Genomic DNA, 54,542 nt, shown 5'->3' on the forward strand with positions numbered 1-54,542 from the left:
CGTTGCCCGCCACCCTGTTGCACCGTCGCGGCCCTTCTCTGCGGTCTGCTTACGGGTCGATCCCGACGACGTCGAGACTCGCCCCTCGAAGTGGCGTAGAACCAGTCGCTGCCAGGCCCACACCAGTGTGACGTCCAGCAGCAGCAATCCCACCACCGCGCCGATCGCCAACAGCCAATTGCCCTCCAGCACAGCATCGACGCCGGTGATACCCCAGCCGAAGGGAATCGAATGGGCCAGTGTCAGCGGCCACGTCACCTCACCCGACAGCACACGATCGAGATTCTGCGTGATGGGGAACTGCAGGAAGTACAGGCCTCCGAAGACAGCGCCGAACGCCAGCAACGCGAACTCGCGGCTGCGGCGACTCTTGAGTAGTTGCGACATGGCCAGTGTCACCACCCGTGACAGCGTCACGAAGAACACCACCGTCGCGGGCCAGGCCACCAGCGCCAGAGGCACTGCGGCAATCGACCGCGACAGAGCGTAGATCGGAATGGATGCCGTCGCGACGATCGTCAGCGGAACCACCATGCCGATCACCGACGTGGTCAGCAGCGCACGGGCCAGTCGCGCAGGATCGACGGACAGCAATTGGAAGTGGCGGGGCTGGATGTTGTCGTCGGAGATACCCGACAGCACCGGGAAGAGCACCCAACTCAGGCCCGTCAGGGTCAGTCCGAGGCTTGCGGTGCCGCCCACCAATACCTGCGACGCGTCGGTTCGGGCCGCCATCACGCATGCGAGAACCGCGAGGGCCAGCCCCAGCAACCCGAACACGGTCTTGACCACTGCTTGTCCGCCCTTGAACTGCCTGCGGTAGAGCGTGATTCGCATCTGCAGGACGGTGCGACCGACCGACTTCACGAGCGCATCCAGGACAAGCCGTCCGGGTTCTGGTCTCGGGAGCCGACGAGGCGCACGAAGGCGTCGTCGAGGGTGCCACCGGCGCGGACGTCGTCGACCGTTCCCGCCGCCACGACTCGACCACCGGTGATGACACCGACGTGGGAGCACAGCCGTTCGACGAGGGCCATGACGTGACTGGACAGGATCACCGAGCCACCGGAGCGAACGAACTGAATCAGGATGTTGCGGATCGTCGTCGACGAGATGGGATCGACGGCTTCGAAGGGCTCGTCCAACACCAAGAGGCGAGGCCCGTGCAACAGCGCCGACGCCAGTCCGATCTTCTTGGTCATTCCGGCGGAATAGTCGGCGATGACGGTTCCGCCGGCATCGGCGAGACCCAACGCGTTCAGCAGCTCGTCGCGACGCTGCGCGATGACGTCCTCCGGCATCGCGCGCAGTCGACCGATATAGGTCAGTAGCTCGTGGCCGGTGAACTGGGAAGGCAATGTCAGTCCGTCGGGCAGCACGCCGAGCAGCTCCTTCGCCGCGATCGGATCGGCCCAGACGTCACGCCCGAAAACGAGGCTTCGGCCGTACTGCGGTCTGAGCAGCCCGACCGCCATGGACAGACATGTCGTCTTACCAGCACCGTTGGGGCCGACCAACCCGAACATCGACCCGGGCGGAACCATCAACGAGAGGTCGTCGACCGCAATCTTGGGGCCGAAGGCCATGCACATGTGCTCGAGTAGCAAAGCGGGAGGATTCGTTTGCATGGGTAACAGACTAGCCGGTATGGGCGGTTTCGTCATGCGCTACGAACCGACTGCATCGGTACCATCTGGGCATGAATCGCACCGCAGTGGTCACCGGAGCTTCGTCGGGCATCGGAAGGGCCGTCGCGTCGGCGCTGGTTGCCCGCGGCTACCGAGTTATCGGCACTTCTCGGAATCCGGATTCGATGACCTCCGATCAACGGGCAGCAGGCGTCGAGTATCGAGCTCTGGACCTGACCGACACCACGTCGATCGGCGCATTCGTTGCCGAGCTGGGCGCCGTCGACGTTCTGGTCAACAACGCGGGCGAGAGCCAGTCCGGGCCCTTCGAGGAACTGCCGACCGACGCCATCGAGCGATTGTTCCAATTGAACGTGTTCGGCGCAGTGACGCTGTCGCAGAACGTCATTCCCGGCATGCGTGAGCGCGGGTACGGCCGCATCGTCATGGTCGGGTCTATGCTGGCGAGCTTTCCGCTCGCCTACCGCTCCTCGTACGCGTCGACGAAAGCAGCCATCAAGGGCTTCTCCGACGCCGCGCGGCTGGAACTCTCTCCGTTCGGCGTGTGGATGACCACCGTGGAGCCGGGATCGATCAACACCGGAATCAGCGAACGACGCACCAAGTACATCGCCGCGGATTCGGTCCACCGAGACGACTTCCACACAGCGATCTCGTCACTGGATCGCAAGGAAGGAACCGGAATCTCCGCCGAGGACGTCGCCGAAGTAGTACTGAAGGCCATCGAGGCCGACAAGCCGAAACCCTTGTACGCCAGAGGAAGCAACGCACCGGTCGTGTTTCTGGCGCGACGGTTGCTGCCGGCGACATTCATGGAGAAGACGATCGCGAAGATGTTCGGGCTGAAGAGATAGTTTGAACCCCTGACCTGGTGGAATACAGCCGGGTGATAGAAACTCTGGGCCTGGTCCTGGCTGCTACGGGTCTGATCGTCGCCGCGCAGGTGATCTCGAAGAAGACGGCGCTGCCCGCGGCAGCGTTGTTGACCTTGGCCGGCCTGGCCGTCTCGGCGTCGGCGTTGCCCGACATCGTTCTCGACCCCGAAGTCGTGCTGACTCTGGTGATTCCGCCGCTGCTCTACAGCGCCGCGCTGAACTCCTCGTTGATCGCGATCCGCCGCAACGTCTGGACGATCCTGAGTCTGTCGGTCGCCCTCGTGGTGGCGACCGCTGCCCTCGTGGGTGTCGGCATGTGGTTGCTCGTTCCGGGCATCACCCTGGCCGCCGGTATGGCGCTCGGTGCCGCTGTTGCGCCGCCGGACCCGGTCGCCGCCCTTGCGGTTGGTCGTCGCGCCGGTATCCCACCGAAACTCGTCACCCTCATCGAAGGTGAGGGACTGCTGAACGACGCGACGGCGCTGACGATGCTGACCGTCGCGATCGCCGCAATATCCAGTCAGGACATGACCTTCGTCCACGCGGGTGGGTTGTTCGTGTTGGCTGCGGCCGGCGGAATCGTCGTCGGATTGGTCGTCGCCCTGCTGATTCGCCTCGTACAGCGCTACGTTCACGATTCACTGCTGCTCAACATCGTGTCGCTGGCGACGCCGTTCGTGGCGTACCTGGCGGCAGAGGAAGTTCACGCCTCGGGTGTTCTCGCCGTGGTCGTCGCGGCTCTGGTGATCGGGCACCACACCCGCCACGCCATCTCCGGGGCCAGCCGACTGCAGACCAGCGCTGTGTGGCGACTGATCGATCTGCTGCTCGAGGGCTTCGTTTTTCTGCTCATCGGTGAGCAGTTGCCCACCGTGGTCGGCGGCCTCTCGGCCTACTCGGGAACGACCATCGCTCTCGCGGTCACGGTCACTCTGGCCGGCGTGCTCCTACTGCGTCCGCTGTGGTTGCTCACGACCGGGCTGTCCCCACGCGAGGCGGTGGTGATGAGCTGGGCCGGCACCCGCGGCGTCATCACCGTCGCCGCGGTGTTCACGCTCCCTCTGACGATCGACTCGGGCGAGCCGTTCGAGAGCCGAGACCTGTTGCTGTTCTGCGCATTTCTCGTCGTGCTGGTGACGGTCCTTGGACAGGGCCTCACGTTCGCTCCACTGGTGCGCAAGCTGAACGTCGTCGCGGACCCCGCCGCTGAGGCGCGTCTGCGAAACGAAGCACGTGAGGGATCGGCCAAAGCTGCACTGTCACAGCTCGATCGCATCGCCGACGAAGAGAACCTCGACGACGAGGGCCGGGAGATCCTGCGGAGCGAGCTCGAGCATCGCATCGACCGGTACCACCGTCGACTCGATCATCTCGACGAGACGGACGTCGGCGACGCGGTCATCTCACCGGAACAGATTGCTGCGATGAGTACGCGCCGCCGAATCCTCGATGTGGAGCGAGAAGAGTTGCTCTGCTGGCGCGATGCCGGCCGGCTACCGGACAACAGCATGCGCAGCCTCGAACACGAACTCGACCACGAGGAGCATTCGTTCCGCCCACACCGAGAGACCGATTAACCGGCGATCGCGGCGTGCATCTCCCAGACGATCACTTCGGCACCGCTGGCAGTGCTCAGTTTCTGACCGCCGCCTCCGCTGACGCGCACGGCGTCGCCCTGCGCGAGGGGTCCGACTCCCTCGAGCATCGCCTCACCCTCGGCCACGAAGATGTGTACGAACGGTGCATCGGGAATCTCCACCGGAGCCTGCCCGGGCTGTAGGCGCGCCACGTGCATGGCAGCGTACTTGTTCTTGATGCGAATGGCGGCGTGATCGGCATGGTCGGGCATGCCGGATGCGACGGGAACCAGACCGCCGCTGAGCAATTCGTTGTCGATCTCGAGCTGCTCGTAGCCCGGGGTGATGCCTTGCTCGTCGGGCACGACCCACATCTGGACGAAGCGAACAGGATCGCCGTGCTTGCCCGAGTACGAGCCGGCAGTATCGCCGAGTCGCCACGAATCGTTCTTCTCGGAGTGCAGAATTCCGGTGCCCGCACTCATGCGCTGTGCGAGGCCGGGGTAGATGACTCCGGAGTGGCCCATCGAGTCCTGGTGCACCAGCGATCCCTGCAGAACCCAGGTGATGATCTCCATGTCGCGGTGCGGGTGGGTATCGAATCCCATTCCCGGGGTGACGATGTCGTCGTTGTTGACCATGAGGACGCCGTGGTGGGTGTTACTGCGATCGAAGTGGTTGCCGAACGAGAAGGAATGCTTGGAGTCCAGCCAGCCGATCTTGGTCTTGAATCGGTCGTCGGCGCGGCGGAGGTCGAGTGTGGTTGCTGCAGAGGTCATGTCATTGCCTCGAATCTCGAAAGTAGGTGTGTTCTCAGAGAACGTGCGAGCCGTACATTTCACCGAGCGGATCGGCGATCAGTTCGAGCCGTGCACCGTCGGGGTCGCGGAAGTAGAGCGAGACCTCGCTGTGCTCGATCAATTCGATTCCCGCGTCGATCAGCTTGGTGCGCAGGTGCTCCCAGCGGGTGGGCTCGACACTGATGGCCACGTGATGCAGACCGCCCAGCACCTCCGCGTACGGCCCGACGTCGAGTCCGGGGAAGTCGAAGAAGGCCAACAGGTTGCTGTTGCCGATGTCGAAGAAGAAGTGCGACGAACCCGGGTAGTCACGGTTCTCGATGAGCTCGGTCAGAGGGAACTCGAGCAGGTCTTGATAGAACCGCACGGTCGCCTCGACATCGCTGCTGACCAAAGCCGTGTGATGAAGTCCGCGGGCAGACGATGCCGGACGCTCACCTGCAGGCTTCATGTACTGCTGACGGATGCGGTCCCGCTGCTCGGCGTGCTCCTGCGCGCGGCGTGTCTCGTCTGCAGTCAGTTCGTTGGTTTCAGTCATCGCTTCGGCCTCCGGTCAGGTAGTTGCTTCGTCAACTACCGAGAACAGTACACCGGTTAGTTGCGTTGTCAACTAGCATGGGGGCATGGACTCACCACGGTGGCTCGATGCCGACGAACAGCAGGCCTGGCGCGCATACCTCGATGCGACGCGGCTGCTGCTTCGCGACCTCGACAATCAACTCACACGCGACTCCGGGATCTCCTTCACCGACTTCGAGCTGCTGGTCGTACTGTCCGAGGCACCCGACCGTCGCCGACGAATGAGCGAACTCGCCGACGCCGTCACCACGACTCGTAGCGGCGTCACCAGAGCCATCAGCCGACTCGTCGACAACGGCTGGGTCACACGCGTCAAATGCGACGACGACAAGCGCGGAATGTCCGCCGAACTCACCGAAGCGGGCATGAACACCCTCGCCGCCGCCAGCCCGGGACACGTCGAGGCAGTACTAGAGAAAATGTTCGATCTGGTTGACCCGAACGATCTCGCGGCTTTGACGCGAACTTTCACGGCAATGCGGAATCACGCATCGTGACGGTGACTCACATACCCGGTGCGCAACGCCATCACTGGTGGAACGAATGGCTCGACTCGAAGCAGTCGTTTCCCGCCACCGGCAATTACGACCTCGCGGCCAATGCGCACGGGCTACTAATGGTGCACAACGAGGACACGGTGTTTCCCGGCGAAGGGTTCGACTCCCATCAGCACGAGAACATGGAGATCGTCACGTGGGTGCTGGAAGGGACGCTGAAACATACTGATTCCGAGGGTAATTCGGGGCTGATCTACCCCGGCCTCGTTCAACGCATGAGTGCCGGAACCGGAATTCGGCACACCGAGACCAATGCATCGAGCCGGACCAGCAGAGAAAAGCTGCGCGGGGTGCAGATGTGGATCCCACCCGACACCGATGGAACCGATCCCTCGTACGAAGAGCTGGACGTACAGGACCAGCTGGCGAACGGCGAGCTGGTTCCGGTGGCGTCCGGCATGTCGGGGCGCGGCGGCGTTCGGATCGGCAACCGCTACGCGACGCTGCATGCCGCCCGACTCGCACCGGGGGAGTCCGTCACCGTCCCTGACGCGCCGTACGGTCACGTCTTCGTCGCCGACGGTTCCGCCGAGTTCGAGACCGTCGGAGACGTTGCCCAGGGCGACGCGGTCCGACTCACCGCCACCGGAGGTCACCGTGTGACAGCATCGACGGCGAGCGAGATCTTGATCTGGGAAATGCACGCCGGCTTCGCCTGACCGAGAACTACTGAGGTTACGACTGCTCGCGCCCGTCCAGAGCCTCGGCACACGCAACAAGGTTGCGGTGCAGCACTTCTCGCTCGCTCTTGGACAGCGACGCAATCATGGCGTGTTCCATGGCGGCGACAGCGGCCGACGCTTGCCGCAGGCGCTCCCTGCCCAGGGTCGTCACGTACAGACGCTGGTCTCGACCTACCCCCTCGATCTCCACCAGGCCGCCGCGCGTGAGCCCGGCCAGCAGTTGATGGGTTGCCTGCCTGCTGACGAATACCGCGCGTGCGAGTTCGGCGTTGGACAGTCCCGGTTTGTGCGCGAGGAGTTCGAGGCTCGAGTACTGCGAGACGGTGATATCGAGATCGCGTAGGCACTCGTCCATCGCCGAACGCAGGGCGGACGTGGCCCGCTTGAGGGCGTAACCGATCGAGGTGTCGACATCCACTTGACTCATGTCAACATCTTGACATACGTTCATCTCGTCAAGACCTTGACGAACTACCGAAAGGACACGACATGACCGTTGCAACCGTTTCCGGACCGAGCTTCCTCTCCCTCCAGGTACGTGACCTCGCCGTCAGTGCAGACTTTTACGAATCGCAGCTGGGCCTCGTCCGGGCACCCCAGGCACCACCCGGCGCAGTGGTGTTCACCACCTCACCGATGCCGTTCGCCGTCCGAAACCCCGCTCCCGAAACGGATCTCGAAAGTGGTCAGCCGGGACTCGGAGTTGCCCTCTGGCTGGTGTGCGACGACGCCGAAGCGCTCCACGAAAATCTCGTCGCCGCCGGCGTGACGATCGTGACCGCCCCCTTCGACGGCCCCTTCGGAAAGACCTTCGTCCTACGTGACCCCGACGGATACGCCGTCACCGTGCACAGCAGTTAGCCCCGAAGTCATCGACAAATGTGGGACCCTGAGCGCGGATGCCACCTCCGACGCGTAGGGAACACGACCATCATCGAGCGCCTGAAGAACCGCCTCATCGAGTCGGCGAACGCACCTCGAAAAGCTGCGAAACCGCCCGGGCCGATCCTGCTGGTGTTCACCACGATCGCCGCCGTCACGTGGGTATGCGTGTCCAGGAACTGGTGGCCCTCGCCCTACGGACAGTTCGCCTGGTTCGATCCGCTCCTCGCCGGCGCGTCATCGATCCTGGTGCTGCTGATCGTCGGGCTCATCTGGGCAATTCGCACCCTCCACGTCGTCGGCCAGGATCGAAGATGGTCGTGGTGGATAGCGCCGGCTCCGGTGGTGGCGGGCTTGGCAGCGGCTGTTCTGGTACTGCTGCCACCGGACAATATGCTGGACCATCGCGACGAATTCGAGGCCGTTGCGCGAGAATTGAGTGCACAGCCCTCGAGTAGCCGCGAACACATCGAGATCGGCCCCTTCGACATCAGCTCGGCAAGCGCCACATCTGGTGGCGAGGTCTACTTCACCGAAGACAGCGGCTTCTCCCTCATGAGCTCCTCCGGCTGGGCCTACGCGCCAGGTGGGCCGCCCGTGGGTTTCGACGATTTCACCGCCACCCACCTGGACGGTCCGTGGTACGAATTCACAGCCATCTGGCGGGACTGATTTCTGTCTCCGAGCGACGGGTCCTCGAGCTGGCTCGTCGGTGACGAAAGCTGTTCAAAGCAGTCGCTTTTCCAGCCATACCTCGGCGTAGGGCTCGGCGTTGAATGCCGGCACCTCCCGATAGCCGAGCCTGGAGTACAGGCCCCGGGCCTCGATGAGGTCCGCTCGCGTGTCCAATCGTATTGTCGTACGGCGCGATTGGCGAACCGATCCTTCGACGAACTCGACGATCGACGACCCGACGCCGTTTCCACGGGCACGCGCGTCGACGAAGACCCGAGTCAGTTCTGCGATGTCGTCGGAGACGAAACGAGCACCACCGCAACCGACCAGCGTCGAGCCCAGGTATGCGACAACGAACAGACCCGAATCACCCACGAGATCGTCACTCGGCTCGTCGACCATGACTCGTCGTACTTCCTCGTCCGACGCCTCGCGGCCGTAGAAGCGTCCGACGATATCGACGTTGTAGCGAAACAGGATGTCGAGCGCCGGCTCCGAGGAGGGATAAACGACGGCGAACGTCGCCGATACAGGCACTACTTCGCGGCGGCCCGTTTGGCGAGCACCTTCGAGATCCCGAGCTGCGCAACAACGATGATGCAGCCGACGATCGCACCGATGACTGCCGACGCAAGAGTGTTGACGATCCACGCCAGCACTCCGCCGACACCCGCGACCCCACGCACCGCATCCTCACCGTGGTGCACCAGCTCGTAGATGGGGTGGAAACCGAGCTCGTCGATGCCTACGAGAAGGATGTGCCCACCGACCCAGAGCATGGCTGCGGTGCCGACGACCGACAGCACTGCCATCACCTTCGGCATGCCCTTGACCAGTCCGCGGCCGAACTTCTCGACGAACCCGGATGAACCCTCGGCCAGCTTCAGACCGATGTCGTCCATTTTGACGATGAGTGCGACGACGCCGTAGACGACGATGGTGATGACCACCGCGACGACCGCCAAGATGATGAGGCGACTCCAGAAGCCCTCGCTCGCAATGGTGTCGAGAGCGATGACCATGATCTCGGCGGAGAGAATCAGGTCGGTCCGAACGGCACCGGACACCACGCTGTCCTCGTCCCGCGGCTCGTCCTCTGCCTCGGCGTGATGATCGCCGTGACCGAACAGTGCTCCCCAGATCTTGTGCGCTGCCTCGTAGCTGAGGTAGCAGCCACCGAGCATCAGAATGGGCGTCAGCAGCCATGGGAGGAACTGACTGAGCAGCAGGGCGATCGGCAGAATGATCAGCAGCTTGTTCCGAAGCGAGCCGACAGCGATGCGCTTGATGATGGGCAATTCCCGTTCGGCCGCGAGACCGCGAACGTACTGAGGCGTCACCGCTGCGTCGTCGATCACGACACCGGCGGCCTTGGCCGTCGCTTTGCCGGTAGCGGCTCCCACGTCGTCGATCGATGCTGCCGCCAGCCGTGCCAGCGCGGCCACGTCGTCGAGCAGGGCTACCAGTCCGCCGGCCATCAGTGATCTCCGAGTGAAGACGAATGCACGATCAGGCTCCTAGGGCTGAGTACGACGCCGAAATCCGGCAATCCACGTGCTCGAACCATACCGCCAGTAGCTCGCTGCGGACCACACATCGGAGTGGGATGTATGGTTTCCTATACGTATAGCGAGCTATACCAACGAACGGAGCATTCAGGTGAGACTCAGATGGATATCGGTCGCCGCTGTCGGCCTGGCCACTGCATCAGCGACGGCACTGCTCGCCTGGCTCGTGTCACCCATCGCGCCAGGGGTTTCCGCGCTGGTGTTCGGCGTCACCGCGCTGCCCTTCGGCGCGATGCTGGGCTGGATACTGTTCGTCGCGCCGGTCACCACCGACCAGACCTACACCTCGGGCGACAGCATCGAAAGCCATTGGACGACATCCGCGTCCAGCGGTACGGCCACCGATCTGGTGACCGTACTGGGTCTGACCCTTGCGGTGGTGTCCATCGCAAGAGTCGACCCCCCGGCCACGCTGCTTCTGACGGGCTTGCTGCTGGCTGCGTTCGCATCGTTCACTGCGCGGTACGCGTTCGCGCGCTACCGGGCCCTGTCCGAGTGAAGAACGATGTTCGACGTCGTCGCACCGAGAAGGGGTGGTCTCAGAGCGAGCTGGCCGAACGCATCGACGTCACCCGCCTGACGATCATCTCCATTGAAAAGGAGAGATTCGACCCGAGCCTGCCCGTCGCCTTTCGCCTTGCCGCAGCTTTCGACTGCACGATCGAGGACCTGTTCGAGCCCGATAAGAATTGAGCACTACTGCGAGTACGAACTCATGAAGTTACCGAGCCGCTCGAGTGCGGTCGAGAGATCGTCCACGTTGGGCAAGGTGACGAGCCGGAAGTGGTCGGGCACATCCCAATTGAACGCTCGACCGTGACTGACCAGGATTTTCTCGGATTCGAGCAGGTCGAGGACGAACTTCTCGTCGTCGACGATGCCGAAACGGTCGGTGTCGAGCTTGGGGAACATGTACAGCGCGCCCGCAGCCTGCACACAGCTGATCCCGTCGATGGAGTTCAGCATTCGATGCGCCAGATCCCGCTGCGCGGTCAACCGACCCGTCGGCAGCAGAAGGTCCTCGATCGATTGACGGCCGCCGAGCGCCGTCTGTATTGCATGTTGTGCAGGCACATTCGCGCACATGCGCATGTTGGACAGCAACGTGATGCCCTCGATAAAGCTCGCCGCACGGCGTCGTGGACCGGTGATCGCCAGCCACCCGGCACGGAATCCACACACTCGGTAGGCCTTCGACAACCCCGAATAGGTCAGGCACAGCACATCTTTGCCGGTGAGAGTTGCGAGATTGGTCATCTCGGAACCGTCGTACACGATCTTCTCGTAGATCTCGTCGGCGAGCAGAATCAGATCGTGCTCGCGCGCGAGGTCGACGAAACGCTGCAGAACGTCGCGTGAGTACACCGCACCAGTGGGGTTGTTGGGATTGATCACGACGATGGCCCGGGTACGGGTGGTGATCTTCGATTCCAGATCCTCGAAGTCCGGAGCCCAGTCCTGAGTCTCGTCTGCCAAGTAGTGGACCGGAGTGCCTCCGGCGAGAGCAACCGAACCCGTCCACAGCGGGTAGTCGGGGGAGGGGATCAGCACCTCGTCCTCGGGGTTGCACAGCGCCTGCATCGTCATGGTGATCAGCTCGGAGACCCCGTTGCCCAGGTAGACGTCGCCGACGTCGAGGTCGCTCAGGCCCTTGGTCTGGTAGTACTGCACCACCGCGGTGCGCGCCGAGAACAGGCCCCGCGAGTCGGAATATCCCTGCGCGGTAGGCAGATTGCGAATCATCGCCATTATGATCTCGTCGGGTGCCTCGAAACCGAACGGGGCCGGGTTGCCCACGTTGAGGCGCAGGATCTTGTGCCCCTGCTCCTCGAGTTCCTCGGTCTTGTCCAGGATGCGGCCACGAATGTCGTAGCGAACATTCTCGAGCTTGCGTGCCTGATCGATCGATCGCGTCATGACGAAAGTTCCTCCTGTCGAACGGACGGCGACATCCGAGTTCGGACCGCCACTGTTGCACATACGATGACCGCTGCTCCACCCACGACCACCGGCCACGTCAGTCCCTCGTGGAGCAGGATCGCGGCCCAGCAGATCGTCAGCACCGGCTGAACGAGCTGCACCTGGCTCACGCTCGACATCGGACCGATGGCCAACCCCCGATACCAGGCGAAGAACCCCAGGTACATGCTCACGACGGCCAGATAGGCGAACGCAGCCCACTCTGCGACACCTCCGCTCGTGGGTTGATGCCACCACGCGAACGCCGTCATCGCTCCGGTCACCGGAACAGAGACGACGAGCGCCCACGAGACCGTCTGCCACGCTCCCAGTTCACGCGCAAGCAGCCCGCCCTCCGCGTATCCCACCGCGGCCGCCACGACGGCTCCGAGGAGAAGCAGATCCGACCACCCCAGTCCGGCGACCTCGCCGCCCTGCACGGCCGCGAATCCGACAGCGACCGCAGCACCCATGGCCGCAACCAACCAGAACATCGGCCGGACGCGTTGCCGCTCGCGGACGACGGCGAAGGCCGCGGTCGCAGCCGGCAGAAGCGCGATGACGACGGCACTGTGGCCGGCGGAGGCGGTGGTCAGAGCGAACGACGTGAGCACGGGGAAACCGATGACGACCCCGGCCGCGATGACACCCAGTCGAACCCATTGCCGTCCGCGTGGCAACCGTTGCGAGGTCAGGGCCAGGGCGGCAGCAGCGAGGGCCGCGGCGACGACGGCGCGTCCGGACCCGACGAACAGCGGCGACAGGCCACCGGTCACGGCGATCCGAGTCAGCGGCACGGTGAACGAGAACGCCGTGACACCCGCCAGTCCCCACAAGAGGCCGGCTCGGGATAGCAGTCCCGGCGCGAGCTGGGTAGCGCTACTATGCTGCGTCATGTCCGACGATAGCAGTTCCCGGATCGTGTCTGCACTGCGAACCTGGATCGCAACCGCCCCGCCCGAGGCGAAGCTGCCATCCACTCGTGCGCTGGTGGCCCAGCATTCGGCCAGCCCCGTGACGGTGCAGAAAGCACTGCGCACGCTCATTTCGCAGGGTGTCATCGAAACACGGCCTGGCGTCGGAACATTCGTCAAGACCGTGCACACGGCCCGCCCGAACGACTACGGGTGGCAGACTGCCGCGCTCGGTGCACCCGGAAACAGATTGCAACTCCCAGCCGCACTGCAGTCCACGTCGAGTGACGTGATCGCTCTGCATTCCGGTTACCCGGCCCGAGAGCTGTTGCCGGAGCGACTCGTTCACGCTGCTTTCACCCGAGCTTCACGCACCGACGCAGTGGTTGCCCGGCCACCGACCGCAGGTCTGCCCGAGCTTCGAGCTTGGTTCGCCGCGGAACTCGGCGCTTCCACCCCGCTGGGCGTCACGCCGCCCTCGGCCAGCGACGTGGTCATCATCCCGGGCAGCCAGACCGGCCTGAGCACGGCCTTTCGGGCGCTCGTCGGTGCGGGACGCCCACTTCTCATGGAATCACCGACGTACTGGGGAGCGATTCTGGCGGCAACGCAGGCAGGCGTTCGCGTGGTCCCGGTCCCCACCGGGGTCGACGGACCCGACCCGGACGCGCTGGAGCAGGCATTCGCCGAGTCCGGCGCGCGGGCGTTCTACGCTCAACCGACCTTCGCCAGCCCCACTGGAGCGCAGTGGTCTCCGGACCTGTCCGAACGTGTGCTCGACATCGTTCGACGACACGGCGCGTTCCTGATCGAGGACGACTCCGCCCACGATTTCGGGATCACCGCCGAACCCAGCCCATTGGCCGCACGAGACGACGGCGGACATGTGGTGTACCTGCGTTCGCTGACCAAGGTCGTATCACCGTCGATTCGATTGGCAGGCTTGATCGCTCGTGGCCCGGCCCACGAACGTATCCTCGCCGACACGGGAGCCGAATCGATGTACGTCAGCGGCATCCTGCAGACCGTCGCTCTCGACGTCGTCACCCAACCCGCCTGGCGCACACACCTACGACGCCTACGCACGCAACTCGAAGCGCGTCGAGACCTATTGGCCCACAGCCTGATCGAGTTCGCCCCTCGCGGGCATCTCGACCGGATCCCCCGGGGTGGACTCAATCTGTGGATGCGCCTGCGTGACGACATCGACCTGGAAGACGTTGTGCACAAATGCAAATTGGCGGGTGTCATCGTCGGTGCGGGAGACGATTACTTCCCGGCCGAACCCACCGGCAAGTTCCTGCGATTGAACTACGCGGGCTCGAACGCCGGTGAGTTCCCGGATGCGGCACGCACGATCGGATCGGTCATCTGAGACTGTTCGACGCTTCGACGGCGAACGTCGAGGTGCGGCCCCATACGAACCAGACCAGAGGCCCGAGAAACGGAAACGCGAGCACGACGAAGATCCACACCGCACGGCCTGCGACACTGTAATTGGGTGAGCGAAGGATGCTGACGAGCGCGGCGACGAACAGAACGACCGCGCCGAGCACTGCCACCAAGACGATGGTTCCCAGCCCGAACCCGAGTACCTGCTCGGTGATCGAGTGTTGTTGTGAAAGTAGTACTGCGGCGTGCATGACGGTTCCTCTGCTGTGCTTGTTCTTCGCTGTTTCGTTGACGACCACAACGCTATGGACCCGAACGTTCCTGCACATCGGTCTGCACGTGTATCTCGTCGTACATCGGACGATGTAGGCCTACCGCCGGAGTCGTCGCGCAGTTACCGTGGTGCGGACGTATACGACCTGGGGGGGACTTGTGCAGACCGTCAAGAACGACTACACGACGTGGAGGGCCTTGGGGCCGGGTGGCTTACCGGCCAACGTCGGTGGGTGGTTGATCGCCACCGCGCTACGACCGTTGTCCAGACGTGATCTTATGACCGTCGCCGGCGCGTCGCGCGCAGGCCGGCACTGGCACCTCGAGCCGCGCCGAGGACCGCGTCCGAGGATCGCCCCGTACCCGATTCCACATCGCCAGCTCACCGACCGTGCTACGCCCGTACTGACAGACAGGATCACCGGCGCAGTTGCTACCGAAGCGCGCACGAACAATCGATACCACCTGGCGCGCAGCCACTTCGAGAGGCGAGGGGACGCGCTGTATCTGACGGATGTCACCGCTGCTGCACCGTGGATTTCGCGAACCAACGGCGAGATACTCCACGTCCACGAGACCGAAGGATCGATGCACGTCATCATGCAGCCCGATGATGCTCAGACCGTCATCTCCGCGGGCTGGGGTGAGCTACACCCCCTCGCCGGACGCCCTGGCCTCGGACTTCCCGAAACCTACGTCTTCCTCTACGCACCGAGAGACTCCAACGACGCAGATCGAATCGAACAGATCATCCATCGCGCAACAGCTACTTCGACGATATGACCATGCGCTCCAGGGGGCTCGCCTTCATCGCCGGATACATTCCTGAGCGCCACAAGGTCGCAGCCGTCGACCGCGGTCTCCTTCTCGATTCGCTCTTCATCCTGGATGCGAAGTCTGCGGCGAAACCTTCTCGCGTATAGCTGGATTCGATGACATCGACGCAGTGCGGATCGAGGTCGCGAATCCGACGGCCACTGACGTCCAGGTGTGCCGCATCGTGCAGCAGGGCCGCCTCCGGTTCCTCCGGTGTCGCGACGTCCATGTGTCTGGCTATCGTCTCGTGGACGATCTGCGCCGTTCGGTCGTCGCCTTCGTGTCTGCGGACGAACTCTTCGGCTCGCTCGGCACCGATCAGCGCAAAACATCCAGCCACCAAGTTCTGTTCTGCGCCGAGACCAACGTCATGCAGCAGGCACGCGACGTACAGCGCCTCCCGATCCGGCCGTAGACCGTCGATGACCGCAAACGCCGACGCGTACTGCCAGCACCGCACGCTGTGCATCAACATGGGCTCGCTGAGGCACCCTCTGGCCTCCTCCAGTGCTTCCCGGCACAACCGTGAATCCGGAGCATCGACTGTGTGCCATGCGGAACCCGACGAACGTCGCCGGGGACCGAGCACGGTACCGGGCAACATCGCGAGTTGTTCTCGCACAGCAGCTGCCACTATTCGCGCACGATGACCTGCGCTCAGCTCACCGGGTTTCATCGGGTGTTCCTTTCAGGTGGCGGAGCATATCCGCCCGCGTGATCGCGAGCATGGCGTCGAGCATGGATCGATCGACGATGCGTCGTTGATGCAGTGACACAGCACCGTTCATCGCCGCCCAGGCATTCAGAACCAGTGCACGGGGGAGGACGTCGGCACCGGCGTCCTCCACCGCACGCGTCACCGAATCGATGAGTTCACCGAGCGCAGTGTCGATCTTTTCCTTCGCCTCACCGACCGACGCGGACTCGGACTTGTCCACATCCGTCAGCGCCAGCAGCCGCAACGCCAGTGGATCGTCGCGGTGAAACGCGATGTAGCGATCGAGGAACTCGGCAACGACGTGCGCAGATTCGACCGCATCGGTGGGGGCAGTCATTTGCTCAGCGTGGCTCTGGGCGGTTCGCCACGCGAGAGCGGCGTAGATGTCCACCTTGCCGGCGGGGAAGTTTGCGTAGATCGAACTCACCGCCACATCGGCTGCGGTGGCCAGCATCTCGATCGTCGTTGCCCGATATCCGTGGCGTAGGAAGAGCGAACGAGCGCCGTCGAGCACCGCAGTGTGTGTTCGACGCTTCCGCTTGTCGGTGGGGGTATCCAAGACCATAACTTTATCGTACTCTGATTCCGATATCGGAATCCAATTACGATAGAGGGGTAGCGATGACAGCCAACGAAGTACTGGCACCGGACAGCGGCAGCGCGGCGATTATCATGTTTCTCCCGCAATCACCGTTCGTGCAGCAACTGGGCATCGAGCTGGTCGACATCGACGAGGGCACAGCTCGGCTGCGGCTGCCGTACCGCGACGAGCTGTCCACCGTCGGCCAGATGCTGCACGGCGGCGTGATCGCCGGCTGTATCGATATCGGGATCATGACCGCAGCATGGGCCGGATCCGAAGTGCCCGAGAAGCTTCGGGGCGTCACGGTCTCCATGTCTGTGCAGTTCATGGAGCCGGTATATGCCGAGGGTGTCGATATCGTCGGTACTCGGATACACGCGGGTCGGAGCCTGAAGACGTGTCGAGTCGACATCGTCGGGACCGAATCCGGCCGCCTCGTCGCAACCGGTACGGGAACCTACAAAGTCGGCTGAACTCTGGGCAGAAGCTGCCGAGCATGTGACCATCGATGCATGACACTCGATGACATCGTGAATCTGGTCGGCAGCTTCGACGGCACGTTGGCGCAGCGGCCTCGGGAGGGTGACGGGACTCCGGAACTCGCATGGGGCGATGTGTTCTTCTACTACTCGCCGGACGGAACTGTTCCGTCGTCCACCCAGCCGTTCGCGACCATCGTGACGAAGAACTATCCGGGAGACGAGTTGTCCCGGCTGGACCGGCCGGACGCGTTCCGTGTCAATGTCATTGCAGGAAAGCAGGAGTTCGAACGCCTATTGGGAGTGCCCCCACGCGAAGCAGCCCACGCACCGCAGGCCGATACCGACGACACCCTTGCTGCCCACCCTTCGTACGGCACTGCGGGCTGGTTGTCGGTGGTCAACCCGTCTTCGCAGACCGAATCGCAGATCGGGGAACTCCTCGAATCTGCGTACAGCGTCACCAAGGACAGGTACGAGCGCCGCCGACACTGATCACTCGAAGAAGTCGTCCATCGATCGGGACAGTCCTTCGATGTCGAGGCCGCTGGCTCGGTCGTGTTGGGCCACCGTTCCGTACTTTCTACGCTCTCCAGGCTCCACACCGATCCCCAGCACCCGATGCCGGATGTCCGCCACCGCTCGATCGATCTGCGGCACAGAGGTTCCCGCGAGATAGGGCTCGACGATCATGATGTCCGGCGCAGTCAGCGTTTCTCGAAGAGTCGTACCGTCGAAGGGCCTGATCGTCGACGCGTGCAGCACGGTGACGTCACGTCCACGGGCCGCGGCCAGGACCCGGTCCGTCATCGGACCGACCGAGATCACAGTGCCCAAATTACCCTGTTGCAGAACGGTCATCGAACCTCCGGGTCGACCGTACGAGTGATCGTTCGAGATGCCGTCAAGCCTGATGTAAACGCGGTCGTCGGATGCAGCGGCACCGCGCAGCATCCATTCGACCTCGTCGACGTGCCCGGGCGCGTGCACCGTCCACCCGTCCAGGGTGTCCAGCAGTGCGACATCGCGTTGGCCGAAGTGCGTCTCACCGCCTTGCGGCCACCCGTAGGAGCCGCCCGAGCTGACCAGGATCGCGCCGACATCCTGATGTCCCAGATCGAGTTTCACCTGCTCGAAGGGTCGCTCGATCAGAAACGGTGGAAAGGTGTGCACGATCGGACGCATTCCGGCGAGCGACATACCGCCTGCGACACCGATCATCGCCTGCTCTCGAATACCCACGTTGACCACACGCGATCGGATGTCAGGAGTGAGGTGCGGTTCGAGATAGGCGGCTCCGATCTCGGCCAGTACCAGCACGACTCGCTCGTCCTGCACCAACAACTCCGGCAGCAGTCGGTAGAAGGACTCGCGTTGATCCGCGGTCCTCTTCATCGTCGACGTCATTCAGTTCTCCTTCTTCTCCACGTGGGCGACCACTACGTGAGGCCGGTCGCCGTGATCGATGCGAAACGCCCGCCGGAGCGCACTGTGGTCCCTCCCGTCGACGTCGGAGGTCGACCACCCCTCGACGGCGAAGCGCGACGCGATGCCGCCGGGCCAACCCAGACCAGCCGAATCGTTGTCGATCACCACGGTGGTCAAGTTGCCCAGCTGCGCTCGGCCGGCGAATTGGATGACTTCCATGTTGCTGCCCTCGTCGAGCTCGGCGTCTCCGATCAGTACGAACACCTGAGCCTGCCTTCGCTGAATCTGCAGCGCCACAGCAGTTCCGGCTGCCAGCGCCAGACCATGACCGAGTGATCCCGAACCGATGTCGACCCCGGGAATCAGCGTGCGGTCCGGATGATTGCCCAGCGGTGAGTGGTAGCTGCCGAACGACGCAAGCTCGTTCGGCGTCAGAAAGCCCCGTGCAGCGAGCACTGCGTAGTACGCCATCGGGCCGTGCCCCTTGGAGAGGTAGAACCTGTCGCGATCGGGATCGTCGGGCTGCGCCGCGTCGAGACGAAGAATGTCGGAGTACAGCACCCACAGCACGTCGAGCGTGGATGTGGCGCTGGCACCGTGCTTTTCGTCGCCGGTCATCAGCGTCATGAGTTGAGGCAACTCTTCGAAAGTCATCTGCATGGGACCACCCTGCAACCTCGAGTGCACTCGAGGTCAAGGGCGACGTACTACACCCAGCAGTCCGACGACCGACCGGAGAAATTCGCCAGGCGTTCGAGTGAACCCGCTCCCGCCCTCGGTTCCACGACGGGTCCGAACGGCACTCCCTGAACCCGCGCATCCGCGGGAAGCATCGCATGGAATTCCAGTGCTACTGGCTCGACGAGAGTGTCGTCCACTTCTGCGGGCTGGCCGGTCGCCACCGCGAGGTCCCAGCCGTGCAGTAGTAGCTCGCGCGTGTATCCCCACACAGCCGATCGCCCCGGTACCTCACCCCACGGGACCGCGACCGGGGCATCGAGCAATGCATCGTCGGCCCACGCGGCACGGGCTTGCGTCACCGACGTGTCGAAGGATGCGGCGTCATGATCGGAGCACAAGGGCGACACAGAGTCCGGACTCCCGAGTTCGGCGATCGCAATCAGCCTTCGGACCGTCGCAACGAGATGGCCTGCCAGCGTCCGGACATCGAACTCGTCGCACGGAGTGGGAAGGTCCAGTTGGTCGGCGCGCACGCCTGTGAGCAGACCGCTCACCCATGCAGCGGACGTGAAGTACACCTCGCGCGGATCCGTCTGCTGCGTGGTCTCGATGGTGTTCATTGTCGATCCTTCCGTTTCGCGGCCACCGGGTGTGGCCTGCTGGGTAGAAGTAGATCGGGTGAACATGACATCTTCTGTCATGTTTTGGTGGGAGACTTTTCGGGTGCGCGCAGACCGGTTGTTGTCCATCGTCATGCTGCTCCAACATCGGGGTAGACTGAACGCTGCCGACATCGCCGCCCAGCTCGAAGTATCCACGCGCACCGTGTTGCGTGACATCGAAGCGTTGTCTTCGGCGGGCATTCCGGTCTACACCGATCGCGGTCGCGGTGGTGGCATCAGTCTGCTGCAGGGCTATCGCACCGAGCTGACCGGTCTGACGGCCGCCGAGGCGACGGCATTGCTCGCTTCCGGCGCGGGACGCGTCGCCACCCCGGCGTTCGCAAGCGCCATGCGCAAGGTGATCGCCGCGATACCCGACGCTCACCGAGCAGCGGCAAGCACTGCCTCACAACGAATCCTGGTGCGCCCCGACGGTTTCGCGTATCCCCACGAACCGGAAGAACATCTGGTGGAACTCCAACGGGTCGTCATAGACGGTGTGCGGATAAGAATCACGTATCGCGATCGCAGCGGTTCGATGAACGATCGAATCCTTGACCCAATCGGGCTCGTCTACGCCGGCGATCACTGGTACCTACTCGCCGGGCGTGACGGCACCGAACGTGTCTACCGGGTATCGCGGATCGACGAACTGACTGTGCTCGACGAGCAGGCTCACCGCGCTTCCACCGTGGACCTGGAGGCCGCCTTCACCGCACACTGGAAGTCGTTCCGTGCGAGTTTGGTCGAGACCAAAATCACCTGCACAGTCGAGGAATCAGCGTGGCTTTCGTTGTCCAAGAACGTAGTACGAGTCATTGACGAGAGGATCCATCACGACGGAAAGCGACTGGTAGTGATCGTGTTCTCCGGACACAATCACGCCCTCGGTGCACTGTGGAACTGCGGACCCGGCGTAGAAGTTCTGCAGCCCACAGCAATCCGGGAGGAACTAGCTGCTCGGGCATTCGAGACCTACGAGCTGTACAGGTGAGGATTCCAGCACGTCCGTATTCTCCTGACATGCCGATTTCACATCTCGCTGTCGCAGGGACATCCGTCGACTGCGCAGAGCCAGGAGAACTTGCACAGTTCTACCTGGCGCTCCTTGGAGGCGAGGTGCTGTGGGACAACGACGACAGTGCCGCAGTACAAACGATGTCAGGTGTTCGCATCGTCGCGCAGAAAGTCGAGAGTTATCGACCACCCGTCTGGCCCTCGGCGGCGATCGTGCACCTCGACTTGGACGACGGCGGACGTCTCTCCGAAGCCGTCGCATACGCACTGGACTGCGGCGCGACGGAAGCGCTCGACCAGCCCGATCTCCGATGGAGGGTGCTGCTGGACCCGGCCGGTCATCCCTTCTGCATCACCACGGAAGTCTGGGACGACGGAGACGCTGACGCATTGTCCGAACAGGGCTGCGATGACACGATGGACCGATGAACGCCCGTCAGCGACCGTGGACTCGATATCTGTTGGTCATCTGGCTGACGTGCATCTCCTTCCTGGTCATTTCCGACGTGTTGACCGAGCCGTCCATCTGGACCTGGATCAAGTTGGCTCTACTGGCCATGGCCGTGCCCTGGTTCCTGTACCGGTATTGGCGTCCCGCGCCTGTCTGCACCGTACAAAAGATCGGCCCCGAGTCCGTACCCGCCGAGGACGTCGACGCCGTTGTCGACGAACACGGGCGCACCGTCAAGGCCATTCGCTCGCTGCGTGAACTGCATCCCGGTCTCGGCTTGGGCGACGCGAAGAACCTGGTTCGACCTGAACTCTGACGAAGGAACGGGCGATGATGGACATGGACGGTACACACGTAGTTCGTGACCGGGACGGCTTCGACGAGGCCGCAACACTGCTGGTCGACTTCAATCGCGAATACGACGACCCTGCACCCGAACCGAATTGGCTTGCAACGCATCTCGATCGACTGGTGCAGTCCGGTGATACCAGCGTGCTGACGTTCGGGTCTCCCGCGATCGGGGTGGCGGTCCTTCGATTTCGCATCGGATCGTGGAGCTCGAACATCGAGGCTTACCTGGCCGAGTTCTACGTTCAGCCCAGCCAGCGCGGAAAGGGCTACGGCACGACGTTTCTCGACGACGTCATCGAGCACGTCCGCAGCCGTGGCGCGACCTACCTCGATCTGAATACCTCGGAGGACGACGAGGCAGCTCGACACGTGTACGAGAAACGCGGATTCGACTGCCACGAGGGACGCGGAAGCGGCCCCAAGGCCCTGTACTACGAACTCGAACTCGAATGATCGGTTGTCGTAGAAGAAGTCCGAAACGTCCAGGAATCGCCACAGCCCGAGAAAACGAATACGATTGCCAATAACAGCGGTCCGGATCGATCCCGAGGAGTTCAATCATGGCGTTTCCGATCATCGTCGCGAAGGCAGTATCGACGGTCGTGACGGGTGCAGTCGGCGTCGCCGCATACAACGGTGCCAAGAAGCTGTACGAGAAGGCCCCCGTCCGCAAGGCTGCGGTATCGGCCACTGAGCTCGGTTTACGCGCAGCGCGCAAGGCCGAGGTTCACGCGGAATCGGCCCGACTGGCCGTGTCCGACGTCGTCGCCGAGGCCCGGGACCGGATAGGTGAAGAGGTTCCGCCGCCCACGGCCTCCGATGCAGGCCACGGCCACGCGCACTGACCGGGACTGCTTCCGATTATGACGACCCTCGCCCAACGCCCCCTCGACATCGACGCGACGCAGGCAGACGGCATCGAGATCCTCTCAGACGCCGCCGGCCGTATGCGCCTCCGCGTCGACTGGCTCCGCTCGAGCCCGGGCCGTGCCGTTGCGGTCGAGGACCACGTGGACAAGATCCGCGGAGTGCGCGCCGTTCATGCGTACCCGCGGACGGCGTCGGTCGTCATCTGGTACTCCCGCACACGAATCGACAGGGCCGAACTCTTCGACGCGGTGAATGCGGGGCGCTCGACGAATTGGGCCCTGGTACCGGTCCGTAGTCCGCGCTCAGCTGACGTCACCAGCGGCGACGTGCTGCGGATGACCATCGGCGGCGCGGCACTGGTCCTTCTCGGTCTTCGCCGCTACGCGTTCCGTCGGCCGCCCATCCTCGGCCCCACCAGCCGTCTCGTTGCCACCGGCGCAACGATCTTCACCGGCTACCCGTTCCTCAAGGGAGCCGTGCGCTCGCTGGCCGGCAACAGGACCGCAGGAACCGACGCACTCGTCAGCGCCGCAACCGTGGCCAGCCTCGTGCTGCGCGAGAACGTCGTCGCCCTCACCGTGCTGTGGCTCCTGAACATCGGCGAGTACCTGCAGGAATTGACCCTCAAGCGAACTCGACGCGCGATCTCCGATCTGCTGACCGGCACACAGGACACCGCCTGGATCAGGCTGCCCGACGGCTCCGAGATCTCCGTCGACGTCGATCGACTCGAGATCGGCGACGAGGTCGTCGTCCACGACCACGTGGGCGTTCCCGTCGACGGCACCGTGGTCGACGGTGACGCAGTGGTGGATCAGTCCGCGATCACAGGCGAGACCTTGCCGGTATCGATCGTCGCCGGAGACCGTATTCATGCGGGATCCGTCGTCGTCCGTGGCCGCCTCGTCGTGCGTGCCTCCGCCGTCGGCCGCGACACCACGATCGGCCGCATCATCTCTCGCGTCGAGGAGGCGCAGGAAGATCGTGCACCGATTCAGACTGTGGGAGAGAACTTTTCACGACGCTTCGTCCCTGCGTCCTTCATCCTGTCGACGCTGACCCTCGTCGTCACCCGCGATGTACGACGTGCCATGACGATGCTGCTCGTGGCGTGCCCGTGCGCGGTGGGGTTGTCCACGCCGACCGCCATCAGTGCAGCCATCGGAAACGGTGCTCGCAGAGGCATTCTCATCAAGGGAGGATCGCACCTCGAGCAGGCCGGCAGGGTCGACGCCTTCGTGTTCGACAAGACCGGAACCCTGACGGTCGGACGGCCCGTGGTGACCAATGTCGTGTCGTTCCAGGATGATTGGGAACCGGAACAGGTGCTGGCCTACGCAGCGAGTTCCGAGATACACTCTCGACATCCTCTGGCAGAGGCTGTCATTCGAAGTACCGAGGAACGGCATATCGTCATCCCGCCGCACGAGGAGTGCGAGGTGATCGTCGGACTCGGCATGCGGACGGTCGCAGATGGACGGACGCTGCTCCTGGGCAGTCCATCTCTCCTACGCAGCGAGGACGTCGCGGTGTCCGAGGATGCGCAGCAATGGGTTTCGCGGCTGCAGGACGAGGCCGAGACTCCGCTGCTGTTGGCCGTCGACGGCGTACTCGTCGGCTTGATCAGTCTCCGCGACGAAGTCCGTACCAACGCATCCACCGTTCTGAACGCACTCCGTGCCGACGGTGTCGAACGCATCATCATGCTCACCGGCGACCACCCGAAGACGGCAGCGGCGGTCGCCGCGGAACTCGGTATCACCGAGTGGCGTGCCGAAGTGATGCCCGACGAAAAGCTCGAAGCCGTCCGAGAACTGCAGGACGCAGGCTACGTCGTGGCGATGGTCGGTGACGGCACCAACGATGCTCCTGCGTTGGCCGTCGCCGATATCGGAATCGCAATGGGATTGGCGGGCACCGACGTTGCCGTCGAGACCGCGGACGTGGCACTGGCAAGCGACGACTTGTCGCGTCTGCTCGACGTACGTGACCTCGGCCGGCACTCGGTGTCGGTCATCCGTCAGAACTACGGAATGTCCATCGCCGTCAACGCTCTCGGCTTGGCGGTCAGCGCCGGTGGTGCGCTGTCCCCAGTGCTGGCGGCAATCCTGCACAACGCCTCGTCGGTCGCGGTGGTCGGCAACAGTTCGCGATTGATCCGATACCGACTCTGATCAGCAGGTACCGAACGCCAGGGCGAGGTGTCCGGTACCTACTTCGCTATTTTGCGTCGCGGAAGTACGGTTCGACTGTGCCCTTGAGCTTGACGAGCATGGGGTTTCCGTAGCGATCCTTCGCGGTCGGGACCTCGACACGCACCCAACCCTCGGACACGTTGTATTCGCGAATGCTCGTCTTCTCGACGCCGTTGAAGCGAATGCCCACGTCGCGGCGAAGAACCTCTTCGTTGTAGAAGCGGCTGCTCGGATCGATCGAGAGATGATTCGGTGGAACGTCTGTGTTCTGGTCCTCGGGCATGATTACTTTCGTCGATGTGCTGCGTTGGGTGCTGGGGTCTGAACCCCATGAAGAATACGCGACCCAGCGTTGGACCAGCGCCGCTGTCCCTAGCCCCGCGCCATGTCCACGAATCGGGACAGGTGAAGCTGGTGTGCCACAGTGATTGTCGCGGTCGGACCGTTACGGTGCTTGCCGAGGATCAGGTCGGCCTCGCCGCCGCGGGGATCGTCGCGCTCGATGGCGTCGGGGCGGTGCAACAGAATCACCATATCGGCGTCCTGCTCCAGTGAGCCGGACTCACGGAGGTCCGAGACCATCGGCTTTTTGTCGGTTCGCTGCTCGGGACCACGGTTGAGCTGGCAGACCGCGACCACCGGGCATTCGAGTTCCTTGGCCAACAGCTTGAGCTGACGGGAGAAGTCCGAGACCTCCTGCTGACGCGACTCGACCTTCTTGCCGGACGACATCAGCTGAAGGTAGTCCACCACAATGAGTTTCAGGCCGTTGCGCTGCTTCAGGCGTCGCGCCTTGGCTCGAATTTCCATCATCGTCAGGTTGGGCGAATCGTCGACGAAAAGCGGTGCTTCGCTGATCTCGCTCATGCGACGGGCCAGCTTGGTCCAGTCGTCGTCGGTCATCTTTCCGGAACGCATGTCACCGAGCTTGATCTTCGCTTCCGCGGACAGCAGACGCATGACGATCTCGGTGCGACTCATCTCCAGAGAGAAGATGACACTGGGCATGCCGTGCTTGATGGAGCACGAACGCATGAAATCCATACTTAGGGTCGACTTACCCACGCCAGGCCTCGCCGCAACGATGATCATCTGACCGGGGTGAAGACCGTTCGTGATCTCGTCGAGTTCGGCGAATCCCGTCGGCACGCCGAGGGAGATGCCGCCGCGGCTGGCGATGGAGTCAATTTCGTCCATCGTGGGCTGCAGCAACTCTTCGAGGGGGAGGAAGTCCTCGGAGGTGCGTCGCTCGGTGACTTCGTACACCTCTGCCTGTGCGCGGTCGACGACCTCGGCGACGTCCTGACCGTCGGCTCCGGCGTAACCGAACTGCACGATGCGGGTACCGGCTTGCACGAGCCGCCGGAGAATGGACTTCTCCGCCACGATCTCGGCGTAGTACCCGGCGTTGGCAGCGGTGGGCGTCGTCTGAGTCAGCGTGATCAGGTACGGCGGGCCGCCGATGCGCTTGAGCTCGCCGCGGCGATCCAGCTCGGCCGAGACGGTCACCGGGTCGGCAGGCTCACCGCGGCTGTAGAGGTCGAGAATGGCGTCGTAGACGTTCTGGTGTGCCGGCCGGTAGAAGTCGCCCGGACGGAGCACCTCGAGCACGTCGGCGATGGCATCCTTGCTCAGCAGCATGCCACCCAACACGGACTGTTCGGCGGCCATGTCCTGTGGCGGCTGTCGCCCGAAGTCTTCGCCCGGACCTTCGCTGGAGGAGGAGCCGGAGTAGTCGGACTGTCCTCGATCGTCCACAACTGCCACGCGAACCGGCCGTCCTCTCCCCATAGTCCGAGCACGGCCGGGTAACACCCGGACGTGCGGTCAAGCAAGTTCTACCCCCGGGCACCGACAGGTCCTGTTCGGTACCGGATCCGCGCTGCCCCGGCACCGTTCGACGGCATCGAGAGAGACGCTGGAGGGACGTTAAGCGGTATCGCCAGGAGTCACAACACAGGCTGTGGATGGATCTGTGGATGAAATGTGGACGAGGTTGAACAACGGTGTTGACCGTCTGGGGATAACCTGGGTATAACTTTTGGACTTTGAACCATTCCCGCACGTCAAGGCGTGTACATAAAGTTTCTTGCCTGTGCATCGTTCTGGGGGCGGCGTGTCGGCCGAATTGACAACTCGGGCGTGTTGAGTAAATGCCGAGTGAACTCCATGGTGAAGTACGTCACACCGGCTGGAAATTGGCACCGAAAAAGTCTTAATGCTGGTTTTCGAGCCGACGGGCCCGATCCCCGTCGGGAATCGGGCCCTCGTACTTCGCTCGAACAGACCGTCAGAGATCGGCCTTCTGCGGGCACAGCGCCGGGTCGAGAACAGTGATCTCCTTCGTACCGATCTGCAGCACCCGGGCCGACGGGATGTCGAAGAAGAGACCGGTGATCCGCAGACGACCCTCCGCGTTCGCGCGTCCCACCACCCGGTGACGGGTCAACGTCTGCAGCTGCACCGCCACATTGACCATCGCGAGCTGGTCGGCCTCGCCGAAGCCCAACTCCGCCGCTTGACGGCCCACCGCGTGCCCACTGCGGAACGCCTCCAGGCTGGCTCTTCCGTGCCCGAGCCACTCGGCCACCGACGGGTCGGCGGCGTTCTCCGCCCCGCCGAGAATGGCCTTCATGGCACCACAACCGGAATGGCCACACACCACAACCGACGACGTACCCACTTCGTCGACGCCGAAGGCAAGAGCTGCCTCCACCGAACAGTCCTGACCTTGGGTGGGGATCATGTTGCCGACGTTGCGCACGGTGAACAGGTCACCGGGGCCGCTGCTGGTGATCGTGTTCGGCATGACGCGTGAGTCGACGCAGCAGAGGAACAGCGTGTCCGGGTCCTGAGACTCGGTCAGTCCTTCCAGGTGCGGACGAATGTTGGGGGCATGAGTGCGGTGGTATTCGGCCACTCCGCTCAACACCGGACGCAGAGCGGCAGGCGAATCCTCCTGCGTGTCGTCGCTCTTGAGCTGCCACGCCCGCCACGGTGCCAACGAGCTGCGCACCGTGGCAGATCCGCGCCGCGGTGGCCCTTCGGTGGCCGCAGCCATCGACGCCGTGCCCACCTCCTCGACGCGCACGGAACCATCGGTCGTTTCGTGTTGGCGGACCCACTCGTTCAACGCGTCGTGCACAGCATGGTCGAGGAAATCGACTCCGAGATGGACGGTGACAGACGTGCCTGCGGGCACCGTGGCCAACACACGAGTCAGTCGCGGCAGCGCGAGGAAGCTCAGCGAGCCCTCCATAGTCACCCGCCAGGTTCCGTCGACCGTTTCCTCGGCCCGAATCTTCGCCAGCACCACGCGTCGCAGAACCAGGATGATCGAGAGCGCCAGGCCGATCAGCACTCCCTCGAGCAGGTTGAGCGCCACGACACCCAGCACCGTGACTGCGTAGACAGCGATGTCACCGGTCTTGTTGGCGATCTTGATGTCGGCCAGTTTGATGAGCTGCACACCGATCATCACGAGCAACCCGGCGAGCGCCGCGAACGGCACGAGCTCGACGATCGAAATGAACAGCACCGAGAAGATCAGGATCCACACGCCGTGCAGAATCGCCGACGCACGAGACTTGGCACCGACCTTGACGTTGGTCGCGCTACGCACGATGACGCCGGTGATCGGCAGGCCACCGATGGCACCGGAGGCCATGTTGCCCGCACCCTGAGCCATCAATTCGCGGTCGAAGTTGGTGCGCTCACCGCTGTGCATCTTGTCGACGGCCACAGCGGACAGCAGGCTCTCGACGCTGGCGATCAGCGCGATGGTGATGACACCGGTGGCGAATGCACCCCACTGACCGTCGGGCATGATCGGGAAGCTCAGAGACTCGATGAGGTTGCCCGGCAACTCGATTCGCTCGACGTCGAGCGAGAAGAAGATCGAGACCGCGGTTGCGGTGACCACTGCAACCAGTGCCGCAGGCACTTTGGAAACCTTGGCCATCACACTGGACACGCCGGCCAGTCGCGGCCACGCGAACATCAGCACGACGACGATGCCGCCGACGACGATGGACGGCCATTGGCCGTCGGCCACGGAACGCGGAATGGCGAGCAGGTTCTGCACCGCGGAGCTTTCGGACTCTCCACCGAGCAGCACGTGAATCTGTTGCAGCGCAATGGTTATACCGATGCCGGCGAGCATCGCGTGAACGACCACCGGCGAAATGGCAAGTGCACTACGAGCAATGCGGCTCATGCCCAGAAGAACCTGGACGAGGCCGGCCAACACCGTGATGGCACATGTTGTAGCCCAACCGAATTGATTGACCAACTCGGCGACCACCACAGTCAGACCCGCAGCCGGACCACTGACCTGCAACGGCGACCCGCCGAGAATACCGGCGAGAATACCGCCGACCACAGCGGCGATGAGGCCGGCCATGATGGGAGCGCCGGAGGCGACAGCGATACCGATCGAAAGTGGCACTGCCACAAGGAAAACGACCAGCGAGGCCGGTAGGTCGTACTTGATTATCGACCCGACCCGAGACGGCGGCTCGGATCGGGTCTTCGGACTGGGTTCTGAATCGTGCTCTGCTGTCGTTGTCACGGCAGTTCCTCCGGGCGTCTAGGCGTCAGGTCGGTCGATCGTGTTCCGGCTTGAAATGTCGCCCCCAAGTAAAGGGTACGCAAACCTCGGCCGAAGGTGGCACCGAGAGAGATCCTTCACAATTTGGAAACCGTTGTGACAGTTGAATTTTGTGAGATGGCACGAAAAAACCCCACGAACCGAAGTTCGTGGGGTTTCTTGCAACCGTTTCGGGCCGAAAGCTGAAAATCAGCTTCCGACGACCTCCAGCTTGAACTTGGCGGTCACGTCGGGATGCAGGTTCACGACGATGTCGTGCTTGCCCGTGCTCTTGACGTGAGCCTTCGGCAGATCGATGCTGCGCTTGTCGACGACCGGTCCACCGGCAGCCTTGAGTGCAGAAGCGACGTCCGACGCGGTGACCGAGCCGAACAGCTTGCCCGAGTCGCCGGCAGTCTTGACAGACAGCGTGACGGACTCGAGGCCCTCGATGGCCTGCTTGAGCTCGTTGGCGTGCTCGAGGCCGCGAACGGCCCGAGCTTCCTGAGCGCGGCGAATGCCGTCGACCTGCTTCTGAGCTCCACGGGTGGCCTGGATGGCCAATCCGCGGGGCAGCAGGAAGTTACGGCCGTAGCCGTCCTTGACCTCTACGGTGTCGCCAGGCGCACCGAGGTTGTCCACATCAGCGGTGAGGATCAGTTTCATACCAATCGCCCCTTTCTATCGAGCCGTCGCGGCGTAAGGCAGCAGTGCTACCTCACGCGAGTTCTTCACGGCAACGGCCACGTCACGCTGATGCTGGACGCAGTTGCCGGTGACACGGCGAGCACGGATCTTTCCGCGATCGCTGACGTACTTACGCAGCAACGTCGTGTCCTTGTAATCGATCGCCGTGTTCTTTTCCTTGCAGAAGGAACACGCCTTCTTCTTGAGCACCTTGTCGCGCAATGGCGGTTTGGGCATGGGTCTTTCTCCGTTACATCTGGTTGTTCTCGATCGAAGGATCTAGAACGGTGGCTCTTCGTCTCCGCCACGTCCGCCGAAGGAGCCCGACGCCGCTGGGGCACTGCCCCAGGGATCGTCTCCACCGGAACCGGAGTTGGACGAGGAGTTCGAGCGGCCGCCGCCCGATCCGCCGGAGGAACCCGAGCCGGAGTTGAAGCCGCCTCCGCCGCCACCTCCACCGCGATTGGCCTTGTTGACCTTTGCGGTGGCGTAGCGAAGTGAAGGTCCGATCTCGTCGACTTCGAGCTCGACGACTGTCCGCTTCTCACCCTCGCGCGTCTCGTACGAACGCTGCCGCAGCCGTCCGCTCACGATCACTCGTGAGCCTCGGGTCAGACTCTCGGCAACGTTCTCCGCTGCCTCGCGCCAGATGTTGCAGCGCATGAAGAGCGCGTCGCCGTCTTTCCATTCGTTCGTCTGACGATCGAATGTGCGCGGGGTGGATGCAACCGTGAAGTTGGCAACTGCCGCACCGGCGGGGGTGAATCGAAGTTCTGGATCAGCCGTCAAGTTTCCGATGACGGTGATGACGGTCTCGCCTGCCATGGTTCCTCTTTCAGTAGTAAGCGTTGTGAGTGCCAGCCTAGGGCCGGACACCGACAATTACTTGCCCTGTCGCAGGACCTTCGTACGCAACACGGACTCGTTGAGTCCGAGCTGACGATCCAGCTCGCTGACGGTGGCAGGCTCGGCGTTGAGGTTCACAACGGCGTAGATGCCCTCGGCATGCTTGAGGATCTCGTAAGCCAGACGACGCTTGCCCCATACATCGACCTTGTCGACGGTGCCGCCATCCTTGCGAACGACGTTGAGGAACGTATCGAGCGACGGAGCGACAGTGCGCTCGTCCAGATTGGGGTCGAGAATGACCATCAATTCGTAATGACGCATAAGACCTCATCACCTCCTGTGGACTAGTGAAAACGGCCACGGACTATCCGTGGCAGGAGGGTCGTTGCGTCAGCAACCCCTCGAAGATACACGACAGGGCCCTGACCTGCTAATTCCCTCTGGGCGCACAGTCGGGCATTCGCTCGTCATACTCTTGCACCATGCGATCCGGGGTCCGCGCCAGTCCGACGACGGTTGTCGTGGTCGTCGCGATGGCAGCAATCGGGTTGATTCTGGGATATCTGAACAAGGCCCGCTGCGCCGTCGCACCGTTCGACGAGTCCGGACGCAGCACGGTGTTCGACGCCATCAAGGACTCGTCCGTCTGCTACTCCGACATCCAGTTCCTGTGGCTCGGCCGCGATATCGACAATCACATATTTCCCTACATCCACGGGGCCATCACGAGCGACGGAATCCTCACCGGAGGGACGGTCGAGTATCCGGTTCTGAGCGGTCTGCTGATGTGGCTCGGCGCGATCCCGGCCCACACCGACGCGCAGTTCCTGTTGACCTCGGCACTGATCCTTGCACCGTTCGGGCTTCTCACCGCCTGGATGCTCGGGCGGATGGCCGGCTGGCCGGCGCTGCTGTGGTCCATCTCCCCACCCCTGGTGATGTACGCCTTCCACAACTGGGAGCTACCGGTCGTCGCCTCTGCGGTAGGTGCGATCTTCGTCATGACATTGCCGATTGCATTGCGGCGCAAGGCAATTGTGGCTTCGGTACTGCTGGCGATCGGCTTCTGCCTCAAGATCTATCCGGGCGCGTTCGTGCTCCCGCTCATTGCCTATGTCGTCACCGGCGGAACGAACGGTCGAGAAAAACCGGAGACCGTCCGTGGCCGCTACGACATACGCGGCGGCCTGCAGGTCGCCGGAGCCGCGATCGCCACCGTCGTCGCTGTCAACCTGCCGTTCGCCGTCATCGGTTACGAGGGCTGGCGCGCGTCCTTCACCTTCCAGTCGCTGCGCCAGGCGGACCTGACGACCAACTCCATCTGGTACTGGGGGCTGCGCCACTTCTACGTCAACGACCGCATGACGCCCGACGCGTACAACGACGCCGAAGCGTCGTTCCAAAAAGTCGTCGACGTGGCCTCGCCGCTACTGGTGTTCGTCGCGTTCGCGATCGCGCTGTGGCTCGGCTTCCGGCGCGCGAACGTGATCGGCACCTATCCCTGGGTCGCCGTGAGCGGGTCGATGCTGTGCGGCTTCATGCTGCTGCACAAGGTGCACTCACCCCAGTACACGCTGTGGCTGCTTCCCTTCCTCGTGTTGCTTCGGATCCCCTGGGGGATCGTCGCCGCGTACTTGATGGTCGATCTGTCGATGGGGATCGGCGTGTTCAAGTACTTCGCTGCGCTGGCCTCCGGCGTCGACGCCAACGACGAAGAATTCTTCGTCCTCGTCGGAGTCTGGGGGCGAGCGCTGCTGCTGGTGGTGCTGTTCGTGATGTTCGCCCGCGCTCGCCTGCGGTTTGCCCAGCCGGGCGAAACCGACTCGGAGTCGGTAACGTCGCCTCGTTCGTCGACGACATCTGTGACGGCATCACCGAGGCACTAGAGCTTCGGGAAACAGGGCGCTGGGGAAATAGCGCGCAGAGCGGGGCGGGGACATGGCACAGGTGTCGCAATCTCAGGGAAGTACCGAGGACGGCACTGCCGCGGTACGTCGGATCGGTTTGATCGAGGACCACGAATCCGTTGCGCTCGGCCTCAAGGCCATGCTGGCGGACGAACCCGATCTCGATCTCGTGATCATGGCCTCCACCGTGGACGAATTGCTCGCCCACCGAGAGCAGCTCGACCTGGTGGTACTCGATCTGCGCCTCGGCGACGGATCGTCTCCGCGCTCGAACGTGGAACAGTTGCACGCCGCAGGATCACGAGTGCTGGTGTACACCGGTGCCGAGAACGCATTCCTGGTTCGGTCCGCGGCACGCGCGGGAGTGCTCGGCGTGGTGCGCAAGTCCGCGCCCGCATCGGCCATCGTGTCCGCGATCCGGCGAGCCGCGAGCGGCGGGCAGGTGGTCACCACGGACTGGGCCGCGGCGATCGACGGCGATCCACAACTGCCCGACGTCGGTCTGAGCCCACGTCAACGCGAGGTGCTCGCCCTCTACGCGTCGGGCGAGAAGGCAGGACGCGTCGCCCGCCTGGCCGGACTGTCGGAACAGACCGTGAACGACTACCTCGTGCGCATCCGCAACAAATACGCCGAGGCGGGGCGTCCGGCACCGACCAAAACCGATCTGTACAAACGCGCGGTCGAAGACGGCTGGCTCCCGATGCCCGAGCTCCCCTCGCAGGACTGATGACCGGTTGGAACGCGATTCATGACGCATCCTCGGAGTTGACGGTTCAAATGCCCATAGAAATCAGGGCAGCGAGTCTGTGATCGACCTGTGAGAATGAGTTGACTCAGGTTTAGACCGTCTCAACCTGCCTCGGCCCTCGGGAGAACTGATGTCCGCACTGCTCGATCCCATGCCCTCGGAACACAGCGACTCCATCTCTGCCGCACCGCTCGCTCGCGGACTGATCAGCCTGGTGCCGCCCGCTGAGCAGAGCGACAAGTTTCCCACTCGGCCCGGCCTGACCGACCGTGAGATCGAGGTACTGCTCTGCTGGATTCGCCTCGACTCCAAGACCGAGGTCGCCAAGGCGCTGTTCCTGTCGCTGGGAACCGTCAACACCCACTTGACGCGCATCCGCGCGAAATACACCTCTGTCGGACGGTCCGCCCCGACCAAGGCCGCCCTGGTGGCCCGGGCCCTGCAGGACGGACTCGTCGACATCTCGGAGCTGTAAGTCTTCGAGCTGATGTGGTTCGAAGCGAAGGTCAGACGTGGACTTCGGTGTCCACGCCTTCGCTCTCGAGACGCTTGTTGCGTCGGATGCTGCTGATCAGTGCCGCACCGATGAAGAGGATTCCGACGAAGCCGGTGATCAGTTCGTTGATGTGAACGCCGATCGACACGAGCAGGATGAGGGCCAAGGCACCGATTGCCCAGTGCGCGCCGTGCTCGAGGTACACGTAGTCCGACAACGTTCCCTTGCGAACGAGGAACACCGTGATCGAGCGAACGAACATGGCACCGATGAAGCCGAGGCCGAGCGCGATGATGATCGGGTCCGCGGTGATGGCGAAGGCTCCGATGACACCGTCGAACGAGAACGACGCGTCGAGGACCTCGAGGTAGAGGAACAGGAAGAAGCCGGCCTTGCCGGTCGCCTTCGCCAGTTCGCTCGGGCCGCCGGAGGACTCTTCGCCCTCTTCCTCGATGTGGAACAGTTCGCCGAGACCGTTGACGGCAATGTAGGTGATCATGCCGAGCACGCCGGAGACCATGACGGTGGAAATCTTGTCGTCGTCGGCGAGGAATTCGGCGCTGAGCACGAGCAGCAGGCCCGCGACGACAACGGACAGCTGATCGAGGCGACCGATCCGGGCGAGAGGCTTCTCCAGCCAGCTCAGCCAGGTGATCTCGCGATCCTCGAAGATGAAGCCGAGGAAGAGCATCAGCAGGAACATGCCGCCGAAGGCTGCGATCTGCGGATGTGCGTCGGTGAGGAGCGTTTCGTAGCTCGGCGAACCGTCCGGGAAGGTCGCGGCACCGTCGGCGGGCGGGTTGAGCGCTAGGTCGATGGCGGCGACCGGACCGAGGCCCGACGCAGCCCAGACGATGACCAGCGGGAACAGCAACCGCATGCCGAACACGGCGATGACGATGCCGATGGTGAGGAAGATCTTCTGCCAGAACTCACTCATCCGTCGCAACACGGTGGCGTTGATGACGGCGTTGTCGAAGGACAGGGACACTTCGAGCACACCGAGGATGAGGACGAGAATCATCGCCTCGAGTCCGCCGTACAAGAAGGCCACGATGACGGACACGATGGTGACCGCAATCGACCAGCCGAAGATTCTCATAACCACGTCAGTGGCCTTTCTGGCTAGGAGCAGAGCCCGCAGGCGCGACCAAGTTGGGGGACGAAACGGAAAAACCCCCGCCCATCATGAATGACGAGGCGGGGGTATCCCCAATCTTGGGAGCGCCTTTACTAGACGTTTACTCCGAAGTCCCGGGCGATGCCTGCGAGTCCGGACGCGTAGCCCTGGCCGACTGCGCGGAACTTCCACTCCGCGCCGTTGCGGTACAGCTCGCCGAAGACCATCGCGGTCTCGGTCGAGGCATCCTCGCTGAGGTCGTAGCGAGCAAGCTCGGAGTTGTCGGCCTGGTTGATGACGCGGATGAACGCGTTGCGCACCTGACCGAACGACTGCGAGCGAGCGTCCGCATCGTAGATCGACACGGGGAACGTGATGGTCTCGATCTCCGGCGGCACAGCGGCGAGATCGACCTTGATCTGCTCGTCGTCTCCGTCGCCTTCACCGGTCGTGTTGTCCCCGGTGTGCTCGATGGAGCCGTCGGGAGACTTCAAGTTGTTGAAGAACACGAAGTGCCCGTCGCTCAGGGCCTTCTTCGTCGAGTTCAATGCGATGGCGCTGGCATCGAGGTCGAAGTCGGTGCCCGTCGTCGTGCGGATGTCCCAACCGAGGCCGACCACGACCGCGGTCAGGTTCGGTGCTGCCTTGGTGAGCGAGACATTGCCACCCTTGCTGAGGCTGACGCCCATTGAGAGGTCCTTTCGCAATTGGTTTCCCGTTACGGGTACAACCGTAGTGGGAATGTCCGGTTTCTGGACGTACTCGACCAACGAGCGCGGTGATGCGGAGGTTCCCGTCGGTAGTATCGAACAGGTGACAAGTCGCTGGCCTGGGGTGTTTCGCCGAGGTTCCGAATCGGACGCCGCCGCGCGTCGTTCCCAGGACGCCGCTGTCGCCGCCTTTCTCGACATGGACAAGCGACAGTCCATCGCATCCGCCGGCGTCGAGGCATCCACCGCGCTGCGCCCGGAGGACGGACTCGCCCGCCGATGGTTCGATACCGAGAAGCTGTGTTTCGACGCGGGAGCGGCGTATCTCGCTGCCGTCGAACAGTTCGACGGAATCACCACTGCCGCCGCGAGGTCGGCATTCGACAACGCGACGCGGCTGCTCCACGACGCCAGCGTCGCCGTCGATCGTTTCTACGAGGCTCATCGCAGCACTCTCGAGCACGCCTCGGCACAGTTCGCGGCCACCCCGCGCCTGGTGCAGGACGCGCTGGCCGAGGCGGACGCTGCGCGGTCCACCGTCGACGAGCAGTACGCCACCTATCCATCATTGCGGCAGGCCTGGAACGAACTGGACTCCGCCACAACACAATTGAACGATGTTCGACGGGATCCGCTGCGTGCGCGAGAGCAGGCCGCCGTCGTCCGGGACAGGTCCACTGCGTTGCGCGAGGCGGTTCGCTCGGCTCCCGGTCGCCAGCAGGAGGCCCGGACCGCACTGGTCTCGGTGCGGACCCGAATCGAAGCCGTACGAACGAGATCCGAGGGGATCGCGCCGGCCTTCTCGAGTTTGCTTCGCGAATTCAATGCCAAGAGCTCGGCAGATCTATCGCACAACGAACGATCGAGCACACGCCACATCGAACAGGCCGACGAGGATCTGCGAGCGGCCCGTTCGGCGCTCGACACGGGCAACCCCGAGCAGGCCTTGGATCTCGTCGCCCAGGCCCGGTCGCACCTGACCGATGCCGAGCACCTGGTCGATGCCGTCACCGATCGTGTTCGCCTGCTGCGCGCAGTCAAAGCCGATCCGAGCGAGACCGAGAGCAAGGTCCGGTTCAAACTTCGTGACGCTCAACAACTCGCGATCAATCGGGGTCTGGTTGCCGAATGGGGCTCGGTGCTGGATGCTCAGCTCGCCCGGATCGACAGGGCGAGCAACGCACTGACGGGTACCCATCCCGACTACTGGTCATATCTGCAGGATCTGGCTACCATTTCGGACTTCATCGCAGGCGTGATCGAACGCATGCGCAGCTAGCACCGACCGCATTCACACGAAGGATCATGGTGCAACACTTTCGCCATCTCGACGCCGACACCCGCGAACGCATGTTCTTCCTGCAACCGGAGGACATCGCGGTCAGCGACGGAAACAACGTCGTAGCAACAGCACTCGGTGCGACGCTGTACATTCCCGCGACCCGTGCGGACCTGACCGCGACGGTGCACAAGCGCACCGACGAGGGCGTTCGATCGATCGTGATCGATCTCGAAGATGCAGTCGCAGATCATGATCTGCAGTACGCGGTGGAGAACACCATCCGAACTCTGAACGAACTCTCGGGTTCGAATGCACTGGTGTTCGTCCGAGCCCGCACGGCCCAACAGATTCGGACGGTCTGCGCCGGTCTGGCTCCTGGGGCCGCTGGACTTGCCGGTTTCGTCGTACCGAAGTTCACCTCGGCAACCGGAGCCGAGTACCTCGACGAGATTCTCGCCGCATCCACCGCGCACGACACCCGCTTGTTGGCGATGCCGGTTCTCGAGTCGGCCGAGGTGGTCCACCGCGAAACACGCGACACCGAACTCGTTGCCATCCGGGAACTACTGGGAAAATACCGAGACATCGTGCTGGCCGTCCGCATCGGAGCCACCGACATGTGCGGCACCTTCGGCATTCGCCGCGACCGTGACCTGACGATCTACGACGTCCGCGTCGTAGCCGACGTGATCAGCGCGATCGTCAATCATCTGGGCCGCAACGACGGATCGGGATTCGTCATCACCGGGCCGGTGTGGGAGTACTTCGCAGACCACGAACGCATGTTCCGGCCATTGCTGCGCCAGACGCCGTTCGCCGACCAGGAGGCCGTGCGCTTCCGGCAGCAACTGGTCAGCAGCGACTTGGACGCACTGCTGCGCGAGGTCGCCCTCGACCGCGCCAACGGTATCCAGGGCAAGACGGTCATCCATCCATCCCACGTTCCTGCCGTGCACGCATTGTCCGCAGTGACGCACGAGGAATACCACGACGCCCTCGACATTCTGGCCTCCGATCAGGGCGGCGCGCAGGCCTCCGGCTACCGAAACAAGATGAACGAGCTGGGACCACATCGCAATTGGGCGAAACAGACGATGGTCCGCGCCCGGGCATTCGGGGTCACCAACGAAGGGATCACGTTCGTGGACCTACTGACGGCGTTGGCTCAGCGATGACCGACAACCCGGCCGACGGCATCGTCCTGACCGACACCGGCTCCTCGTCGTCGTGGACGGCACGACAACTGGTGCGTCCCGGCCTACGCCGTAATCCCCGACGGGCACATCTGTTGGTGTCCACTGTGCTCGGCAAACACATACCCGTGGATCCGGACGTCGTCATCGGTGCCGGCGATGAATTGGCCGGCCTGGTCGCCGCGGCGGTCGACGGCTCCGACGTCGATGTTCTCGGATTCGCGGAGACGGCAACGGGATTGGGTCACACGGTGGCAACCGCCCTCGATGCGCGTTGCTATGTGCACTCGACCCGCCGCACGGTACCGGGCATGACGGTGCACGGAGAGTTCGAGGAAGGGCACTCGCACGCCACCGACCATCTGCTGATGCCGACCTCGGCGGACCTGCTCGGCGGCGAACTACCCCTCGTTCTCGTCGACGACGAGATCTCGACCGGAGCCACCGCGCTCGATGCGCTCCGCCAGATCCATTCCACGGCTGCGCGTTCCCACTACGTCATCGCATCCCTGGTGGACATGCGCAGCGCCGAGCATCTCGACGCGACCGCAGCAACGGCCACCGAACTGGGCGTCGTGATCGACAACGTCAGCCTCGCTCAGGGATCGGTCGAGCTGACACCCGGGCTCGTGGAGACGGTTCTGAGCCTCCCCGATCCGACGTTCAATCCGATTGCTGCACAACCCGGTTCGGTACGCCGCATCGACGCGCCCTGGCCCGCAGCTCTACCCGACGGCGGCCGCCACGGCTTCCTCGGGTCCGATGCGGCCGGGTTCGACGACGCGATCGAAGCAGTCGCGGCCACCGTCGACGCGGCGCTCCCCGACTCGGGTGCCGTCGTGGTCGTCGGCCACGAGGAGCTGATGTACCTGCCGTTACGCCTGGCGGCAGCGCTGCAACGACGCGGACACAGCGCACTGTTCCAGACGACCACCCGCTCGCCCGCCTATGTCCTCGACGTGGCGGGCTACCCACTGCGCCGGGGCTTCGAATTCGCAGCACCCGAGGACGAATCCTCTCTGCGCTACCTCTACAACGCCGACGCGCCGGCCGGCTCGACCCTGGTGTTCGTCGCCGATGCCCCCGCGGATACCGACGCACTCACCGCCGCGGCGGAGACACTCGCGGCGGCGGGCACCGACGTGCTGGTCGTAGTCGTGACCGGTGCCGATCCGCAGGCGCTCGAGATCGCCAGACGCGCCCGTCCGCTGCGTGGGCCCGAGTTCGGCTCGTACGCGCCGGACGAGGTGACCTGGCTACTCAAAGACCTGTCGGGGATCTCGCTGGAAGCGGCAACGGCGGAGCGCGAGAGGGCAATTCAGGCCGGAACGGCGCACTATGCCGAATCGCTACCGGTCGAATACCAACCCGATCTTGCGTATCGCGAACTGTTCGAGAAGGTACTGCACGAGAGTGTGGCGCGGCTCGCGGTCGCCGTCGGAACCGTCACCGAGGTGGTGCTCACCGAGCGCGGACACGACATCGTGCTCGCGTCACTGGCCCGGGCCGGTACTCCGGTGGGAATTCTGATGCGGCGCTGGGCTTTCGCCGCCCACGGCATCGAGATACCGCATTACGCCGTCTCGATCGTGCGTGATCGGGGTATCGACAGCGTCGCTCTGCGCTACCTCGCCGAGCACCACGATTCACGCTCGGTGGTGTTCGTGGACGGCTGGACCGGCAAAGGTGCCATTGCACGCGAACTCACAGCGGCACTACGCGACTTCCCTGGGGCGGACTTCGACGACGATCTGGCTGTGCTCGCCGATCCCGGACACTGCGCTCGCACCTACGGGACCCGAGACGACTTCCTCATCGCATCGGCCTGCCTGAATTCGACCGTCTCGGGCCTCGTTTCGCGAACTGTACTCAACGACAGTCTCATCCGGCCGGGTGATTTCCACGGCGCGAAATACTACGCAGACCTCGCTCCCGACGATGTCTCGCGGCATCTACTCGACGCGGTGACGGCTCGATTCGACGACGTGCGTGACGAGGTCGCGGAGACGGTGTCGTCGGTGCTCGCGTCCGACAGAACTCCCACCTGGTCGGGATGGGCATCGGTGGAGAAGGTCCGCCAGGAGTACGGCATCTCGCACGTCAACTTCGTCAAGCCCGGCGTCGGCGAGACCACGCGGGTGCTGCTACGCCGAGTACCGTGGCGCGTGTTGGTACGCGACGCGAATGCTCCGGAGCACCAACATATTCGGATGCTCGCCGAAGCCAGGGGAGTACCGGTCGACGTGGTACCCGACCTCGCCTACTCGTGCATGGGTCTGATCAAGAACGTCTCGACCGAGGATGCCTCGTGAGCGCCCTCGTCGCCGTCGACCTCGATCGCACGATGATCTTCTCCGAAGGCGCGCTCGGTGTGCCCCTGGACGAGACGTTCGAGTGCGTGGAGGTGTACGAGGGTAAACCGTTGTCGTACATGAGCATTCGGTCGATGTCGCTGCTCCGCGGGTTGAGCGAGAGCGTCACCGTGGTTCCGACGACGACGCGAACCATCGAACAGTTCCGGCGTATCGACCTGCCGGGTGCCCCGTGGCGGTACGCCATCACCAGCAACGGTGGCAACATTCTCGTCGACGGTGAGCCGGATACGGCCTGGCGCAAGGGCTTCGATCTGGACCTGGCCGGCATCGGCGCAGAGTTGAGATCGAGGGTCTCCGAGGACTGGGTGCTCAAATACCGCGAGGCCGACGGCCTGTTCTGCTACCTCGTCGTCGACGTCGCCGCCGTCCCGCCGGACTTCGTCTCGGACTGGTCGCAGTGGTGCGCGGCACGCGACTGGAACGTCTCCCAGCAAGGCCGCAAGATCTACACGATGCCCAACGCGGTGTGCAAGAGCTCCGCCGTGGCCGAGGTCCGTTCCAGGCTGGTTCAGGACGGTTCCCTGGATGCCGAGGCCGGCGTGTTCGCTGCCGGTGACGGCGCACTCGACGCCGAGATGCTCATGGCCGCCGACGAGGCAGTTCGGCCGCGGCACGGCGAGCTCGAACTGCTGGGGTTCACCCGCCCCGGGTTGACCGTCACCGATTCCTCCGGCGTACGGGCCAGCGAGGATATTCTCGAGTGGCTGCGGAACCGAACCACTGCGCACCGCGTCTAACAGTTCGTCGGGGGGACAGGCGCGTGGCAAGGGGTGGGCATGGCGAATCCGTACGAGGAACTCGAAGCGACGATCGACGGGATAGTCACCAACATATTCGTGACCCCTGTGGGGCCCGAGCTCGTCGGCACCATGCTCGGGGAGGCGTTCGAGAAAGCGAACGGAGCTTTCGACTACCGCGGTGACTACGAACCCAACGAAGTGACGATCACCGAACCGTTCGAGGTGATGTCACACGAGGACATCGCGGGCATGGTCGGGTCGTTGGCCATCGGTCCCATTGCTACCTCGTCGAAGAACTGGAACGACCTCTCGGCCGCCGCCGGCTCCGGATCCGACGGCTTCCGAACGGGTATCGAGGCGGCCATGGCGTCGGGCTGGTCCGGGCCGATGTCCGACGCCGTTCGCGGCGGCGTGGGCGACTACGTCTCGTCGGCGTCCGCGCTGGCCACGTCGATGAGTCTGATCGGGAACAAACTGCTCGAAGCGCACGCAGGATTCGAGCAGACCAAGTCGAGAATGCCGCCGGTGGTCGCGTCCGAGAGCAGCACCCTGATCGGTTCCCTGCTCCCCGTTCCGTTCGCTACCAAAACGGCGACGGCGGTGCAGGAAGAGCAGCAGAACGAAGCCCGTCGCATCATGCGATCGGTGTACGTACCGGGCGTGGTGCTGTCCGACACCAACGTTCCGGTATTGCCAACGGCGCACAATCCCGTCGACGGCGGAGGCGGTGGTTCCACCGGCGGCTGGGCAGGCGGTTTTCCGGCAGGCAGTTTCCCGGCCGCCAGTGAGAGCGGCGGTGCGACGTCCGGTGGGGGCGCAAGCTCTGCAGGAACCCTCGATCCCGCAGCGCAGTCGGCTGCGCAGCAGACCGATGCCGGCACCGCGACGCCTGGACAATCGGGCCCCGGGCAACCGGGTTCGAGTCCATCCGGACCGCTGCCGCCTGCAGATCGGTCCGGGGAAACCCGGGCCGCCGCAGCCGGTGGCCCCGGAAATGCTCCCGGGGGACTCGGAAGCAACGTGGGAGGCGGCGGTTCCTCGGGGACAGGCTCCCCGGGTGCCGGCTACGGCGGCTCGGGCTACAACGGATCCGGTGGCGGTGTGGGTTCCGGTGCAGGTTTCGGCGGCTCTGTTCTCGGGTCTCCGATCGGTTCCGGCGGTTCCAGCGGCGGCCCGGGCGGCGCGAGTGCGGCGGCGGCCGGTCGAGCAGGGGCTCACGGTATGCCCGGAGTGGGCGGTATGGGCGCGGCGGGAGGTCGTGGCACCGGCGACAACGACGGAGAACACACCACCCCCGGCTATTTGATCGACGTCGGCAACGGCAGCGAACTGATCGGCGACCTGCCACTCGTCGCACCCCCTGTGCTCGGCGGCTGACGGTGACGCAGTGGACCGTGCGCGGCATGGATTTCGCGATGCTCTGCAGTCGTTTCGGACGGGATCGGCTGCCCTACCCTCTGGCCGTCACCGTCGACGTCGATACCGAGGGTCAGCTCCGACAGCTGCGGCGCGAAGCGTCGGCGAGGATCGACGCGCTGGTGGACGAGCGGCTCGAGGCGGCCGTTGGAGTGGTGATCGACCCCGCTGTGCGCATCGAATGCCGAAGCGACACACACGATCTCGGGCAGAGCCCAGTGCGCGTTCATGCAGCGGTGACCCATGATCTCGCGGTTGTCCTCACCCAACGACCTGGGCCGGACTGTTCGGTCACGATCGACACGGTCACCCCGGCATCTGCCCCCGTACGAATCGCCGAGTCCGTGCCGACCGTGCAGGCCGGACGCCGTGCGGCCGCCACCCTCGAACATCCCTGCACTGCAACCACATCGAGCGGAGCAATCCTGTCCACGGCCACTCGACACGCGACTGCGGACGAGAAATTCGAGGCGTTCTTCGCCCGACCGCGATCGGCAGTCGGCGAGGTGATCGTCGCGCGCGGCGCCACCTACGACCACCGCCGCGATACCGATGCCGTCTCGTTCTTCTGGATGGACTTCGACGGGGACGGCCGCTACCTTGTTCGGTCCCACGCGTCGATCGACGTCGTGCCCGCCGATTCCACCCGATTGGTCGCGGAAATCGGGCGACAGTTGGAGTCGGCCTTACGCCGATGACACAGCCCACCCCTTGACACCGTATCGATTTTCGATAGGTTATCGATATTCGTTGTTATCGACTATCGATATGGAGGCGGCGGGATGGCATACGGACTGGGTTCGGCACGAGCCAACAAATGGGCAATGGTGTTCTACGCAGGAGCGGCAGTGGTCTGGTCCGGCTGGAAGGCTTGGAAATACCACTCCTCGGATTACGTCAGCGCAATGGTCACGCCGCGCTACAACTCGCCGACCATCGAGTTGCTCGGCGGCCGGCTGCAGCCGGGCAACGCCGTCGAACTTGCTGTTGCCAAGAGCGACGTCCAGAGACTCATCGGGATGATCGACTTCATGCGATACGGCGAGATCGTGGCCGGCGGAATCGTCATTCTGATAGGGATCTTCTTCGCGTACCGGTTCTTTCTCAACGTGATCGAGGAAACTCCGTTCAGCACCCGCGCCAGCATCGACCTGGTTGTGGTTGCCGTCTGCCTGGTCCTGTACCCGGTCATTACCGGGGGCCTACGAGTGATGAGTACCAATGCCATTCAGAGCGCGCTCGAGACGACCGATGTCACCGATACCGCAGGGAGCCTCGGCGCATTCTGGCTTGCCGTGATCGTCGCAGTGGTCCTGCAGTTCGTCTACGGAGTGCTCCGTCAGGGCTCCAAGCTCGCTCGCGATGCCGATGGTCTGGTCTGATGGCCGAGGAGTTCGTCGACCATCTCGTCGTGTGTCATCTCGGCGAGATCCTCGAAGCCCGCGGCATGACGCTCGCCGAGCTGTCGCGTCTGGCCGGGGTCAGCGTCGTCAATCTGTCGGTACTCAAGAACGACCGCGCCAAGGCCATCCGATTCTCCACCCTGACCGCCGTATGCCGGGTGCTCGGCTGCACCCCGGGTGACCTGTTCACCCTCCGCCAGATCTGACCGACAGGCCTTCGCGGTCACATCAGTCGGACAAATCGACCAAGTACATTGGATGACGGTAACCAGCACTTCGAGAGAGAGTCCACCACATTGTCTGCTCCGGCCGGTCAACCGTTGTCCAAGGGTCAGAACGGCCCCCTCACCGTCGGCGACGTCGTCGTGTCCATCGCCCTGGCGGTGCCGGCCGACCTGTCTGCACTTCTGGTCACCGACGCCGGAAAGGTGCGCACGGACGCCGATTTCGTGTTCTTCAATCAGCCGACCGGCCCCGGCGTCCGCCTCGAACCCGGGCAGGGCGGGCCGGCGCGGCTCGCCGTCTCGCTCGGTGCTGTTCCGTCCGATATCGAGCAGATCCGTGCGGTCATCACCCTCGACGACGCGTCGAGCAACTTCGGCCGATCTGCACCCCCGGTCGCGCGAGTCAGCGACACAGCGGGAAATGTGTTGTACGAGTACACGATCGAGGGCCTCAGCTCCGAATCCATCGTCATTGCGCTGGAGATCTACCGCCGCCAGGGGAGCTGGAAAGTGCGCGCCGTGGGGCAGGGCTACGCGGGTGGTTTCGCTGCGTTGGTGACCGATCACGGTGTCTCCGTGGACGACGCGCCGGCTCCCACCCCGCCCCCTGCACCGCCGACGCCACCCGCCCCGGCCGCGCCTCCCGCAGCCCCTCCCGCCCCGGTTCGCTCCGAAGCTCCGGAAGTCAGCCTCACCAAGTCCAAGCCCGTCAGTCTGTCCAAGGGCCAGAAGGTCACTCTCCGCAAGGACGGCGGCGTGGCCCTGACGGTGATTCGCATGGGCCTCGGCTGGGACCCGGTGACGACCCCGAAGAAGGGTGGACTGTTCGGCGGCGGAGGCCGTGCGGCGAACATCGACCTGGACGCGTCGGCGATCATGCTGGCAGATCGCAACGTCAACGATGTCGTCTACTACGGCCAGCTCAACGCCAAGGACGGGTCGATCACCCATAAGGGAGACAACCTGACCGGTGAGGGCGAGGGCGACGACGAGGTCATCGTCGTCGATCTGACGCGAGTACCCCAGCACGTCACCGGCATCGTCTTCACGGTCACCTCGTACCGCGGCCAGACGTTCGAGCAGGTCGCCAATGCGTTCTGCCGGCTGGTCGACAACACCACCAACACCGAACTCGCCCGCTTCACCCTGCAGGGCGGCATGCCGTTCACGGGATTGGTGATGGCAAAGGTCTACCGCCAGGGCAGTGAATGGAAGCTACAGGCCATCGGCGACGGCATCCAGGCCAAGCACGCCGGTGAAGCCGTCAAGCAGCTCGGCCGCTATATGTGACCGCACGCCGACCGGTTCGATCTGCAGCGCCGTCGAGTACGCCACCGAGCGGGTCGACGGCGCTGCCGTTTCGAATGAGATCCTCCGACGGCCGGTAGATCTGCCGAACGATCAACGCGCACAAGCCGATCACTGCGATATCGCGCACGACCACGGTGGCGGTGAACCACTGTTCGGGCAGACCCTTGTTGTCCACGCCCAGGTAGTAGTACATCCGGGGGAACCAGACGAACGCGTCGATTGCCATCCACGCCAACAGGATTCGACGATGCGGTAGAGCCAGCACCGCGAGAGGGACCAGCCACAGCGAGTACTGGGGACTCCACACCTTGTTGGTCAGCAGGAACCCGGCCACCACCAGAAACACCAACTGGGCCAGCCTCGGCCGGGTCGGAGCCGTCGTACCGATGTAGGCGATCAGCGCACACACGACGGCGAAGAGCAGCAGCGTGACTGCGTTGAGAACCAGCGGCTTGTCCCCTGGATAGAGGGGGCCGTCGAAGCCCGTCCATCCGGTGAAGGAAGTGACGACGTTGTACAGCGAATCGGGGTCGGCTCCGCGCTCGGAGTTGAGCCGGAAGAACTCGTACCACCCCGTCGGATACAGCAGGGCCAGTGGAAGATTGACCGCAAGCCAGGCCCCGAGGGCAGCCGCTGCGGTCAGCCCCCACTCGCGCATGCGGCCGGCCCGCCAGCACAACACCAGCAGCGGTCCGAGGAACAGCAACGGGTAGAGCTTGGTGGCACCGCCGAGGCCGAGTAGTACACCGGCTAGTACGGGCCGCTTCTTGGCCCAGGCCAGCAGACCGGTGAGCGCGAATGCCGTTGCGAGAGCGTCGAAGTTGGTGAATCCATGCACGATCACCAGCGGTGAGGCAGCCACCAGGGCAGCGTCCCAGATGCGTCGCCCCGCCGAGATCGCCGTCGCCCACACGGTGACCAGCCACGCGACGGCCAATCCCAGAGCAACGACGTTGAAATAGACGACCACAGGCAGGGCTTGCGGCAGGAAACTCAGTGAGTTCCATGCCTTTCCGACGACCATCGAGCCGTACTGGTACAGGCCGGCAATGACCGGGTACTCCATGTACCGGATCTGACTCGACCCGTCGGCCTTCGTTTCTTCCCAGGACTTCTTGTACGGAAACGCACCTTGGTCGAGCCGCTCGGCACCGTAGAGCGGCACGGTGTCCGAGTAGCACATAGCCACGTACTGGCGACTGCCGCTCCAGTCGAGACCGAGTTCACCGTTCGGACCCACCGGTGCCTGTTGAATGCACGCCGCCTTGGCAAACCAACCGAAGCAGAGAAAGACCACCGCGAGCAACAGGATGACCCGCAGCGCAGTGAACCACCGTTGCCGACCGACCAGAGCGTGCGCGCCCACCGGCCCGCCGATGACCGAGGACAGTTCCTCGGTCATCGGATCGGTACGGCTGGGTGCGTCACGGTCCGTTGCACTCGCCGTGTCCAGGCGACCAGGACTGGCAAGGGCTCTGCCCTTGCGCTCGGGTTCGGTCGTCACCGTTCGGTGCTACTGGCCGGGAGTCGCCGGTTCGGGGGCTGCCGGCTCGGGTGCTGCCGGTGGCTGTGCGGGCTGAGCCGGGGCCAGACCCGGCAGCGGAATGGTGACGCCCGGCAGAATCTCGACCTGACGCGGCGTGATGACCACCGGCGGCGAAATCTCCGTCGGGATCGGCAGAGTCACGGGCGGCGGCGCGGACGGAGCCACCGTCGTGACCGGGGCGGCCGGTGCCGAGTACTGCGGGACACCTGCCTGACCGGCGATGGCCTCGGGCGTCGGGAACGTCTCGTTCGAGGTGCCCTCGAGCGTGCCGTCCATCGTCGCCTTCCAGATGTCCGACGGTATGCCCGATCCGTAGATCGGACCGCCGTAACTGTTCTCGAGCGGCAAGCCCTGCTCGGTACCGACCCACACCGCTGTCGACAGTGACGGGGTGTAGCCGACCATCCAGGCGTCCTTGTTCTGTCCGGTATCACCGAGCTGCGCGGTACCGGTCTTCGCCGCCGATTGACGACCACCCGCGAGGTTGTGACCGTTGGAGTACCCGGCGATCGGACGCATCGCCGACGTCACGTTGTCGGCCACCGCCGCCGAGACGACCTGCTGACCGGCCTCGGGTGCACGATCGAGCAACACCGTGCCGTCGGCCGTGACGACCTTCTGCACGAAGTGCGGGGTGTGGTAGACGCCGGAGGCTGCCAGTGTGGCGTAGGCCGAGGCCATATCGATCACCCGCGACTGGTACTGGCCGAGCACGATTCCGTAGTTCGGGCCCGCGTTGTCGGGCTCGGTCAGCGTGGGGCCGACGCCCTCGATCTCCTGCGGGATACCGAGCTTGTGTGCCATGTCCGCGATCGCCTGCGGGCCGTTGTCCATGCCCAGCATCATGCGGTAGAAGCTCGTGTTCAGCGACCGCTTGAGGGCTTCGGCGATGGTGCACGTGCCACAGGATTCGCCCTCGACGTTGCTGATCTGGATGCCGTTGACGTCGAGCGAGGAACTGTCGTACATCTTCGAAAGCGGAATGCCTTGGTCCAAGGCAGCGGCGAGGCCGAACACCTTGAACGACGATCCGGTCTGCAACCCGGACTGAGCGAAGTCGAAACCGCGCCCGTCCGCGCCGCCGTAGTACGAGCGGACCGCGCCACTGCGCGGATCGATCGACACCGACGCCGTGCGCAGCTCCGACGGCTCACCCTGCAGGTTGTTGTCCACGGCCTCGACCGCGGCGGCCTGCGCCCTCGGGTCGATCGTCGTCGTGATCTGCAGACCCTCGGTGTTCAGATCCTGATCACTGACCCCGACAGCCGACAGTTCACGCAAAACCTGCGCCTTGATCAGACCGTTGGGACCTGCGTCGGCGGCATCACCCGAATCGACCTGAGAAATGGGGACCCACTGCGGATACTGCATCGCCGCACGCTGAGTCGCATCGAGCTGGCCCTGCGAGACCATGCCGTCGAGCACGTAGTTCCACCGCGACTGGGCCCCGGTGGGGTTGACTTCCGGATCGAGTCCGGACGGCTGCTGGATGGTCGCAGCCAGTACTGCGCCTTCCTCGACCGAGAGCTGATCCACGGATTTGCCGAAGTACGCCGTCGACGCGGCAGCGATGCCATAAGCGCCACGACCGAAATAGATGGTGTTCAGATACGCCGCGAGAATGTCGTCCTTGGACCATTGGCGAGCCATCTTCGACGAGATGACCAGCTCCCGCATCTTGCGCGTCAACGTCCGCTCGGAGCCGACCACCGCATTCTTGACGTACTGCTGGGTGATCGTGGAACCGCCGCCCGCGCTGTCACGTCCGAGCACGTTGTCGCGCAGGGCACGGCCGAAGCCGGTCACCGAGAACCCGGGATTGGAATAGAAGTCGCGATCCTCCGCCGAGAGCACGGCGTTACGTACGTGCTCCGGAATCTGGTCGATCGTGACATCGGTTCGGTTGCCCTCGGGTGGCACCACCTTGCCGAGCACGCTCGACCCGTCGGAGGCGAAGATCGTCGCAACCTGATTGGTCCTGAGGTCACCGGGCCGCGGGACGTCCACCAGCGTGTACGCCACCATGAACAGCAGAATCGGCACTATCAGGCCCAAGGCGACCAACGCATACAACGTGCGTCGAACTACCCGCCACTTGGACTTGGTCGTTCCGCCGGCTCCACTCCGGGACTTCTTCTTCGTTTTCGCGGCGGAACCTCTTTCGGGGGGCTCGGGCGGTTCGTTGCCCGAGGAGCTAGCTGATGGATCGTTCGGTTCGTGTGGCGGCGGCACGGATCCCGATCGGATAACACCTGCCGTGGCGTAGCGACCGTCACCGGACGGGCGACCCTGCGGTGGCATCGGACGCTGACCCGGAGGCGGACCCGGACGTTGGCCGGCGGGAGGCATCGGCGGTCGACCCTGCGGTGGCATCGGACGCTGCCCAGGAGGGGGCCCGGGGCGCTGACCCGGAGGAGGCACCGGACGCTGACCCGGAGGTGGCATCGGCGGTCGACCCTGCGGTGGCATCGGACGCTGCCCGGGAGGCGGTCCGGGGCGCTGACCCGGAGGCGGTAGCGGACGTTGGCCCGGAGGAGGCACCGGACGTTGGCCCGGTGGGGGTACCGGACGACGTCCGGGCGGATCGGAATGGCGGCTGCCGCGCGGTGGTCCGGGCACGTCGGGGCGCCGTCCGGAGTCGCTACGGCCAGGTTCGTTGTTACCCGGGTTGTTGTCGTAGGGGGAACTCACGTACGAATCTCCAGTAATCTCGGCGGCCGCGTCGAATTCTCGGTGGCTGGGTTCAGCGAAGCGATTGTGTCATTCACTCGCAGTTCGACGGTTCGGTTGACGGGATCCCGATCGTGGGCGACGGGGTTGCTTGGGTGCGGGCACGGCCCCGAGGACGTAGGACTGGACGAGGTGATTCCAGCTGCACGAGCGGCAGACCTCGACCACATGGACCGAAAATTCCTCTTGGGTGGCAGCCAGCCGACCGAGTTCGTCGGCCGTTCTCGCGGAGCCGGACAGGGGTCCGAGCTTCTCGCCGAACACCCACGACACCAGCGTGAGCTGCTCCTTCCGGCAGATCGGGCACACTACGTCGCTGCCGCGGCCGTGGAACTTGGCGGCACGTAGAAGATAGGGATCTGCATCGCAGACCGCTGCCACGCCCGTCCTACCGGAGTAGACCTCGGCCAGCAGCGACCGACGCTGAAGGGCGTAGTCCACCACCTGTCGCTGAAGTCGCACGAGAACCAGAGTACGTGCGGCAGTGTCGATGGAGACCTGCGATCCCCGCCTGGACGACGATCGACCCCCATTCCTGGGCCGAGAAACTATGCTCCACCTGTGCCGACGCGACTGTCACCCAGTACGCGAGCGCGTGATGTGGATCGCACCGATACTTGCGCCACGTTGGACGAAGCACTCGCCGATGGCCAGCTGTCCGATTTCGAGCACGCCGCAAGGATCGATCTGGCGAAGGAAGCCGACACGATCGCCGATCTGCACGCCCTCATCGAGGACCTTCAGAACGACACCGATCTGCCGCCGATGGCCGACCCGATCGAGTTCGCGCATCCGATCACGACGGCAAAGGGCTCACGCCTGGGCTTCATGGCCGTCGCGGTCCCTGCCGTTGCCGCACTCGTGGCGCTCACATTCGGCATTCGCGCGTGCTCGAACACCAATGACCCCGAATCGGGTCTCGGGTCGGCCGGGTACAAGAATCCTGCAGTCGTCGTGGATATCGTCGATGCACTGCAACAGAAGATCGGCACGTCGGTGGTCGACAGACTCGGGCTGTACGAGGACTACGCCGTCATTTCGGCACCTGCACCCGGGGTGCCACAGAAGCAGGTCAGCTACACCTATCGGAACGGCGTGATCGGCGACTACGACGACAATTTCTCGAGCACCCGCGACTTCGACGAACCTCAGATCGACCTGGCGACGGTCGATCTGACGAAGGCAGCGGGGATCATCGCCGGTGCCCGCGAGAGCTTGAACGTGAGTCGCATCGACAGCTACAACGTGAGCTTCCACGGCAGCGACAACGGTCCGCAAATTTCCGTCTCCGCCGACAACACCGACCACGAAAGCGGAACTCTCCTGTTCGATCCCGCAGGCAACCTCCTGCGTGTCACGCCGTTTTCGTTCGGCTGATGTGTCCGGAAAGGAGGCCGCAGGATGGCACCACGACCCGATTTTCGCGCCCGTGACATCGACCGCGCGCTGACCGCCACCGTTCTGGATTCCGCATACGCCGACGGCCAGCTCACCTTCGACGAGCACCGCCTACGCAGCGAACGTGCGCGGGTGGCCATCACCCTGCGCGATCTGCGACGCCTGGTCTCCGACCTACAACTCGACATCGACCTTCCGGAACCACCGCCGCGAACATCCGAACCGAAGAACCGGCTACTGCTGGCACTCGGCTCGGTCGTCATCGTGACTGTAGGGCTGGTGGTGTTTCTGTCGACCAGGACCGGCGAAGAACCGGTTCCGACTGCTGCCGTCGTCGCGTCCACGACGACGCGCAGCGTGACCCCCACCGTGCCAATGGACCTGCCGGTCGATGTCACCCCGATAGTCGCCCGCCCGTTCGTTTTCGACACGGCTGCCGGACTCGACGATTTCCGAGAACGCTACGTGCAACGTTTCGGCAGTTCGCAGGTTCTCGAGGTGTTCATTCAGATGGACGGCAACCGTGCCGACGTCTATCGCCCGACGGCAGAGGGCAGACGAGAGCGCGTGTTCGTCTCCGGTGGGTTCGAGGTGTATCACGAGACCGAGCCGCCCGAGGAACAAGAGGCGCTCTTCGACTGGGCCACAATCGATTCCGCGGTTCTGGCTGGCCTCGTCGCGGGAACGCCCGACGCCGTCGGGGTCCCGGACGCCGCCGTCGAATACGTCATGATCACCGACTCCCGCGGTGAGCAGCGCATCTCGATCACCGCACACAACGACGACGACCAGGGTGGCCGAGTCGAAGCGGACTTCGCGGGCAACATCGTCTCGGTAAGCCGCTAGACTCCGCGAATCATGTTGCGTGTCGGCTACTTCGGGCTCTCGTGCGTGATGGCGCGGTAACCGGTTGCCCCTGCCCTGTCGACTGCGGCCTTGACGACGCCGAACACCGCACCGTGGACAGCTGCCGCGATCAGCACCTCTCGGACGGAGCGACTCAGATCCTTCGGGTCGGGGGCCGCCGCATCGTCGTCGCCGACGTGCTTCCACACCTGCTTGAACACCGCGCCGGCCGCCAGCCCGCCGAGCACACTCGTCGCCAACGACATCGGTCTGTAGAACGCCTTCGATACTGCACTCATCGAAATACCTTTCTCGTACGTCGGCGACGAAGAAGAACCGTCACCAACACTGCGGTCACCACGAAGCCCACGGCCCCAGCGGCAGTGCCGGGCCTACTGCGCACCGCATCGGAGGCACGTGTCGCCTGACGAGAGGCCTCGTTGCCCACTCGGGTGGGGATGTCGGCTTTGGCCGCGAGAGCGGCGACGGTGTCGGCCAGTTCGGAACGCTGCTCCTCGATGCCGGGCGGCTGATCGGAGTTGCCGGGAACGCTGTGGGCCGGTGTGTCGGTCATCGGATTCCTTCCTTCACCGCGGTGATGTCGTCGCCGATACGTGCTGCGGTGTCCTCGGGAATCGGTGGCAAGGCTTTCTTGGCCCGGGACGCGCCGACTGCGGCCAGGATGCCCCCGATCGCCAGCACCACGATCGCGACGATCAGCGCTGCGAGCCATGCGGACAGCACTGTCGCCAGTCCGAGCACTGCGGTAGCGATCAAGGTGGCGAGCCCGAGGAACAGCAGCAGCGCACCCGCGCCGGAGATTCCGACGCCTACCCCGAGGCAGCTTCCCTTGCTCTTGACTTCGGCGAGTCCGGCGTCGATCTCGGTCCGGACGAGCGTCGAGACCTGAGTAGTCAGTCGCTCGATCAGCTGCACCGTCGACAGGTCCGCCACGTGGGAACCGCGCTCGGACTCGCCGTTCGACAGCGGGGGCGGTTGATCGTATTCGTGCATGATGCGCTCCTTCGATGTAGTGCCGTCCTGTGTCGATACCCGCGAAGGACCCCGAAAAACACGCCCACAAATGCCGATTCGCGCGATGTAACCGGCCATTGGTTTGTCACTTCATGTATCGGCGCGATACATTCTCCGATAGTGTGGCTCATCGCATCGCCAGGATGTGATCGTTGGATTCGAGAAGGGGGAGTTGCATGCTCGAGCTCGCAATTCTCGGACTACTTCTCGAATCACCCATGCACGGTTACGAGCTTCGCAAGCGGCTGACCGGCCTGCTCGGAGCATTTCGTGCGTTTTCGTACGGATCGCTGTACCCGGCGCTCCGTCGACTACAAACCGACGGGCTCATCGCCGAGGACGCCGGTCCCGAACTGCTCGTGAAAAGACGAGCAAAGCGGGTGTACGTGCTCACTCCCCTCGGCAGGGAACGATTTGCCGAACTGGTGGCCGACACCGGACCGCAGAACTACACCGACGACGGATTCGGCGTACATCTGGCCTTCTTCAGTCGAACCCCGGCAGAAGCTCGGGTCCGCATTCTCGAAGGCAGACGACGCCAGGTCGAGGAGCGCCGAGAAGGCCTCCGCGACGCTGTGGCCAAGGCGAACGGAACGCTCGACCGCTACACCCGGCAACTCCACCAGCTCGGTCTCGAATCGAGCGAACGCGAGGTGCGCTGGCTCAACGAAGTCATCGCAGCCGAGCAAGCCGCCCCCAACCCAGCACCGTCCCACACAGCACCAAACAGGACAGTCAAGACAGAAGGAGAACCCGACCATGGGTGAGAACAACAACGCAATCCGCGTGGCCATTGTGGGTGTGGGCAACTGCGCCTCATCCCTGGTCCAGGGTGTCGAGTACTACAAGGACGCAGACGAGAACGCCACCGTTCCCGGCCTGATGCACGTCATGTTCGGCAAGTACCACGTCCGCGACGTCGAGTTCGTCGCCGCGTTCGACGTCGACGCCAAGAAGGTCGGCTTCGACCTCTCCGAGGCCATCTTCTCCAGCGAGAACAACACCATCAAAATCGCCGACGTGCCCCCGAAGGACGTCCACGTCCTGCGCGGACCGACCCTCGACGGCCTCGGAAAGTACTACCGCGAGACCATCACCGAGGCCGACGGCGAAGCAGTCGACGTCGCACAGGCACTGCGTGACGCCAAGGTCGACGTCCTCGTGTCCTACCTCCCCGTCGGATCCGAAGAAGCCGACAAGTTCTACGCACAGGCCGCCATCGACGCAGGCGTCGCCTTCGTCAACGCCCTCCCCGTCTTCATCGCCTCCGACCCCGTCTGGGCCAAGAAGTTCGAGGACGC

General features: G+C 64.0%; 64 protein-coding genes (2 of these 64 running past the window's edge). 34 read left to right on the plus strand and 30 right to left on the minus strand.

What is annotated here, in order from left to right:
- A protein-coding gene (locus tag RFA01S_RS00580) for a hypothetical protein (protein WP_032407908.1) crosses the window boundary here: on the minus strand, positions 1 to 867 show its 5' portion. Its footprint begins 717 nt before the window's first position; only the first 867 of its 1,584 coding nucleotides appear in the window; the start codon lies at positions 865 to 867; the stop codon falls past the left edge of the window.
- The gene (locus RFA01S_RS00585; RefSeq protein WP_032373463.1) at positions 864 to 1,628 is read right to left on the minus strand and encodes an ABC transporter ATP-binding protein; all 765 of its coding nucleotides are present in this window, start codon (positions 1,626 to 1,628) and stop codon (positions 864 to 866) included. Before RFA01S_RS00585 ends, RFA01S_RS00580 begins: the two co-directional genes overlap by 4 nt.
- A gap of 71 nt (positions 1,629 to 1,699) precedes the next feature.
- On the opposite strand from RFA01S_RS00585, the gene RFA01S_RS00590 reads away from it, so the two are divergent.
- Together RFA01S_RS00590 and RFA01S_RS00595 are read left to right on the plus strand one after the other, a co-directional pair.
- Positions 1,700 to 2,503, plus strand: coding sequence for an SDR family oxidoreductase (locus tag RFA01S_RS00590; protein WP_032407909.1), 804 nt, complete (start codon positions 1,700 to 1,702; stop codon positions 2,501 to 2,503).
- A 32-nt stretch (positions 2,504 to 2,535) separates the two neighbouring features.
- Positions 2,536 to 4,101, plus strand: a complete 1,566-nt coding sequence (locus RFA01S_RS00595; protein ID WP_045841719.1) for a Na+/H+ antiporter — start codon at positions 2,536 to 2,538, stop codon at positions 4,099 to 4,101.
- Here RFA01S_RS00595 and RFA01S_RS00600 read toward each other — a convergent pair.
- Together RFA01S_RS00600 and RFA01S_RS00605 are read right to left on the minus strand one after the other, a co-directional pair.
- Positions 4,098 to 4,880, minus strand: coding sequence for a pirin family protein (locus RFA01S_RS00600; protein ID WP_032407910.1), 783 nt, complete (start codon positions 4,878 to 4,880; stop codon positions 4,098 to 4,100). The genes RFA01S_RS00595 and RFA01S_RS00600 overlap by 4 nt on opposite strands.
- 34 nt (positions 4,881 to 4,914) lie before the next feature.
- Positions 4,915 to 5,439 (minus strand): VOC family protein, encoded by a 525-nt coding sequence (locus tag RFA01S_RS00605; protein ID WP_027495111.1) that lies wholly within the window; start codon positions 5,437 to 5,439, stop codon positions 4,915 to 4,917.
- Between the two features lie 85 nt (positions 5,440 to 5,524).
- On the opposite strand from RFA01S_RS00605, the gene RFA01S_RS00610 reads away from it, so the two are divergent.
- A complete protein-coding gene (locus RFA01S_RS00610; RefSeq protein ID WP_032407911.1) occupies positions 5,525 to 5,977 on the plus strand; it encodes a MarR family winged helix-turn-helix transcriptional regulator in 453 nt (150 codons plus the stop codon).
- Positions 5,974 to 6,696, plus strand: coding sequence for a pirin family protein (locus RFA01S_RS00615; RefSeq protein ID WP_032407912.1), 723 nt, complete (start codon positions 5,974 to 5,976; stop codon positions 6,694 to 6,696). The genes RFA01S_RS00610 and RFA01S_RS00615 overlap by 4 nt, the downstream gene beginning before the upstream one ends.
- A gap of 16 nt (positions 6,697 to 6,712) precedes the next feature.
- On the opposite strand, the gene RFA01S_RS00620 is transcribed toward RFA01S_RS00615, so the two are convergent.
- Positions 6,713 to 7,147, minus strand: a complete 435-nt coding sequence (locus RFA01S_RS00620; RefSeq protein WP_032407913.1) for a MarR family winged helix-turn-helix transcriptional regulator — start codon at positions 7,145 to 7,147, stop codon at positions 6,713 to 6,715.
- A gap of 62 nt (positions 7,148 to 7,209) precedes the next feature.
- Between RFA01S_RS00620 and RFA01S_RS00625 the strand changes: the two genes are divergently transcribed.
- Both RFA01S_RS00625 and RFA01S_RS00630 read left to right on the plus strand, forming a co-directional pair.
- On the plus strand, positions 7,210 to 7,581 hold the full coding sequence (locus RFA01S_RS00625; RefSeq protein ID WP_032407914.1) for a VOC family protein: 372 nt from the start codon (positions 7,210 to 7,212) through the stop codon (positions 7,579 to 7,581).
- Positions 7,582 to 7,599: 18 nt separating this feature from the next.
- Positions 7,600 to 8,274, plus strand: a complete 675-nt coding sequence (locus RFA01S_RS00630) for a DUF1109 domain-containing protein (RefSeq protein WP_238325147.1) — start codon at positions 7,600 to 7,602, stop codon at positions 8,272 to 8,274.
- A gap of 54 nt (positions 8,275 to 8,328) precedes the next feature.
- Here RFA01S_RS00630 and RFA01S_RS00635 read toward each other — a convergent pair whose 3' ends face one another.
- Positions 8,329 to 8,814: a GNAT family N-acetyltransferase gene (locus RFA01S_RS00635; protein ID WP_072691967.1), complete on the minus strand. Its 486-nt coding sequence runs from the start codon at positions 8,812 to 8,814 to the stop codon at positions 8,329 to 8,331.
- Entirely contained in the window at positions 8,814 to 9,755 is a 942-nt protein-coding gene (locus RFA01S_RS00640) for a DUF808 domain-containing protein (protein ID WP_032367693.1), read from the minus strand. Before RFA01S_RS00640 ends, RFA01S_RS00635 begins: the two co-directional genes overlap by 1 nt.
- A 181-nt stretch (positions 9,756 to 9,936) precedes the next feature.
- Between RFA01S_RS00640 and RFA01S_RS00645 the strand changes: the two genes are divergently transcribed.
- Positions 9,937 to 10,344, plus strand: coding sequence for a hypothetical protein (locus tag RFA01S_RS00645; protein ID WP_094716211.1), 408 nt, complete (start codon positions 9,937 to 9,939; stop codon positions 10,342 to 10,344).
- Positions 10,341 to 10,538 carry a helix-turn-helix transcriptional regulator gene (locus RFA01S_RS00650; RefSeq protein WP_027495100.1) on the plus strand — a complete coding sequence of 66 codons (198 nt, stop codon included), beginning with the start codon at positions 10,341 to 10,343 and terminating at the stop codon, positions 10,536 to 10,538. Before RFA01S_RS00645 ends, RFA01S_RS00650 begins: the two co-directional genes overlap by 4 nt.
- Before the next feature lie 3 nt (positions 10,539 to 10,541).
- Here the strand turns inward: RFA01S_RS00650 and RFA01S_RS00655 are convergent, their stop codons facing one another.
- Positions 10,542 to 11,762: a pyridoxal phosphate-dependent aminotransferase gene (locus tag RFA01S_RS00655; RefSeq protein WP_032407916.1), complete on the minus strand. Its 1,221-nt coding sequence runs from the start codon at positions 11,760 to 11,762 to the stop codon at positions 10,542 to 10,544.
- Positions 11,759 to 12,700: a DMT family transporter gene (locus RFA01S_RS00660; protein ID WP_032407917.1), complete on the minus strand. Its 942-nt coding sequence runs from the start codon at positions 12,698 to 12,700 to the stop codon at positions 11,759 to 11,761. Before RFA01S_RS00660 ends, RFA01S_RS00655 begins: the two co-directional genes overlap by 4 nt.
- Here RFA01S_RS00660 and RFA01S_RS00665 point away from each other — a divergent pair.
- A complete protein-coding gene (locus RFA01S_RS00665; RefSeq protein WP_032407918.1) occupies positions 12,699 to 14,093 on the plus strand; it encodes an aminotransferase-like domain-containing protein in 1,395 nt (464 codons plus the stop codon). The genes RFA01S_RS00660 and RFA01S_RS00665 overlap by 2 nt on opposite strands.
- Here the strand turns inward: RFA01S_RS00665 and RFA01S_RS00670 are convergent.
- Entirely contained in the window at positions 14,086 to 14,361 is a 276-nt protein-coding gene (locus RFA01S_RS00670; RefSeq protein WP_052060814.1) for a PLD nuclease N-terminal domain-containing protein, read from the minus strand. The genes RFA01S_RS00665 and RFA01S_RS00670 overlap by 8 nt on opposite strands.
- Positions 14,362 to 14,542: 181 nt before the next feature.
- Here RFA01S_RS00670 and RFA01S_RS00675 point away from each other — a divergent pair, with 181 nt between their 5' ends.
- On the plus strand, positions 14,543 to 15,166 hold the full coding sequence (locus RFA01S_RS00675) for a luciferase domain-containing protein (protein ID WP_139278353.1): 624 nt from the start codon (positions 14,543 to 14,545) through the stop codon (positions 15,164 to 15,166).
- On the opposite strand, the gene RFA01S_RS00680 is transcribed toward RFA01S_RS00675, so the two are convergent.
- Positions 15,150 to 15,875: an HD domain-containing protein gene (locus tag RFA01S_RS00680; protein WP_072691968.1), complete on the minus strand. Its 726-nt coding sequence runs from the start codon at positions 15,873 to 15,875 to the stop codon at positions 15,150 to 15,152. The two genes, RFA01S_RS00675 and RFA01S_RS00680, sit on opposite strands and share 17 nt — an antisense overlap.
- Positions 15,862 to 16,482: a TetR/AcrR family transcriptional regulator gene (locus RFA01S_RS00685; protein WP_032407920.1), complete on the minus strand. Its 621-nt coding sequence runs from the start codon at positions 16,480 to 16,482 to the stop codon at positions 15,862 to 15,864. The genes RFA01S_RS00680 and RFA01S_RS00685 overlap by 14 nt, the downstream gene beginning before the upstream one ends.
- Positions 16,483 to 16,538: 56 nt before the next feature.
- On the opposite strand from RFA01S_RS00685, the gene RFA01S_RS00690 reads away from it, so the two are divergent.
- Both RFA01S_RS00690 and RFA01S_RS00695 read left to right on the plus strand, forming a co-directional pair.
- Complete coding sequence (locus RFA01S_RS00690) at positions 16,539 to 16,973, plus strand: PaaI family thioesterase (protein ID WP_032407921.1); 435 nt, start codon at positions 16,539 to 16,541, stop codon at positions 16,971 to 16,973.
- Between the two features lie 39 nt (positions 16,974 to 17,012).
- The gene (locus tag RFA01S_RS00695; protein ID WP_032407922.1) at positions 17,013 to 17,474 is read left to right on the plus strand and encodes a DUF6194 family protein; all 462 of its coding nucleotides are present in this window, start codon (positions 17,013 to 17,015) and stop codon (positions 17,472 to 17,474) included.
- Here the strand turns inward: RFA01S_RS00695 and RFA01S_RS00700 are convergent, their stop codons facing one another.
- The 3 genes from RFA01S_RS00700 to RFA01S_RS00710 are packed head-to-tail and all read right to left on the minus strand — an operon-like array spanning position 17,475 to position 19,708.
- On the minus strand, positions 17,475 to 18,386 hold the full coding sequence (locus RFA01S_RS00700; RefSeq protein WP_032407923.1) for a transketolase family protein: 912 nt from the start codon (positions 18,384 to 18,386) through the stop codon (positions 17,475 to 17,477).
- On the minus strand, positions 18,387 to 19,067 hold the full coding sequence (locus RFA01S_RS00705; RefSeq protein WP_032407924.1) for a thiamine pyrophosphate-binding protein: 681 nt from the start codon (positions 19,065 to 19,067) through the stop codon (positions 18,387 to 18,389).
- A 47-nt stretch (positions 19,068 to 19,114) separates the two neighbouring features.
- A complete protein-coding gene (locus RFA01S_RS00710) occupies positions 19,115 to 19,708 on the minus strand; it encodes a TIGR03086 family metal-binding protein (protein WP_032407925.1) in 594 nt (197 codons plus the stop codon).
- A 64-nt stretch (positions 19,709 to 19,772) separates the two neighbouring features.
- Between RFA01S_RS00710 and RFA01S_RS00715 the strand changes: the two genes are divergently transcribed.
- From RFA01S_RS00715 to RFA01S_RS00740, 6 genes are all read left to right on the plus strand, one after another.
- The gene (locus RFA01S_RS00715; RefSeq protein WP_238325148.1) at positions 19,773 to 20,744 is read left to right on the plus strand and encodes a helix-turn-helix transcriptional regulator; all 972 of its coding nucleotides are present in this window, start codon (positions 19,773 to 19,775) and stop codon (positions 20,742 to 20,744) included.
- Between the two features lie 29 nt (positions 20,745 to 20,773).
- Complete coding sequence (locus tag RFA01S_RS00720) at positions 20,774 to 21,196, plus strand: VOC family protein (RefSeq protein WP_052060817.1); 423 nt, start codon at positions 20,774 to 20,776, stop codon at positions 21,194 to 21,196.
- Positions 21,193 to 21,534, plus strand: coding sequence for a hypothetical protein (locus RFA01S_RS00725; RefSeq protein WP_032407926.1), 342 nt, complete (start codon positions 21,193 to 21,195; stop codon positions 21,532 to 21,534). Before RFA01S_RS00720 ends, RFA01S_RS00725 begins: the two co-directional genes overlap by 4 nt.
- Positions 21,535 to 21,548: 14 nt before the next feature.
- A complete protein-coding gene (locus RFA01S_RS00730; RefSeq protein ID WP_032407927.1) occupies positions 21,549 to 22,022 on the plus strand; it encodes a GNAT family N-acetyltransferase in 474 nt (157 codons plus the stop codon).
- A 107-nt stretch (positions 22,023 to 22,129) separates the two neighbouring features.
- Positions 22,130 to 22,414, plus strand: a complete 285-nt coding sequence (locus tag RFA01S_RS00735) for a DUF1490 family protein (RefSeq protein WP_032373443.1) — start codon at positions 22,130 to 22,132, stop codon at positions 22,412 to 22,414.
- A gap of 18 nt (positions 22,415 to 22,432) precedes the next feature.
- Complete coding sequence (locus tag RFA01S_RS00740; protein WP_052060818.1) at positions 22,433 to 24,613, plus strand: heavy metal translocating P-type ATPase; 2,181 nt, start codon at positions 22,433 to 22,435, stop codon at positions 24,611 to 24,613.
- Positions 24,614 to 24,659: 46 nt separating this feature from the next.
- Here RFA01S_RS00740 and RFA01S_RS00745 read toward each other — a convergent pair whose 3' ends face one another.
- The 7 genes from RFA01S_RS00745 to rpsF form a co-directional block, all read right to left on the minus strand.
- Positions 24,660 to 24,917, minus strand: a complete 258-nt coding sequence (locus RFA01S_RS00745) for a DUF3297 family protein (protein ID WP_032367678.1) — start codon at positions 24,915 to 24,917, stop codon at positions 24,660 to 24,662.
- Positions 24,918 to 25,006: 89 nt separating this feature from the next.
- Complete coding sequence (gene dnaB / locus RFA01S_RS00750) at positions 25,007 to 26,401, minus strand: replicative DNA helicase (RefSeq protein ID WP_027495083.1); 1,395 nt, start codon at positions 26,399 to 26,401, stop codon at positions 25,007 to 25,009.
- A gap of 523 nt (positions 26,402 to 26,924) precedes the next feature.
- The gene (locus tag RFA01S_RS00755) at positions 26,925 to 29,204 is read right to left on the minus strand and encodes a SulP family inorganic anion transporter (RefSeq protein WP_032407928.1); all 2,280 of its coding nucleotides are present in this window, start codon (positions 29,202 to 29,204) and stop codon (positions 26,925 to 26,927) included.
- 228 nt (positions 29,205 to 29,432) lie between these two features.
- On the minus strand, positions 29,433 to 29,888 hold the full coding sequence (gene rplI / locus RFA01S_RS00760; RefSeq protein ID WP_027495081.1) for a 50S ribosomal protein L9: 456 nt from the start codon (positions 29,886 to 29,888) through the stop codon (positions 29,433 to 29,435).
- A gap of 15 nt (positions 29,889 to 29,903) precedes the next feature.
- On the minus strand, positions 29,904 to 30,146 hold the full coding sequence (rpsR, locus tag RFA01S_RS00765) for a 30S ribosomal protein S18 (protein WP_027495080.1): 243 nt from the start codon (positions 30,144 to 30,146) through the stop codon (positions 29,904 to 29,906).
- Between the two features lie 42 nt (positions 30,147 to 30,188).
- On the minus strand, positions 30,189 to 30,734 hold the full coding sequence (locus RFA01S_RS00770; RefSeq protein ID WP_027495079.1) for a single-stranded DNA-binding protein: 546 nt from the start codon (positions 30,732 to 30,734) through the stop codon (positions 30,189 to 30,191).
- A 57-nt stretch (positions 30,735 to 30,791) separates the two neighbouring features.
- Complete coding sequence (rpsF, locus tag RFA01S_RS00775; RefSeq protein ID WP_008711385.1) at positions 30,792 to 31,079, minus strand: 30S ribosomal protein S6; 288 nt, start codon at positions 31,077 to 31,079, stop codon at positions 30,792 to 30,794.
- 161 nt (positions 31,080 to 31,240) lie between these two features.
- Between rpsF and RFA01S_RS00780 the strand changes: the two genes are divergently transcribed.
- From RFA01S_RS00780 to RFA01S_RS00790, 3 genes are all read left to right on the plus strand, one after another.
- Positions 31,241 to 32,644: a glycosyltransferase family 87 protein gene (locus RFA01S_RS00780; protein ID WP_032407929.1), complete on the plus strand. Its 1,404-nt coding sequence runs from the start codon at positions 31,241 to 31,243 to the stop codon at positions 32,642 to 32,644.
- Positions 32,645 to 32,696: 52 nt separating this feature from the next.
- Complete coding sequence (locus RFA01S_RS00785; RefSeq protein WP_048318943.1) at positions 32,697 to 33,395, plus strand: response regulator transcription factor; 699 nt, start codon at positions 32,697 to 32,699, stop codon at positions 33,393 to 33,395.
- A gap of 151 nt (positions 33,396 to 33,546) precedes the next feature.
- On the plus strand, positions 33,547 to 33,891 hold the full coding sequence (locus RFA01S_RS00790; protein ID WP_032389419.1) for a response regulator transcription factor: 345 nt from the start codon (positions 33,547 to 33,549) through the stop codon (positions 33,889 to 33,891).
- Between the two features lie 31 nt (positions 33,892 to 33,922).
- Here the strand turns inward: RFA01S_RS00790 and RFA01S_RS00795 are convergent, their stop codons facing one another.
- Together RFA01S_RS00795 and RFA01S_RS00800 are read right to left on the minus strand one after the other, a co-directional pair.
- Positions 33,923 to 35,020 (minus strand): DUF475 domain-containing protein, encoded by a 1,098-nt coding sequence (locus tag RFA01S_RS00795; RefSeq protein WP_032373439.1) that lies wholly within the window; start codon positions 35,018 to 35,020, stop codon positions 33,923 to 33,925.
- Between the two features lie 125 nt (positions 35,021 to 35,145).
- Positions 35,146 to 35,721, minus strand: coding sequence for a TerD family protein (locus RFA01S_RS00800; protein WP_027495074.1), 576 nt, complete (start codon positions 35,719 to 35,721; stop codon positions 35,146 to 35,148).
- A gap of 220 nt (positions 35,722 to 35,941) precedes the next feature.
- Between RFA01S_RS00800 and RFA01S_RS00805 the strand changes: the two genes are divergently transcribed.
- The 9 genes from RFA01S_RS00805 to RFA01S_RS00845 all read left to right on the plus strand — a co-directional run bounded on the left by RFA01S_RS00805 (position 35,942) and on the right by RFA01S_RS00845 (position 45,665).
- Positions 35,942 to 37,021, plus strand: coding sequence for a hypothetical protein (locus RFA01S_RS00805; RefSeq protein WP_032407974.1), 1,080 nt, complete (start codon positions 35,942 to 35,944; stop codon positions 37,019 to 37,021).
- Between the two features lie 29 nt (positions 37,022 to 37,050).
- The gene (locus tag RFA01S_RS00810) at positions 37,051 to 38,199 is read left to right on the plus strand and encodes an HpcH/HpaI aldolase/citrate lyase family protein (protein WP_032407975.1); all 1,149 of its coding nucleotides are present in this window, start codon (positions 37,051 to 37,053) and stop codon (positions 38,197 to 38,199) included.
- On the plus strand, positions 38,196 to 40,529 hold the full coding sequence (locus RFA01S_RS00815) for a phosphoribosyltransferase (protein ID WP_081371239.1): 2,334 nt from the start codon (positions 38,196 to 38,198) through the stop codon (positions 40,527 to 40,529). The genes RFA01S_RS00810 and RFA01S_RS00815 overlap by 4 nt, the downstream gene beginning before the upstream one ends.
- Positions 40,526 to 41,329, plus strand: coding sequence for an HAD family hydrolase (locus tag RFA01S_RS00820; RefSeq protein ID WP_032407930.1), 804 nt, complete (start codon positions 40,526 to 40,528; stop codon positions 41,327 to 41,329). Before RFA01S_RS00815 ends, RFA01S_RS00820 begins: the two co-directional genes overlap by 4 nt.
- A gap of 39 nt (positions 41,330 to 41,368) precedes the next feature.
- Positions 41,369 to 42,709, plus strand: a complete 1,341-nt coding sequence (locus tag RFA01S_RS00825) for a PPE domain-containing protein (protein WP_052060819.1) — start codon at positions 41,369 to 41,371, stop codon at positions 42,707 to 42,709.
- Positions 42,710 to 42,711: 2 nt separating this feature from the next.
- Positions 42,712 to 43,446 (plus strand): ESX secretion-associated protein EspG, encoded by a 735-nt coding sequence (locus RFA01S_RS00830; RefSeq protein WP_032407931.1) that lies wholly within the window; start codon positions 42,712 to 42,714, stop codon positions 43,444 to 43,446.
- Between the two features lie 84 nt (positions 43,447 to 43,530).
- Positions 43,531 to 44,130 carry a DUF2975 domain-containing protein gene (locus RFA01S_RS00835; protein WP_238325149.1) on the plus strand — a complete coding sequence of 200 codons (600 nt, stop codon included), beginning with the start codon at positions 43,531 to 43,533 and terminating at the stop codon, positions 44,128 to 44,130.
- Positions 44,130 to 44,357, plus strand: a complete 228-nt coding sequence (locus tag RFA01S_RS00840) for a helix-turn-helix domain-containing protein (protein WP_027495068.1) — start codon at positions 44,130 to 44,132, stop codon at positions 44,355 to 44,357. The genes RFA01S_RS00835 and RFA01S_RS00840 overlap by 1 nt, the downstream gene beginning before the upstream one ends.
- A 90-nt stretch (positions 44,358 to 44,447) precedes the next feature.
- Positions 44,448 to 45,665: a TerD family protein gene (locus tag RFA01S_RS00845; protein ID WP_230591618.1), complete on the plus strand. Its 1,218-nt coding sequence runs from the start codon at positions 44,448 to 44,450 to the stop codon at positions 45,663 to 45,665.
- On the opposite strand, the gene RFA01S_RS00850 is transcribed toward RFA01S_RS00845, so the two are convergent.
- The 3 genes from RFA01S_RS00850 to RFA01S_RS00865 form a co-directional block, all read right to left on the minus strand.
- Entirely contained in the window at positions 45,640 to 47,088 is a 1,449-nt protein-coding gene (locus RFA01S_RS00850; protein WP_052060828.1) for a glycosyltransferase family 87 protein, read from the minus strand. The genes RFA01S_RS00845 and RFA01S_RS00850 overlap by 26 nt on opposite strands.
- 111 nt (positions 47,089 to 47,199) lie before the next feature.
- Positions 47,200 to 49,677, minus strand: coding sequence for a transglycosylase domain-containing protein (locus tag RFA01S_RS00855; RefSeq protein WP_371829083.1), 2,478 nt, complete (start codon positions 49,675 to 49,677; stop codon positions 47,200 to 47,202).
- Between the two features lie 315 nt (positions 49,678 to 49,992).
- On the minus strand, positions 49,993 to 50,424 hold the full coding sequence (locus tag RFA01S_RS00865) for a DUF5318 domain-containing protein (RefSeq protein ID WP_027495064.1): 432 nt from the start codon (positions 50,422 to 50,424) through the stop codon (positions 49,993 to 49,995).
- A gap of 99 nt (positions 50,425 to 50,523) precedes the next feature.
- Here RFA01S_RS00865 and RFA01S_RS00870 point away from each other — a divergent pair, with 99 nt between their 5' ends.
- Both RFA01S_RS00870 and RFA01S_RS00875 read left to right on the plus strand, forming a co-directional pair.
- Complete coding sequence (locus tag RFA01S_RS00870) at positions 50,524 to 51,339, plus strand: DUF1707 SHOCT-like domain-containing protein (RefSeq protein ID WP_238325151.1); 816 nt, start codon at positions 50,524 to 50,526, stop codon at positions 51,337 to 51,339.
- A gap of 24 nt (positions 51,340 to 51,363) precedes the next feature.
- Positions 51,364 to 52,206, plus strand: a complete 843-nt coding sequence (locus tag RFA01S_RS00875; protein ID WP_032407933.1) for a DUF1707 SHOCT-like domain-containing protein — start codon at positions 51,364 to 51,366, stop codon at positions 52,204 to 52,206.
- A gap of 26 nt (positions 52,207 to 52,232) precedes the next feature.
- On the opposite strand, the gene RFA01S_RS00880 is transcribed toward RFA01S_RS00875, so the two are convergent.
- Genes RFA01S_RS00880 through RFA01S_RS00890 form a run of 3 tightly spaced genes read right to left on the minus strand, consistent with a single transcriptional unit; the run spans position 52,233 to position 53,220 of the window.
- Positions 52,233 to 52,505, minus strand: a complete 273-nt coding sequence (locus RFA01S_RS00880) for a DUF4235 domain-containing protein (RefSeq protein WP_032367666.1) — start codon at positions 52,503 to 52,505, stop codon at positions 52,233 to 52,235.
- On the minus strand, positions 52,502 to 52,780 hold the full coding sequence (locus RFA01S_RS00885; protein WP_032407934.1) for a DUF3618 domain-containing protein: 279 nt from the start codon (positions 52,778 to 52,780) through the stop codon (positions 52,502 to 52,504). The genes RFA01S_RS00880 and RFA01S_RS00885 overlap by 4 nt, the downstream gene beginning before the upstream one ends.
- Positions 52,777 to 53,220, minus strand: coding sequence for a phage holin family protein (locus tag RFA01S_RS00890; RefSeq protein WP_238325152.1), 444 nt, complete (start codon positions 53,218 to 53,220; stop codon positions 52,777 to 52,779). Before RFA01S_RS00890 ends, RFA01S_RS00885 begins: the two co-directional genes overlap by 4 nt.
- 197 nt (positions 53,221 to 53,417) lie before the next feature.
- Between RFA01S_RS00890 and RFA01S_RS00895 the strand changes: the two genes are divergently transcribed.
- Together RFA01S_RS00895 and RFA01S_RS00900 are read left to right on the plus strand one after the other, a co-directional pair.
- Positions 53,418 to 54,008: a PadR family transcriptional regulator gene (locus RFA01S_RS00895; RefSeq protein WP_027495058.1), complete on the plus strand. Its 591-nt coding sequence runs from the start codon at positions 53,418 to 53,420 to the stop codon at positions 54,006 to 54,008.
- On the plus strand, positions 54,001 to 54,542 hold the 5' portion of the coding sequence (locus tag RFA01S_RS00900) for an inositol-3-phosphate synthase (RefSeq protein WP_027495057.1). It continues 541 nt past the right edge of the window; the window shows 542 of its 1,083 coding nt (coding positions 1-542); its start codon is at positions 54,001 to 54,003; its stop codon lies off the right edge, out of view. Before RFA01S_RS00895 ends, RFA01S_RS00900 begins: the two co-directional genes overlap by 8 nt.

Source organism: Rhodococcoides fascians NBRC 12155 = LMG 3623 (assembly GCF_001894785.1).
GTDB classification, from domain to species: domain Bacteria; phylum Actinomycetota; class Actinomycetes; order Mycobacteriales; family Mycobacteriaceae; genus Rhodococcoides; species Rhodococcoides fascians.

Coding starts and splice junctions, on each gene's coding strand:
- RFA01S_RS00890 (WP_238325152.1), bottom strand. CDS start 53,220: ATGCACGAATACGATCAACCGCCCCCGCTGTCGAACGGCGAGTCCGAG.
- RFA01S_RS00620 (WP_032407913.1), bottom strand. CDS start 7,147: ATGAGTCAAGTGGATGTCGACACCTCGATCGGTTACGCCCTCAAGCGG.
- RFA01S_RS00875 (WP_032407933.1), top strand. CDS start 51,364: ATGGCACCACGACCCGATTTTCGCGCCCGTGACATCGACCGCGCGCTG.
- RFA01S_RS00815 (WP_081371239.1), top strand. CDS start 38,196: ATGACCGACAACCCGGCCGACGGCATCGTCCTGACCGACACCGGCTCC.
- RFA01S_RS00840 (WP_027495068.1), top strand. CDS start 44,130: ATGGCCGAGGAGTTCGTCGACCATCTCGTCGTGTGTCATCTCGGCGAG.
- RFA01S_RS00690 (WP_032407921.1), top strand. CDS start 16,539: ATGACAGCCAACGAAGTACTGGCACCGGACAGCGGCAGCGCGGCGATT.
- RFA01S_RS00700 (WP_032407923.1), bottom strand. CDS start 18,386: ATGACGTCGACGATGAAGAGGACCGCGGATCAACGCGAGTCCTTCTAC.
- RFA01S_RS00705 (WP_032407924.1), bottom strand. CDS start 19,067: ATGCAGATGACTTTCGAAGAGTTGCCTCAACTCATGACGCTGATGACC.
- RFA01S_RS00640 (WP_032367693.1), bottom strand. CDS start 9,755: ATGGCCGGCGGACTGGTAGCCCTGCTCGACGACGTGGCCGCGCTGGCA.
- RFA01S_RS00660 (WP_032407917.1), bottom strand. CDS start 12,700: ATGACGCAGCATAGTAGCGCTACCCAGCTCGCGCCGGGACTGCTATCC.
- RFA01S_RS00885 (WP_032407934.1), bottom strand. CDS start 52,780: ATGACCGACACACCGGCCCACAGCGTTCCCGGCAACTCCGATCAGCCG.
- RFA01S_RS00720 (WP_052060817.1), top strand. CDS start 20,774: ATGCCGATTTCACATCTCGCTGTCGCAGGGACATCCGTCGACTGCGCA.
- RFA01S_RS00785 (WP_048318943.1), top strand. CDS start 32,697: ATGGCACAGGTGTCGCAATCTCAGGGAAGTACCGAGGACGGCACTGCC.
- RFA01S_RS00855 (WP_371829083.1), bottom strand. CDS start 49,677: ATGCCACCTCCGGGTCAGCGTCCGGTGCCTCCTCCGGGTCAGCGCCCC.
- RFA01S_RS00655 (WP_032407916.1), bottom strand. CDS start 11,762: ATGACGCGATCGATCGATCAGGCACGCAAGCTCGAGAATGTTCGCTAC.
- RFA01S_RS00680 (WP_072691968.1), bottom strand. CDS start 15,875: ATGAAACCCGGTGAGCTGAGCGCAGGTCATCGTGCGCGAATAGTGGCA.
- RFA01S_RS00710 (WP_032407925.1), bottom strand. CDS start 19,708: ATGAACACCATCGAGACCACGCAGCAGACGGATCCGCGCGAGGTGTAC.
- RFA01S_RS00670 (WP_052060814.1), bottom strand. CDS start 14,361: ATGCACGCCGCAGTACTACTTTCACAACAACACTCGATCACCGAGCAG.
- RFA01S_RS00600 (WP_032407910.1), bottom strand. CDS start 4,880: ATGACCTCTGCAGCAACCACACTCGACCTCCGCCGCGCCGACGACCGA.
- RFA01S_RS00805 (WP_032407974.1), top strand. CDS start 35,942: ATGGACAAGCGACAGTCCATCGCATCCGCCGGCGTCGAGGCATCCACC.
- RFA01S_RS00895 (WP_027495058.1), top strand. CDS start 53,418: ATGCTCGAGCTCGCAATTCTCGGACTACTTCTCGAATCACCCATGCAC.
- rplI (WP_027495081.1), bottom strand. CDS start 29,888: ATGAAACTGATCCTCACCGCTGATGTGGACAACCTCGGTGCGCCTGGC.
- RFA01S_RS00740 (WP_052060818.1), top strand. CDS start 22,433: ATGACGACCCTCGCCCAACGCCCCCTCGACATCGACGCGACGCAGGCA.
- RFA01S_RS00685 (WP_032407920.1), bottom strand. CDS start 16,482: ATGGTCTTGGATACCCCCACCGACAAGCGGAAGCGTCGAACACACACT.
- RFA01S_RS00770 (WP_027495079.1), bottom strand. CDS start 30,734: ATGGCAGGCGAGACCGTCATCACCGTCATCGGAAACTTGACGGCTGAT.
- RFA01S_RS00800 (WP_027495074.1), bottom strand. CDS start 35,721: ATGGGCGTCAGCCTCAGCAAGGGTGGCAATGTCTCGCTCACCAAGGCA.
- RFA01S_RS00745 (WP_032367678.1), bottom strand. CDS start 24,917: ATGCCCGAGGACCAGAACACAGACGTTCCACCGAATCATCTCTCGATC.
- RFA01S_RS00665 (WP_032407918.1), top strand. CDS start 12,699: ATGTCCGACGATAGCAGTTCCCGGATCGTGTCTGCACTGCGAACCTGG.
- rpsF (WP_008711385.1), bottom strand. CDS start 31,079: ATGCGTCATTACGAATTGATGGTCATTCTCGACCCCAATCTGGACGAG.
- RFA01S_RS00630 (WP_238325147.1), top strand. CDS start 7,600: ATGTGGGACCCTGAGCGCGGATGCCACCTCCGACGCGTAGGGAACACG.
- RFA01S_RS00715 (WP_238325148.1), top strand. CDS start 19,773: ATGACATCTTCTGTCATGTTTTGGTGGGAGACTTTTCGGGTGCGCGCA.
- RFA01S_RS00590 (WP_032407909.1), top strand. CDS start 1,700: ATGAATCGCACCGCAGTGGTCACCGGAGCTTCGTCGGGCATCGGAAGG.
- RFA01S_RS00725 (WP_032407926.1), top strand. CDS start 21,193: ATGAACGCCCGTCAGCGACCGTGGACTCGATATCTGTTGGTCATCTGG.
- RFA01S_RS00735 (WP_032373443.1), top strand. CDS start 22,130: ATGGCGTTTCCGATCATCGTCGCGAAGGCAGTATCGACGGTCGTGACG.
- RFA01S_RS00695 (WP_032407922.1), top strand. CDS start 17,013: ATGACACTCGATGACATCGTGAATCTGGTCGGCAGCTTCGACGGCACG.
- RFA01S_RS00610 (WP_032407911.1), top strand. CDS start 5,525: ATGGACTCACCACGGTGGCTCGATGCCGACGAACAGCAGGCCTGGCGC.
- RFA01S_RS00730 (WP_032407927.1), top strand. CDS start 21,549: ATGATGGACATGGACGGTACACACGTAGTTCGTGACCGGGACGGCTTC.
- RFA01S_RS00605 (WP_027495111.1), bottom strand. CDS start 5,439: ATGACTGAAACCAACGAACTGACTGCAGACGAGACACGCCGCGCGCAG.
- RFA01S_RS00825 (WP_052060819.1), top strand. CDS start 41,369: ATGGCGAATCCGTACGAGGAACTCGAAGCGACGATCGACGGGATAGTC.
- rpsR (WP_027495080.1), bottom strand. CDS start 30,146: ATGCCCAAACCGCCATTGCGCGACAAGGTGCTCAAGAAGAAGGCGTGT.
- RFA01S_RS00880 (WP_032367666.1), bottom strand. CDS start 52,505: ATGAGTGCAGTATCGAAGGCGTTCTACAGACCGATGTCGTTGGCGACG.
- RFA01S_RS00585 (WP_032373463.1), bottom strand. CDS start 1,628: ATGCAAACGAATCCTCCCGCTTTGCTACTCGAGCACATGTGCATGGCC.
- RFA01S_RS00625 (WP_032407914.1), top strand. CDS start 7,210: ATGACCGTTGCAACCGTTTCCGGACCGAGCTTCCTCTCCCTCCAGGTA.
- RFA01S_RS00780 (WP_032407929.1), top strand. CDS start 31,241: ATGCGATCCGGGGTCCGCGCCAGTCCGACGACGGTTGTCGTGGTCGTC.
- RFA01S_RS00850 (WP_052060828.1), bottom strand. CDS start 47,088: ATGACCGAGGAACTGTCCTCGGTCATCGGCGGGCCGGTGGGCGCGCAC.
- RFA01S_RS00835 (WP_238325149.1), top strand. CDS start 43,531: ATGGCATACGGACTGGGTTCGGCACGAGCCAACAAATGGGCAATGGTG.
- RFA01S_RS00790 (WP_032389419.1), top strand. CDS start 33,547: ATGTCCGCACTGCTCGATCCCATGCCCTCGGAACACAGCGACTCCATC.